Source organism: Zoogloea sp. LCSB751, assembly GCF_002028455.1.
Classification (GTDB): domain Bacteria; phylum Pseudomonadota; class Gammaproteobacteria; order Burkholderiales; family Rhodocyclaceae; genus Zoogloea.
The window spans coordinates 57,672-111,689 of sequence record NZ_MWUM01000013.1; the positions used below are offsets into that span (position 1 = coordinate 57,672).

A 54,018-nucleotide genomic window follows, 5' to 3' on the forward strand; every position below is an offset into this window, starting at 1 on the left:
GTTCCGGCTGTTCTTCCGCTTCGACTCCAAGGCCAAGGCGATCGTGTTCGCCTGGGTCAACGACGAGCAGACCTTGCGGTCGTCGGGCAGCAAGTCCGACCCCTATGCGGTGTTCGAGAAGATGTTGGGACGCGGCAACCCGCCGGACGATTGGGCGGCGCTGGTGGCCGCAAGCCAGGCCGACTGGCGCGCAGCAGACAAGGACTAGACCGCGGTTGAAGAACAGCACAGGTTTCAATCGCGACACGGACAGGGATCACAGCCACACGACAGGATGAACATGAGGTAGCCACCATGAAGACCGCCGCACAGACCACCTTCGCAGAACGCCTCGGCCGGACACTGGGCCGGGCGTGGAGAGGCTGCGCGCGTCTGGATCGGCGGGCGCAGGGCTGGCTGCTCGCGCAGGGATGGGCGCCTGGCATTGCCAAGGCCGCGCTGCTGGCCGTCAAGCTCGCTGCGATCGGTGTCCTGCTCTACACCGCGTTCTGGCTGGCACTGCTGCTTGCGTTCGCGCTGGTCGGCGCCTGGGTAGTCCGCAACGACGATGGGAGCTACGACGAGGAACACAAGCCGGAATGGCGATACGGCCCTGCCGGGTACGGCCTCTACACCCATGACGATTACCGGATCGACCCCCACGATCCAGAAGACGAGCAAGCCTAGAGGCGTTACTTCGCTGCTTTCATAGCGACACCCGCACCCCTGCCGCCAGCAGCTTGGGCATCCCTGGTTCCTGCCGCCAGCCCTTGAATTGCCGTTCCCGCGCGCACGCCTACCCAGCCCAGCGCAGCCACCCAGAAGGTAGGCAGCACGATGAACATCGTCGCCATGACGAAGTTCAGCAGCATGTCGCCGAAGGCGTTGTTCAGGCCGATCAGCGGATCGAAGTTGCTGTGCGGCCGGTTCGCGCCGAACCCCCAGCCGTAGAGCGCGTCGAGGATCGTGCTGTCCAGCCAGCGCGCGAGCTGGAACCAGAAGTCCACGAAGAACAGCGCGAACTGCACGCAGCTCACCGCGACCAGCGCCTTCAGCTCGTAGGTGCCGAAGACCAGCACCAGCGGGATGCAGATCACCAGCGCCATCTTGAGCAGCGACAGCACCATCGGCAGCGCCTGGCGTACCACGTCCATCGCCGGAAAGAAGCCCAGCGAGCCCATGGTCAGCCCCAGGTCGCCGGCGCCGCGCGTCACGACGTTGGGCAGCGTCTTCTCGATCTGGCCGCCGTAGTCGGTGTAGACCGAGCCCTGGTTCATCTTCTGCTGCCGCGGCGAGACCACGGCGCGGATCACCGAGTCGTTCACCTCGCTCTGCGACAGGAAGCCCGCCCAGCGGCCGATGCGCGTCAGCAGGTCGGGATCGACCTGGGCCAGCAGGCGCGCGCGCAGGCCGCTGCCGCCGTCCGACCACCACTGCCGGCACGTGGGGTAGCCCCCGCCGCTATCCACCTGGGCCAGCCCCGCATCGCGCGTCGCGTCGTAGGGCCAGGCCGTGCGTGGCGTGTTCGAGTGGTAGGTGTCGTAGAAGCCCGCGTTGTTCAGGAAGTAGCTCGAACCGATCCAGGTCACGTCATTCATCTGCTCGTCGGAGAGCGTGGGCCGAGACATGAACAGCTTGGCGCGCGAGGGGCCGTAGCAGTCATGCACGAAGTCGCCGACCTCCTGGGCCAGCACCGGGTCATCGATGCGCGTGGCATCCACGTCCATGCGCATCTGACGCAGATCCGTTCCGCAGGGGATGGCCGCCACCGCGCCGCCCGTCACCGCCTTCGAGATGGCGTGCATGAAGAACCACCACACCGGCACCAGCGCGCTCTGGTTGTTGAGCGTGGTGTAGGCGTTCGACCAGCCCGTGTCGGTGGGCTGCGGGACGCTGACCTGGCATTGCGCGGAGCGCGTCGTGTCGAACTTGATGGTGCTGAGGTCGACCGGAATGAAGGGGATGCCGGCGAACAGGATGACGACGATCGCCACCCACACGCGGTTCTCGATGCGCATCGATGACAGCACCCCCTTGTTGCCCTCGTCCGCACCCTCGGCCCGCGCGCGCAGCCATTCCTGCACCACCATGACCACGAAGGGCAGCGCGAATACGCCGCTGGCCACGAGGATGTTCCAGATGCCGTTGCTGACGATCCACCCGACCAGGGTCAGGTAATACTCCAGGTAGTCCGTTGTGTTGAGCGTCATGGCGTTCTCCAGGGCTCAGCCATTGCGCAGTAGCTGGCTGCCTTCGAGCAGCACGAGGGTGGCGACGGCCGCGATCTCGGCGCGCAGCAGGCGCTGATGGGTCTCGGCCAATGGCTCGCGTTCGCGCAGGCGCCGACGCATCCACCACCAGCCGTAGGCCGTCGCCGCGTAGAGCAGCAGCCGCCAGACGAGGAAGTGGCCCGAGTGCTCGCGCAGCCACTGCTCCCAGCCGTCGATGCTGCCGACGATGTGGAGGCCGACGACGTTCACGCCGACCGCGATGCCCGCCACCAGCAGCACCCACAGCAGCACGATGCCGACGCGGCGGCCGAGCAGCCGTGCCGGCCGCAGCCAGGCCCGGCTGGTCATGGCCCGCTCCGCGGCTTCTGCACTTCCTTGAGCCGGTCGCGCGTCGTGTCGCCCTCGAAGATGCCGCGCGAGCCCGCGGCGCGGGTGCCGTGGCGCTGCACGATCGCCATCGCCGAATTGCCGGCCAGCGTGCGCCGCAGCTCCAGCTCGGTCTTGAGGTTGTTGATCTCCTGCTCCAGCGCGTTGTTCTCCTGATCGACCGCCTTCACGGCCAGCTCGTTGGCGGCGACGTTCGGCTCCTTCTTGCCGGTCAGCAGCGTGCGCTGCAACAGCAGGGCCTTCTCCAGCACGCTCGACAGCGCGGCTTCGGACGCCAGGCGCTTGCCGAGCAGGTCTTGATCGGGCTCGTCGCGCAGCGCCTCGATCACGCCGCGCGTGATCGGCAGCGAGTTGCTGCCGGCGGCTTCGAGGTTTGCCACCGTCATCGGCGTCGAGCCCGTCACGAGGCCCTGCAGTGCCTGCAGCTTGGTCTCGTACTCTTCCTGGATCACCGGCGTCAGGCCGACGCCAGGCGTGGTCTGCGTCTTGGTGCAGGTCTCGCAGGTGCGTTGCTCGCGCTCGCCGAGCACGCGGGTTGCGAAGTCCGCTGCGGCCTGCGGCGAGGACCAAGTTTGGCAGGTCAGCCGGTTGCCGCAGGACGCGCGCGGGATGGATGAGGTGTCGCTGACGCCGCGGCTGTTGAGCAGGTTGTAGCCGGCACGGGTCACGTCGCCGACCACCTTGATGGAACCCTGGCCCGAGCCGCCCGCGTTGCCGCCGCCCACCCAGGGCACGCCGTTGTTGCCCTTGTTCGATTCGGCCTGCTCGACGGCGGACACCGCATCGGTGCTGCTCACCGCATCGCGCAGCGCGAAACCTTCGGCGAGCTGATCCCACCCGGCCTGGCCGCCGGCCATGTCCGCCATCCGGTTGGCCATCGCCTTGCACGTCAACTTGCTGCGGTCGAAATCGAGCCGAGCCTGCAGCACGCCGTTGGTCAGCAGGTTGTAGAGGCCCGGATCGGCGCGCTGGATGATCAGGGCCGGCAGCGACGCCACGGCGCTGGTGGCGCTCTGGATCACCGAGGACATGATCTGCTGAAAGCCATTGGTGAGGCCGTTCAACTGGTTCTGCAGCGTCGTCGTGATGCTCATGTTTCCGCAGATCAGGTTGCTGTTCCAGCCGATGCCCACGCCGATGCTCTGCATGTTCCCGGCGCCGCCCATGGACACGGCCCGGCCGCCGCCGATGCTGTAGAGCACGTCGTCGCCGATGACGCTGCCGCTCACGCCGACGCCGGTGGGGCTGATGCGGGTCTGCGCCCACGCGACGCCGGCTGCGGCCGTGACGGCGCAGGCGAGCGCGATGCTGAGCGCGTAGGGCCTGGCGCGCTGTGCGAAACGGGAGAGAGACGCTTTCATCGGAATACCTCAGAGGAAATCGACGCTGCCGAGGAAGACCTGCCCGCGGCGCTGGCAGCAGGCATAGGGCCGCCACAGCGCCCAGGCGTAGTCGCCTTGCTGGGCCTGCACGCGCGTGTTGGAGTGGGGGAACACGGCGCAGGAGTTGGAGAGGGTCGGCGTCAGCTCCTGCCACTTGCCGGTGGAGGCATCGCTCTCCACCAGGGCGCCGGCCGGCCAATAGCCGTCGCTCGAACTCGCGAGCAGCGGCTGGTAGACGTGCGGCTGCATGCGCCGCGTGACGACATCGCCCGCGCGCTGCGCGACGACGGCGCCGCTCTTGTAGTCGTCGGTCTGATGCAGGAAGCCGCCGCGCGGATAGACGTTGCCCCACAGGTTGAGCGTCGTGCGGCCGCCGATCTCGCGCATGCCGGGGATCACCGCCTCGGGGTACACCATCTCCGGGACGTTGTAGCGCCAGGCCAGCGTGTCGAGGGTGCTCAGCAGGTACGGCATGAAGGCCGTGCCTGCGCCCTGGCAGGCGTAGCCGGACGCGCTGGCGAACTGGCTGAACACCGAACCGCCGGGATGCCCGATCACGTCGGCGTTCTTGAACTTCGCCAGGTTGTTCTCGTTGTCGTGGTTCGTCGTCCCGTCGCCGCCGGCCTGCGCCGTGGGATTGGGCATGCTCATGGCGCGCACCTCGATCCACGGGTTCTCGCCGGTGTTGCTGTAGCTCGACACCACCGCGTCGGGAATGTAGTGGCGCACCTTCACCGAGGTGCGCACCGTGCAGCCCGTCCAGGTGCAGAACAGCCAGTAGCAGATGCCGACGACGCGATATTCCAGGCAGTCGGGCGACAGGGCCGAGGACACGATGGTAGCCGTGTTCAGCGCGAAGCTCGAAGCGGCGCCGCCGAGCAGCACCGAAGCGATGGCAAGGCGGGCCCGGCGCGACGACGCCGACAGCAGGCGGTTCATGGCTGTGCCCTCCGATGTGATTCGATGCGTGCCACGGCGCGCGCGACATCGGGCTCGCCGTAGACCACGTAGCGGCGATCGACCACCACGGCAGGCACCTTGGCCAGCCCCAAGCCCCAGGCATCGGCGACGCCCTGGTAGGCGCTGCCGATGCGGCGCTGTAGTGCCTGGCTGCCATCGCGCAGGCGTTGCTGCACGAGCGCGGCCGCGCGGCCCGGATCGGCAGGCAGGCCCGCGGCCAGTTCGGCCTCGATGCGCTCGGGCAGATCCAGCTCGATCACGCGCGCGCCGGATGCGGACTGCACGGGATGGCGGCTGTCGGTCACGACCAGCACGTCGGCTGCGGATGCGTCCTGGCCGAGCAGGCACAGCAGCAGCCCTCCCGCGCAGGCGATGCGCGTACACCGCAGCCGCGGGATGGGTTTCAAGAAGGGAGCCGTCATGGCGGGCGTCCTGGGAATGAGAGCAAGGCTCTAGTCGAACGCCGAAGGCAGTCCAACCGCGACAAGGAATGCGCACCGCGCGCGCTCCGCTTTGGGCAGACAGGCGAAAGAAAAGCGGCAGCCGAGGCTCCCGCGGGGACCAGGCGGTCAGCGGCGCTACAGCAGGCCGGATTCGGCGAAGGAGTACGGCGTGCCCTTGCCGACGATGAAGTAATCCACCACCCGGACATCGACTATCGCCAGGGCGGCTTTGAGCCGGTCGGTCAGCGCCTGATCGGCGGCCGAAGGCACGGTCATGCCAGATGGATGCTGGTGGGCCAGGATGACCGCCGAGGCGTTGAGGGCCAGGGCGCGCTGCACCAGCACCCGCGGGTACACCGAGGTTTGATCGACCGTGCCCTTGAACATCGGCTCGTAGGCGAGGACTTGGTGCTGAGAGTTGAGGAACACGACGGCGAAGACCTCGTTGGGCTCCGCGACCAGCTTCAGATGCAGGTAGTCGCGCACGGCGGCGGGACTGTTCAGCATCGGGCCGGCCTTGAAGATGCGTTGTTCCAGCAAGGCGATGGCCTGGCGGATGATCCAGTCTTCGTGCTGGGCGGCGATCAGGCTGAGCGACTCGGGACGCGAGTCGGCGACGACATAGGACATGGCGAACCTCCACGGGATGAAGTCGGAGGACGCCTGTCCCGGGAGGGACAAACCCTCCGGGGACGATGAAGAACAAGCGGCAGAAGAGCGGGCATCCGCCACCGCATGCACAGTGGCTGTTCGCGTCCAGGGATGCGCAGCGAACGGGGTCGATCAGCACGGCCAAGCCGCGTCGTAGCCTTGAAGATCGTGGCTACCTGGGCATGTCTCCGAGAGACTCGGCAGGCATTTCCTTCGATGCGGGCTCGGCCGCTGCACTGGCCGCCAGCAGGTCGATCGCGGACAGCAAGGCATCTCCTTCGACCGGGCCGTGCAGCAGCAGCGTCTTGCCGGACTGGCGATCCTGCAGGCGCAGCGTGGGCGTGACCTTGATGCCCTCCTGCGCCGCGCTCGCCGACTGTGCGCGGATCAGCGCATCGGGGCGGTCGCTGTCGAGGCACTGCTGCGCGGCCGGCGTGAGGTCGGGATAGCGCAGGCCCTCGGGCAGGCCCTGACCGTCGCCGCGGGTGTGCGTGTAGACCCACTCGGCGGCCTGCCAGAACGCGGCCTGGCCGCCGGCCTCGCCGACGCACTCCACCAGGCGCGCACCGGCAGACGCGGCCGGCTCGTGCAACGGCAACGGCAGGTGATGCCATTGCCAGCTCACGTCCGGGTGCGCGTCGATCCAGCGCTTGAGCACTGCGAAGTAGGCGCGGCAGAACGGGCATTCGAGGTCGGCGTACTCGACCACCGTGAAGCGCGCATCGGCGCGGCCATAGCGCCAGGGCGGGCCGGCTGGTGCCGTTGCCGGCGCAGGCGTTGCTTCTGCCGAAGGAAAATCGGGTTCGGCGGGCGGCGACTGCGGCCGCAGGCCGAGCCATGCGGCCGTTGTCAGGGCCGCGGCCATCAGCAGCGCGACGACAAGGACGGTGCGGGACGGCGCGAAGCGAGGGATGCGCATCGTGGACTCCCCGTCACGCCAGCGCATCGAGCACCAGCGGCTCGATGCTGCGGGCGCGGTCGATCTTCTCGGCGATCTTGAAAGCGGCGTCCAGTTCGCCGATGCCGTACTGCTGCATCAACTGGAAACGCTCGGCCTTCTCTTCCGGCTCGGTCTGAGCCAGCGCCAGGTACAGGCTGGGCGGCACCGCGCGGAATAGCACTTCCATGCTCTTGGAAAGGATCACGCCCTCGCTGAACTTGCCGGCCTCCTTGCGGGCCGACAGCATCAGCGCCTTCTGCGCCGCGTTCAGCTCGCGAAAGCGCGCGATCTTCTCCACCTCGTCGGGCGGCATCGAGAGGCAGATCCACCACTCGATCATGTTGAGCATGGGCTCGGCGGCCTTGGGCAGGTCGTCGATGTTCTGCGTCGCCAGCCAGTACCAGGCGCCGAGCTTGCGCCACATCTTCGTGATCTTGACGACGTAGGGCGCAAGCAGCGGGTTCTTGGTGATGATGTGCCCCTCGTCCGTCACGTTGATGATCGGCCGGCCGAGGAACTGGTCGCGCTCGGCGATGTTGTTGACCGTGTTGATAAGGCTGATGTAGGCGATGGAAAGCTGCGCGTTGTAGCCCTCGCGTGCGAAGGTCGCCAGATCGACGATGGTGATGTCGGCCTCGGGCCAGGGCGTGCCGGGCCGGTCGAACATCTCGCCGTCCACGCCCTGGCAGAACATATCCATCGCGTCGGCCATTTCCAGCAGCCGCGCGCGCCGCACCTCGGGTAGTGCCGTATCGCGGGCGCGCTCGCGCAGCGCATCGCGCACGTCGCGCGTCAGGACGGTGCGCTGGTTGGCCACGCAACGCTGGGCCGCATCGAGGATGCACTGGCGGATCAGGCTGCGGTCGGCGCGCGTCATGCGCGCCTCTTCCTTGTCCTCGCCGCCGGTGATCATCAGCCGCGCGGTGATTTCCAGTTCCCCCAGCACGTCACGCTGCTCGTCGGCATCCGCTGCCTGTGCCGCTTCGTCGCGGTCCTCGTCCAGGGCGTCGGCATCCAGCGTCTGCACCTGGCTGGGCGTTTCCACCAGCCGGTGGGCGTCGGCGAACGGCGCGAGGCTCACCCCGGCACCGGGGGCCAGCTTAACGCGATGCACCTTCATGCCTAGCCGCGCCGCGAAGTCGCCGAACAGGCCGAAGCTGTTGCCCGCCTCGACGATGAACAGCCGCGGCCGGTAGATCGCCGTCACCTGGTTCAGGATGTTGTTGAGCGTGGCGCTTTTGCCCGAGCCGGTGGGACCGAACAGGAACAGGTGAGCGTTCATCTGCCGGTCGAGCCGGTTCAGCGGGTCGAAGGTGATCGGCCCGCCGCCGCGGTTGAAGAACGTGATGCCCGGATTGCCGGTGCCCTGGCTGCGGCCCCACACCGGCGCGAGGTTCGCCGCGTGCTGCGCGAACATCAGTTGCGTGTACCACTGGCGCTTGTCGGTGGCCGGATCGAACACGCACGGGAGCCAGCGCAGGTAGCTGTTGAGCGGCGCCACCTCGTCTTCCTCGCGCACCGGCTGCAGGCCGGCGTTGAGCATGACGTTGACCAGTTGCAGGCCGCGGGCGTCGAGCTGCGCGAGGTCGCGTCCGCGCAGATAGAAGGCAAGCGCACCGCGGTAGAGCTTGTGCGCGCTGCCGATCAGCCCGCGCGCTTCCTGCACGTCGCGGCGCGTCTGCTCCGAAGCCAGCGTCTCGCCGACCGACTTCTTGCTCAGGTGGTTCAGGTGCTCTTCGAGCACGTCCTGCGGCGTCGCGACGACGGTCAGGCACATCACCGTGTCCTCGGGCATCTGGTCGAACAGCGCGTTGACGGCATCGCCGCCCTTGCGCGTTTCGCCGGTGACGTGGCCGGTCGCAGGCGGCATGCGCAACCGGTCCATCACGATGATCCGGTGCGGCATGCCGTCGAGCAGCCACGTGCCGTTCGCCACGTCCGAGCGCGGCTGGCCGAAGAACAGGCGCTGCGCGAAGTCTCCGCTGGCCAGCTCGATCTCGCCGTCTTCGACTGCCTCGGGGTAGCGCGTGAGCGCATAGAAGCGCTCGCGGTCGTCGGCGCTGGGGCCGAGCAGCGTCGGGTGCGGGTTGAACCAGCGCAGCAGCCAGTCGTGGATGTCGGCCGCCTCCATGCGGCGGGATTTCACGCCCGCGTTGGCGAGGCCGCCCACGAGCCGGTCGCAGATCGTCGTCAACGCCTGCTCGGGGGACTGGCCGCGCCGCGATGCGGTCGTAGCGTTCGCGCGCCGGTAGACCACCATTCGCACGCGCCGGACCTGGCCGCGCCACGGCAGCCGCGTCACCGTGGTGTCCTCGAACAGCCCGCCGGGCTTGGCAATGGCGCGCAGGTGGTGCCCAAAGAAACGCAGGTAGAAGTCCGTGAAGGCGCTGCCCTGGGCGCGCGGCCGCACATAGTCGGCCAGCCCGCGCAGGTAGGTGTCCCAGGTCGATTCGTCCTGGGCGTAGAGCTGCACGACCCACGGGTTCTCGTCGAGTTCGTCGAACGAGTCCTGCAGCGCGTTCTCCAGTGCATCGCGTGCCTGCCACAGCCAGGCCATCTCACGGCCTTCGGTGCCGACCGGGGCCAGTTCGAAGAAGCCCGCAACCGACTGGCCGTCTTCCAGCAACATGCTCTTGGAGCCGGGCAGGTACTCCATCCACGGCAACAGGTCGGCGAAGGACGGTGCCACGCCGTAGAGCGCCTGCAGGTCCGCTTCGGTGGTCGGCGGGCGCGGCTGGCTGCCCATCGCGCTGCCGGGCTCGGGAATGCCGTGCGCGGCCAGCGTCGAGACATGCTGCGACCAGGCGTCATCGGCATCCAGGTCGGGGCCGGCGGGCGTGACGGCCTTGCGTGCCCAGGGCAACGACCAAGCCATCAGTAGTCCTCCAGGCGCTCGCCAGGCATCGCGTACTGCACGCGCTGGTAGAGCGGGAACACGGTGGTGTAGCCGGGCACGGGCACCGGGTCGGTGCCGGCCAGGTGCGGGAACACGTACATCACTAGGTCCGGGTTCGGCAGGCGTCGGAACTGGCGGTAAATCTCGTTGGCCGCGGTGCGCGTGTAGGCGGCAGCGGCGGCGGGCACCGCCTGCACGTCGGCCTCGGTCAGCGGCCGGCGCAAGTCCTGGCGTGCATCGAGCAGTTGCCGCGCTGCCTGCCCACCACCGGCGCTGCCGCCCGTCTCCTGATTCCACACGTCGAGCATGGTGTGATCGCCGTGCGGCAGCAACTTGTCCTTGCTGGTGGCGCAGCCGCCCAGCACCAGGACCGCGCACAGGATCGCGGCCGATTCAATCCAAATCCGACGCATGCTTGCCTCCGATGCGTTGATTGACCCGGCGCCCCTTGGCGTCGTAGTCGATGTTGAGCGGCTGCTCCAGATGCACCGCGACCTTGGCGCCGGGCCGCACGTAGACGGCGGCGAAGGCTTGGCCGTAAAGCTTGTTGACCCAATCGGCCATGTCGCGGACGCCCCCGGCCAGGATGCGGCCCATCGCCTCGTTGCCGCTGATGCCTACCGTGCCAAGCGAGCCGTTGCTGTTAGCGACCACGGCCACGCTGCCGTTGTCCGACTTGATCAGTGAAGCGGCGCCGGCGCCGGCCGCGGTGATGAGGGCTTGCGAACCCAGGTACTGCTGCGCGTTGCTGCGCCGTTCGCCGCTGACGCAGGGGATGCCGTAGGGATCGCTGATCCAGCCCAGGCCGCCTTGCGTCGTGCTGTTTGCACCATTGCCCTGGCCGCCGCCGCTCTGGTTGCGGTTGCCGTCCTCCGGCATCGTGCGCACCGTGCCGTCGTTGAAGACGAACGTCACCGAGCGAATCTGGCCGCGCACGCAGGAAAGCGTCCAGTCGCCCGAGGCCGTGCCGCTGACCACCGCGCCCGCCACGTCGGGAATGTCGATGCCGTTGGCGGTGAGGTTGTCCGGGCCGATCAGCACCTTGAAGGGGTACGGGTCGTTGACCGTGCCGTCGATCGGCACGCGGCCGATCAGCGCGGTCATCGCGATGGAGCCCATCAGCGTCGAGTTCGACGGCACCGTGTAGACCGGCTTGGACGACGTGCCCACGGCGCGGCTGCCTGCATCCGCGACGGTGCTGGCCACGTTGTCGGCCGTGTCGGAAAGCGTCTTCTGCGCCGGCCCGAAGCTGGTCGGAAAGTTCAGGCCGCCGCTGCTGCCGTTCTTCGCCGAAGGCTTCGCATCGTCCGGTTCCACCCAGCGCGTGCCGCTGGTGCTGCGCGCGGCGCCGCCCTGGCTGCCGCTGAAGCCCTTGCCGTCGCCGTCCTCCAGGCCGAGCCCGACCGGCAGATCGGCCTGGCCGCCCTTGCCGGAAAGCCCATCCAGGCGCCGCTGCAGGTCTTGCAGCAGGCCCTGGGTCTGCTGGCGGTCGCCGGCCAACTGCTCGCGGTCCTGCTGCAGGCGGCCGCGTTCACCATCCAGCGCGGACTGGATGCGCTGGTCGATCGCGCTTTCCCGCGCGCGCATACGCTCGTTCTCGCTCTTCTGGTTCTTGTTGTCGTTGAGCGCCGTCTGCAGCTCGTTGCGCAACTGCTTGACCTGGGCCACCAGTGTGGCAACGGTATCGCGCGGCGTGTCGCCCTCGATGCCCAGCGCCTTCATCTCTTCGGGCGTGAGCGAGTTGGCGCTGCCGGCCGGAACGGGCTTGGCGCCGCGATCCCCGGAGAACATCTTGATGCCGACGAACAGCAGCACCAGCGCCATCGGGATCAGCAGCCACTTCAGGAGGGGGTTACTTTTCATGGCGGGCACCTCCTTCGGCCTGGCCGGCCGCCGCGGCCGGCGGCAGGTTCACCGTCGCGTCGATCGGTGAGAGCTTGGGCAGCAGCGACTCGGCCAGGCCGTGGCCACGGGTCACGAGGTAGACCACCGTGGTGTCGGCGGCGCGGCCGGCCGGAGCCAGATTCGGGTGCTGGAAGGTCGCGGCGAGAAAGTCGCCCTGCAGCGCGCGGGGATCGAGGTCGAGCCAGCGCCCGGAGGCGTTGGTGAGCTTCACCGCCGTCACCCACTGGTCTTCGAGCCGCCAAGCGGCCAGCGCCTGCGCACGCACCGGCAGTGTGGGCAGCAAGGTGGAAAGCTCCAGCCCACGGCGCAGATTGACGCGGCCGAGGCCGGGAACGGGCTCCACGGTGCGCAGCGGCGCGTAGAGGTTCTGCGCCGCATAGCGCGTGAGCACAACCGCCACCGGCGTGGCGCGCTTCGCTGCGGGTACGGTGCGCTCCGCATCGTCGTCCGCCGGCTTGGCCGGCTCGCCGTAGCGCGTCGCCGGCACGTCGCCTTCGACGATGCGCACGGGTTCGAGTGCAGGCTGGCCCGCCTTCGCCGGCTCGGCCGCGATGTCCAGCAGGATCAGCGCGCCCGACTCCACGTCCTGCAGTTGCAGCCGTGTGGGCGGGATCGGCGCGCTCGCGCGCAGGTAGATCGCGCCACCAGCGCTCTGCACGCGCAACTGCTCGCCAACCGTGGGCGGCACACCGATGCGCACGTTGCGCTCGATGAACACCACGCGCTCCTGGCCGACCACCAGCGGCACCGCCAGCGGCAGGCGCTCCCAGCGCAGGATTTCGACGGCATGGGCCGCAGGCACGAAGGCCAGGCACAGCAGCAGGCCAGCCAGGGCCGCCGCAGATGAACGCTTCACGAGGGACTTCATGGGGTGTCTCCCTGCAAGTTGGAGCCGGCGCTTGCGGCCCGGCCGGGCGGCGCCGCAGGCGGCGGGGTCTCGATGCGCTCCGGCGCGCGTGCATGGCAGTCCAGCGCCAGGCCGAAGGGGTTGCGCTCGGGGTCCACGTCCATGCGCACAACCTTGAGTGCATAGCGCACGAGCGCGCGCTTGACCTGCTCGGCGCCCAGGTACTCGTCGGCGCTCACGTCCAGCGTGACGATCCAGTTGTTGGCCGACACGGTGCGCACGCGCATGGCCGGCTCGTCGCCGTAGCCGCGGCCGGGAATCTCGTAGATGCCGCGCACGCGCTGGCGTAGCTCGCCGTTGCTGCGCCGGAATTCGTAGTCCTGCTGCAGGAAGGCACGGCAGCTCGGCGTGAAGTACGCAGACAGTGCATGCAGGTTGCGCGGGTAGTCCTGCTCGCCATTGGTCGGCCAGCGCTGGGCCTGCTGCCAAATGTAGAAGGTGAAGGCGTAGACGCTCTCCGGCGGCACGTCCCACCACTTGCGCGTGCTGCCCGAGCGCAGGTCGGGTGGCACGTGGATGGTCAGGCTCTTGGGTGCGCTCCACCAGCCGAAGCCGAGCAGCAGCGCCACGACGAACAGTGCGGCGCCAGCCAGGCGCAAGGTCTTCACATGCGCCTGCAGGTGCGCGACCTCGTTCTTGAATCGGCTCATGGTCTACCTCGACGCAGGGACGGATCGGGCCGCAGGCGCCGCGTGGACCACCAGCCCGACCGGGTGATGAGCTGGCCCCCGCCCGCATGCGCAGCCAGCGCGGGGTAGCGCAGCGCGAGGCGCCACTGGAGCTGGCGGTACAGCCAGGTGTCGGGCCGGCCGCGCTTCCACCGCCGCAGCAGGCCGCCGCCCACGAAGACACCGACACCGATGCCGGCGACGATCAGCGTGGGCACCATCGCGATGCTGTGCGTCAGCCAGGCCAGCGGTACGCCGGCCACGAGACCGGCCGCGCCGGACAGCCCGGCGCAGACCCACAGCTCGTCGGCCGTGAGCCCGCGCACGACCACCGGGTGGCGGTTGAGGCGGTGCGGCAGGAAGGTCACGAGCCCGTCGCGCGACGGACTCTCCAGGGCGCCGGCCATCGTTGCCGGGCCTTACAGGACGCCGGTAGCCTTGGTCAGCAGCCAGATGCCGACGACCAGCAGGATCGCGCCCACCGCGACGGTCAACCCGAACTGCCCCCACGTTGCGCGGCCGGTGTGGATCTCGGCGTAGCGCGTGTAGGCGTGGTAGCAGACGCCGACGAACATCGAGGCGACGACGAGCAGCGCGATCAGCAGCACGATGTCGTAGCCGTAGTTTTGCAGCGTCTGCATGATGCCGCTGCCGGTGCCGCGCGACGGGTCTTCCAGCGTGGGAAGGTCGGCGAACGACGGCAGCGGCGTGGCGGCGATGCCCAGCGGGATCAGCAGCGCGGCGATGCGCGCGGCGGGCCGCGACGTGGGACGGCGAGAAGTAGCGGGAGCGTTCATGGCGAAGTACCTTTCATGGGGTCAGGACAGGAGGAAAAAGCCCAGCACCAGGTACATCGCGACGAAGCGCACGATGACGCCGAGGAACTGGCGTTGGGTCAGGTGGTGCTCGGCCCAGCCGACATAGGCAGTGCGCATCGCCCACACGCCCCACAGCAGCAGGATGGCGAAGACGAAGCCGAGCACGACGGTGGAGACGGCCCCGGGCGCGAAGCCGCCGTTGGCCGTGAAGGCGGCGACCTGATCGGCGGAAGGCGTCATGACGACGGCGCCTCCTTGGGCGACGTCGCAGGCGCCGCGTTACTGCGCGTGTAGTCACCGGCCAGCGGCACGGGATCACGCGGCTGGGCGCGTTGCGGAACGAGGTAGTCGCGCACGCCGGTGCGCACGCGCTCCAGGTCGGCGCGCAGCCGCGCGTAGTCGAAGTGGTAGCGGGCGCGCTCCTGCGGCGCGGTGGTGGCGGCGTGCTCGGCGAGGCGGTCCAGCAGTTCGAGCTGGCGCGTTACCGCGGCGAGCATCTCGCGCTCCGCAGCGTTGTCGGAGGCGTCAGCGGCGATGGCGGGCTGCAATCCGGCAGCGGCAAGCAGCAGCGCGGCAACACGCACGGCCCAGGGTGCCTCGACGGCGAAGCGCCGAACCTGCGCGGGATTGCGAGTGGTTTCCATCGAGCCGTTCTCCGAGGGATGCGGATGGCTCGATGCTCAAACGGCCGGTCTTCCGGCGCCGCAATCAATCGGAACCGGCCAGCCACCGCTTTCCGCGGCAAACTCCGCTGCAGAGGAAGGAATTTCCCCGATGACGTCGTCTTTAATGCACTACCGTCTGAGTGGAGGTGCAAGTCAAGACGATGATGGTTGTTGCGCTAGTGCTCTACTCCACGGGGAAGAATATCGACCCTTCGCCTGATCTCGGCACCAACTCTGCATACAGAGATCTACGCCCGATGATGACAGCGAGCACTGGCCGCTTGTCCCGACGCTGCGCTGCCAACAAAGTCCATTCAGATCTGTCAAGGCTAGAAGGCTGGGGATGGTCTTCCGGGTGGGTATGCCATTCGCCTAAATAGCGGACAGTTCCCTGACTCGCCGTCCATCGCGACAACGCAATAGCCTCATGACCAAACGGCATCCGCTCGAACAGATAGCGAAACCGCTTGTCCCACGCGGTAGGAACCGTCGCCTGCTCAATGAGCAAATGGGCTCCATGTACAGAACCAAGCAAGAGTCCGCCCGCTTCGCAGTCGGCATCACTAGCCTGGATATGCTGACTGAATGTCTCCAGCGTCTGGGTCGAAAAATGCAGCAACCTGCTCTTGTCGCCAGTTGCCCAGGACCCTAGGAATTGCATAGAGGGCAATCATGATCTCGCAGAGGATCGCAGTCAGGCGTGGCCAGATGATGGGTCTGGTCGATCAGCCGGGTCCGCAATGCAGGAGAGTGGACGCCCTTGACCCAATCAAGGGCCATCTCAGCACCCAAGCTGGCTGCCTGCACCGACACCGAAGCCGGAAATGGCACATACAAGCCCTCGCACCCGTGGCCTGCCAAGATGTTAGGCAGAGCATCAATGGTCGAGCGAAGTTCGCCTCTTCTGTGGCTCTGCCATAGGCATCGGTAGCACGCACCCGATGCGTTCGTTCTCAGGAGCGCACGCACAGCCGTTCCCGGCCCTTCGATCCAAACAGAAAGCATGGGCGTGGGAGCCCTGTAGCGGCCGCACAGCCAATGCCCGAGGGATTCTTCGCCGGTGGCATCGATGAGTAGGTCCAGCTTTCCCAGTTGGGCCTGTCTCACGTCCACGGGGAGCGCATGAACCTCGACGCCTGGCGACAAGCGCTTGAGTTCCTTCGCCATCGCCTCAGCCTTGTTCGACAACAGGTCCGGGAAGCCGAGCCGATGCCGTCCGATGTTCTGTGGAAGGAGGCCATCAAAATCCACCAGCGTGAGTTTCCCTCCGCATGATCCTGCCCCGGCCTTGACCAGCATGTCCGAGAGGTATCCGCCGATCGTGCCGCAACCCACAAGTGCGATTCGTTTCCCCGCCAACGTTTTCGACTTGGGGATGTTGCGCTGGGCCAGATACCGGTCATCGATCCTGATCACTGAGACGGGCATTACCTTCAGCCCAAAACTCGAATCCCTGCGATCAGCAAGCTTGGTCTTTTGACTCACTTGGTGGTCAAAGAGCACGGCAAAGCCGTAGGTCATCAGTGGCGATTCGATGATGATCAGGACGCCATTTGCTTTTTTGCTTTGCCCTTCCTTGATTCGTTCGTGAATCTTGCGCCGACACCGTGGGTCCAGGGTGCTTTGCCAAGCCAAGACGTCCCCCACCGTTTCGGGGGGCCAGTGGCTGGTTAGTGGGCGGGGTTGCGCGGTGGTCTTGACCCGGTATGTCAGCACCGTTTTATCAGTGACCTGGTAGCCGAGTGAATGCAACTTTCTTGTTGTTCGATCTTCGTTGTCGGTGATGAACCAGAGTGGATTCCCATTGGCTTGCGCAACGATACAGTTTTGTCGCCCCAGATCTTCGCCTTGCATGTCCACAAAACAAAGCCAGCCGTTCCAGTAGGCAAAGAACTCTTCGGCGAGATCTTCGATCATCTCGCCCTTCAAGATCTGCCCGAGCACCGCTGCCGCCCGTTGCAGGCACGCCAAGGACTGCCCTACAGGATCGTAGATGTCCAGCACGACAGTTCCCTTGGCCAGATAGCAAAGGCCGCCCTCCGCGCCAAGATGAGGAACTGCATTGGGCAGTTCAGGCGGAATTTCGAGCAGCCGAATGCGAGGCAGGTCGAAGAAGGTAGGGTCGAGCTGAACCTCACATGGAATGCCATCGTCCGCGCCGCACGGGATCAACGGCCCCCTCAGCTTGAACCAGCCGTCGTCCGTCTTGCCGACAAACTCGAAGCCTTGCAGCCTGAAGGCTTCGACCACATCGGAGACCACGGCGACGCTGCTCATCCGGCCTTCGTGCGCCCGACCAATTCGCTCGGACCAGCCGTAGCCGGCGCTGCGGCAATGGTGGCGACAACGGATACCACCTTGACCCGGTCCGGCTCGTTCGGAAAACGCGGACCGAATTCGCCTTGCATCCAGACGCAGGCCTGTGAAGGGCTGCCGGCGTTGGTGGCTCCGCGCAGCACTTTTTCGAATGCTTCGAACGCTTTCGCAGCCTCTTCGACGCCCTCTTTACCAAGGCGTGCAGTAAGCGACTCCGACTCATCAACGGGGTTGTTCACCCCCGCGCGCAGCCGGGCCGGCAATGCCGCGACGACATCCAGCAACGCCAGGTCGTCGCGCCGATCCCGCTTCTCGAATAGCGGAGCCGCAGCGGCCATCAACAGAATCGAAGCCGGTCCACCGCTCGACCACCGCCAATCGCGAAACGCCTTCAAGTAGCGAATCACGCGGCGGAACTGTTCGCCCTTGGCCTCCACCTCGCCCAAAAACCATTCCTTCACAGGCCTGGGGTCGGAGGGCATCCAGTTGCACTCGCGGTGAGCCAGGAGCACTTTATCAGCGGGCAATGCCGTCCAGGCATCCCGCTCTGCCATGTTCACCGCCTCCGTCAGCGAGTCATAGCCGTATCGCTCCATCGAGGCTTTCGCGAGCGTGACGAATTCTTCGTCGGGGATGGCGTACAACGGAATGTCGATGTGGGCATAGGCCGCAATGACAATCCGGATGCATGTCGGCTTGTCGGTGACAAGCTTCCAGTGCTTCTCCTCGACCAACAGCCTCAAGGCTTCTTCAGCAGCTGCAAAGAACACCGTTGTGGCCCTGCTGGGACGCTTCGTCTGCGAGACAAAACTCAACGGCAGATAGCAACCATCATCGACATCCGCCTGCTGGGGCCGTTGTGCCGGGCCGTTCAAGGTCTTGTACGCCCACGATCCTTGCGTGAAGAAGCGTGGCTGCGGCACGTCGTCCGTGTACCCGCGTTCGCGCAGCACGCGCGGAATTCCGGTGCGAAGGCAGTTCCTGACATCATTTCGGGCGCTGGCGATCCAGGCTCGTTGCTCGGGCGACAGATCCAGCTCGTCATGCATGCAGGATTCGTCATCGACGGTGGTAAAGAAAAGCGGGCTCAGGTTCAGCATTCGGCCTCCGGCACATTCTTGTTGGGGCCGTGATAGAAGGTGGGTGCGCCGGCCTGGTGCGCTCGAAACGGTTGGAAAAGAGGGTCGCCAAGCGCGCGCTGCGCTGCATGATTGCCGCGGTCCTTCAGCGTATTCGTGGCGCCGATGGAAACCCGGTCCAGCGCCTTTACGTCCTTGCTTTGATCGGGCGTGGCCTTGTCGTCGATCTGGAAGTAGTTGCTACCCAACGACTGGCGCAGCATGTAGTCCACCGACGACTCCTGGGCAGAGATCACCAGATCGAACAGCCCTCCGCGCCACTTGCCGAATCCGCGGTCGAGGCTGGCGCCGCCACGGACGGTTGCACCGATCGTCATCGTGCCGATGGACAGCACCCGGACCAGTGCATTCTGTTTCGGCGCGAGGAACGTATTGACTTCGTGCAGCCCGAACAGTCCTGGCGCATTGCCGACCAGTCCTCCATCCGCAAAGACGCCACGATCGTTGCGCGCTAGCGGAAAGTAAACGGGCGCAGCGGCGGTCGCCAACGCCACATCCACGATTCTCATGCGGTGGTCCATCTCAAATGAGGGATGGTGAGGCGTTTTGAAGAACTGGCCGCGCCCCGTCGAGTAGTTGACGGCTGGCACGAGAACGCGGTGCTTCAAGTTGCCGATCGTGGCGTCTTGAAAGCGCTCGGTCAGCACGCCCCGCAACCCTGCGGAGTCGTGCTTGGCGGTCAACCAGAAGCCCAGAAGGCGCCGAGCGAGACTTCGGCAACCAAAGATGCGGGAGCCCTGTCGTTCGAACAAGGCTTTGAGTTCAATGGCGGGGATTTCCGCGGCCAGCCCCAAGGCCAGCATCCCGCCTGCAGAGGTGCCGCAGATCAGGTCGAAGTGCGAAGCGATGGGGCGGCCTAGCACGGCTTCAAGCTCGGCAAGAACCGTCGCTGTGTACAAGCCGCGATAGCCGCCCCCAGACAGGGCGAGCACATGGTAGGTGGGCACGCCCATCATGGCACTCAGCCCTTCGGCGGGAAGGAGTCGTTACCGTGGCTGTCCTTGTCACGGATGCGACCGTCCGGACGGTGGATGACCAGTTCGGACTGCTGGTTGCGTGCGATGTCCCGCGCCGCGTCAATGGCCTGCTGCTGCGTATCGTGCACGGAGGTTGCCCGTTGATTGCCGGCACCCTTGACGGCCCAACCGTCCTGGTGAGGAACTACATGCTGATTTTTGCCTGTCATGGCGAATTTCCTAAAGTTGAACCATCGAGACCCCGGCCAGCCGGCCGGGTTGCCAATGACCACCGGTTGAAGCAAAATTCGTTGCTCTTGCAGACAACGGGCGAGTCAAGCCAAATCAACTTGCTGCAGTCGTAGAACTCACTTCTGTTGTCTGGCTGGACAACAATGTATCAGACTTGGTGCCAAACTGCAAATGGTGGGCTTGGTGCCGCAGAACGCAACTGCTTCGGACCGGACACACACCGTTGTCCGCCGCAGCCACAAGGAACGGAACGGATGTCACAAACAGGCCTGGGCGTCGCCCTCAAGACGCTACGCGAGCGCAGAACCCTCTCATTGCGCGAAATCGGTCAACTGTCTTCGGTGGACCATGCCTATGTCCACCGGCTGGAGTCCGGCGAAAAGACAAATCCGTCAGTGGACTTAGTCGAGAAGCTGCTGAAGGTTCTCAAACCAGGTGAAAGAGATGCTGCGCTGGTGATGTGGCTTGTCGACCATGCGGAGGCCGATCCCCGCCTTGTTGAATTCGTGCTGAACGATCCTTCCATCAGCATCGACATCTTTTCGGCTGCAGCAGGCGTGAGGCATCGTGGAAATACAAGGCCCGATCCCGCGACACTGATCGCCCGGATACAGCGAGCATTCGAGGACGAGGATGACTGAATATGGATGAAGCGGATGTCACACAGAAAGCACGGGCCTTTGTTGCGAAGGTTGATGTGTCCGGCATCCGAGAAGACCTGACGCCCTATGTGGTCGCGGCCAACGCCAAAGTCAAGAAAGAGGAGCTTAGTGAGGGGGAGTCCGGCTACACGATCACCAAGCCGAATGGCAAGCACGTGATCACGGTGAATTCGCTGGAGACAGAAGAACGCCAACGCTTCACCATCTGCCACGAAATTGCGCATATCGTCCTTGCGCTGGAATCGAGCCACGAAGAGGTGCCGTCCTGGTCCTATGCGAAGCGGCATCCGAACGAAATCGCATGCGACACTTTCGCCGCCGAGTTGCTGATGCCGTATCAGCAATGGCTATCGCTTGTGCCCAAGGAAGAACCTTCGCTGGAGCTGATCCAGGGCATGGCGGCGCTTTTCAGCACATCATTTCCCGCCGCTGCGTCGCGGTTCGCCTCCCTCAGCGACATCCCTTGCGCCTTCGTCACCATGGAGCGCGGTGCAGTGCGCTACGCGGCACGCTCCACCAGTTTGCGACAGGCTGGGGCTTGGATATCTCCCAGGTCTGCCATTCCTGTCGGCTCTGTGGCTCACCGTCTCCGTTCTTCAGGCAGCAGTGCTGCCGACACAGATGAGGTTGCACAAGACATCTGGTTCGACAACTGGGAAAAGGGCCTCGATCTCTGGGAACTCTCCAGGCACTACGCACGTACTGACACCACGACCTCGCTGCTCTGGTTCGACAGCGACGATTTACCTGAGGTCGAAGTGAACCGCTTCGGTGTACGCGTCGAGGACGACGGTGGCTTGGCTGAACTCACTGGGCAGCTACCGTGGCCGGGACGCAGCAGGCGCCGCTGAGACCATTTGCGTTCGTGTGTCTGAGTGGCCACATGGCCTCGAAGATGTAGGGTGGATGCAGTGTCAAAGGTCAAAAGATGTTTGGTGTCGATGAGTCGCCATGAAGAGTGAGACGGAGATTATCTTGAACCGCTTTCACAGATACTTCTTGAACGTCGCCGACGCGATGCACACCGCGACGCCGAGCAGCGCCGCGCTGGGCAGCAGGATCAGCAGCGGATGCACGCTGACCGGCAGCGCGAGGTAAGTGACCCAGGGCAGCACCGCCAGCGGCATCAGGCTGGCTCTCGCCCGGTGGTAGACGAAGCCCGATTCGCGGCCGGCGCCGAAGCCGCGCACGTCGCGGCGCACGAGCCCGTCCACCAGGCCGGTGAAGGCCGCCATCAGGAACAGCGGCAAGGTCAGGACCAGCACCAGCAGCCGCACGAGGAACACCAGCACTGTGTACGCCGAGGCGATCAGGTAGCTCTCGACATGCACGTAGAGCTGACCGATGTAGTAGCGGAAGTCCTGCGCCTGGCTGCGCGCGCCGGCACGCGATTGCGCCGCCGCGTCGCGTATCCAGTCCAGCAGGCCCGTTTTCACGAACAGTCCTTGGTAGGCCCACTCGACGAGCTGGAGGGCGCTGCGCCCCGGCTCCTGCACCAGCACGCTTTGCGTGAAATGCTCCGAGACCTGCGACAGCTCGTAGTTCAGCATGCCCTGCGCATGGCGCCAGCCCTGCTCGGGCCAGAAGAAGTGCATGCCGATGCACTCGATCGCGATGCACAGCACCAGCGAACCGGCCAACACCCCGAACAGCCGGAACGGCAGCGTGATGAGGCCTGCGATCAGGCCCTGCTGGCGAACCTGCTGGCGCTGGACGGCGACGGCGGGGTCGCTCATCCCGTGGCCCCTTCATCCGCGCTGGCCATCTGCTTGAAGTCGGCGAGCAAGTCGTCGGGCAGTGCTTGGTCCTGCAGTCCGGGAAGCCCATTGTTGTCCCACCAATCGCCGGCCTCGACGTAGTGCTGGCGCATGTAGCCGGCCAGCTCCTGCAAATCCTTGGGCATGGCCTCGTCGGGGTCGGGCGCCGGCAAGGGCATGCGCACCTTCCAGAGGTGCCCGCCCTCGATCAGTGCAAAGCACTGGCCCTTGGGCAGCCCGACCACGTGCGCCGGTTCAATCAGCGGCACGCTGTTGCTGCTGATGCGGTCCTGCGTGTTGGAGGTGAAGGCGGTGTTGCCGGTCGGGTCCGAGCTGTCGGTGGCGCCGCTCATCACCGTCGTCGTGTAGACCTCGACCTTGGGCAGTTGCCGCGTCAGCAGTTCGGCCGTGGCGGTCTCGCGCACGCGCAGCATGAACAGGTTGTTGAAGTTGCCCACCACCTGGCCCGCCTTCGCGCGGTTGCCGATGCGTGCCTCGATGTCCGAGAGGGTCTGCGTGTAGGCCGTGACCTGGACGCCCGCGCCGCCGCCCTTGTTGACCATGGGTATGAACTCGTCGCCCATGAGTTCGTTGAACTCGTCGGCATGGACGTTGATGGGCACCTTGATGCCCGTCGCGGCACCCGGCAGGCCGTCGTCGATGCCGAACTTGTAGATGTGACCCGCGACGGATACGAGGTCGGAGAACATCGAATTGCCGACCGCCGCCGCGACTTCCGCGTCCGACAGTGCATCGAGGCCGACATAGACCACGGCCCGCTTCCTGATGATCTGCATCCAGTCGAAGATCGGGCGTGGGTCGGCGAGGTCCGAATAGTTCGGCGCCAGCAACTGCGCGATCTTGCCGGTGGTCAGCTTCTCCAGCAGCGGTAGGAGCGATGCGACGATCTTGTCGAAGTACGTCCTGTCGTAGCGCACCGCGCTGCGCAGGCCGTCGAGCACAGGGTCGTAGATGCGCACCTGCGACAGGTACTGCTCCAGCGCGACGACGCGCTTCTCGCGGCCGATCATGTTGCGCGGGATGTTCTTGTCGTTCAGCTTGGCTTCGAGCTGGACGATGACCTCCCAGGCCTTGGGCTCGTTCCGGGCGAAGTAGTGCTGGGCGTACTCGATGAACAGCGCATCGATGTTGATGACATGGCGCTGGATCAGCAGGTAGTCGGGCCGCTGCCCCAGCTCGACCAACGCCCGCGCGATGATGTTGACGAAGCGCCAGGCGAACTCGCGGAACGCCGCGCTGTTGCCTTCACCGGAAAGCTGGCCGGCGATGCGCGTGGCAACTTCCGAGATGCGTCCGAAGCGGCCCACCGCGTTGTAGCGGGCGCTGATGTCCGGCCAGCCCAGGTGGAAAACGTAGAACTCGCCTTCGCGTCCGGCGCGCTTGGCCTCCACGTACATGCGCTTCAACAGATCCGCATCGCCCTTGGGATCGAAGACGATCACGACCTCGTGCTGTCCATTGACCTTGCGCCGGATGTCCTGCGTGATGAACAGCTCGGCCAGGCGGGTCTTGCCGACGCGCGTGGTGCCTAACACCAAGCTGTGGCCGACGCGCTCGGCCAACGGCAGGGTGACGTCGACCTCGTGCGGCTCGATGCCGTGCAGCCGCGGCAGGCCGCCCACCGGCGGCAGCGGCCGCGCCGGGTTCAGCGGGCTGTCCCAGGCCAGGGCCTTCGCCATCTTGGACAACGGGTACGGCGCGAACTCCAGGCGCTCTTCCATGCGCCGTGCCATCCGATAGATTGCCGTCGGCTCCACGTAGCGACGGAACTCCGACCGATACGTCTGCATCAGTCGGTGCGTGTGACGCTGGTCCCAGTGGAAGCCCCGGCCGACGAACAGCCGCTGCTGGCTGACCGGCACGTCGCGGCTGGTCATCACGTAGCGCGGCAGGCGCCGGATGTTGCGCCGGTAGCGCAGGATGGCCCAGGCGTCGCGAAAGCGCAGCGCGCCGAAGGTGAGGAAAGCGAGCGCGCTGCCCAGGCCCAGCAAGGGACTCAGCGCGAGCGACCACGGGGCCACCAGGCACAGAAACGCGGCGCCCGCACAGACCGCGACGGTGTATAGCTCCACCGCTGGCCGCAGCAAGACTTCGACGGCTTGGGACTGGGGCATGGCGGGTGCTTCACGTCACGTCAGGGCTCGATGCCGGTGGCGGTGATCAGCACCGGGTAGTGCTTGAGCCCCAAGCGCTGCGCCAGCTCGTCGCCCGAGGCCGGCGACAGCATCAAGCCCGGTGCGAGGCGACGCAGCGCGGCCAGGGCTTCGGGCGTCGCCACGTTGACCACCAAGCCCACGGCGCGTAGCGCCTGCAAGTCCTTGCCCCGTCGTTGGAGCCAGGCTCGTGAGCGGTCGTCGTCGCCGATCAGGAACAGCGGCGTCAGGCCCGGCGCGCGGATCACGCGGCGCGGCTCGTCGCCGGGTGTCAGCCGCATCGAGCGCACCGGCAGCATGGCCGCCTCGGCTTCGGCCGGGCCGCCAATGCGCGGCTTGGTTTGCGGCGTGGCTGGCTGACCGGGCTGCGCATCCTGCGGATTCAAGGCCCGGTAGTACGGCAGCGCCGAGGTGCCGCCTTTGTCCTCGACCACGATCAGCGGCGGGGAACTGTTCTTGGTAACGGGGCCGCGGTCCTGCGCGTCTGCGGTGGTGGCCAGCAGCGCCGCAGTCGCGGCGACGAGGATGCGGTTCATGGCATGGGACTCCGGGCAGAGGGAAGTGAGGCTCCCGGCCCGAGCACGCGGGTCAGGTGCTGGTGGACGCTGCGGCGGTAACGGGCGGCGGGCGCCCCGCCCGCGGGGCGGTGGTAGCGGCCGATGGCGACCAGCCAGTCCTCGCCCGGCGTGTGCTGCTCCTGCAGGATTTCCGCGGCGATGGCGAGGTTGCGGTATGGGTCGAGCAGCTCGCAGGGATGCGCGTAGCGGTGCGCGTGGTAGCCGAGGTTGACCTGGCCGAGGCCGGCGTCGATGCGGTTGACCGGCGTGCGGGCGAGCGCCCGGCGGATGCCGGCGCAGGCCTCGGCCCGCGTGGCATAGCGTTCGGCGCGGCCGGCGACGTTGAGCGTCCACGGCCACGGGATCAGCCGGCCGCGCAGCCGGGCGCCGCTCTCCTGCAGCGCCACCGCATACAGCACCGGCGACGGCACGCCCGCCTGCTGGGCGGCGAGCTGGTAGGCGGGTGGTGGCACCTCCTGGCCGAAGACGATGGCGGCATGGGCGCTGAGGCCGAGGACCAAGGCCGCGCAGCCTGCACGGCGGGTTACTGCCGCTGCCATTGGCCGTTGACCTCGCGCACCACGGCGGGCAGATCGCCGGGCAGGCCGAGCGACAGCCAGCGCCCGGCGTCATGGTTGAGCGTGATGGTGCGGGAGCGCACGCGGCCGGCGTCGATGCCGGCCTGCGTCGCCCACTGGCGGATGCGGGCGTCCTCCTGGCGGCTGCCGACCATGTAGAGGTCGAAGGCGGTGCCGGCCACCTGCAGCTGGCGCACGCGCTGCTCGCACGACGGGCACTCGGCCTTCACGAAAACCGCCAGCCGGCCCGAGCCCCGGTTGCCGGCGCCCGGCGCCTTCGCACCCGGCATGTTCACGCGCTGCTGTCCCGGATAGAGCCGCTTCCACGCCGCGTCGTAGGCCCGCTGGTAGGCCAGCGTCTTGCCCACGCGCTTCGATTCCGCCTGCACCTGCAGCTCCGCATAGCGGTTGCGTTCCTCGTCGCTGCGCGCCTCGATGCCCAGCGCCGTGAGCGGATCGAGGTTCGGGGAATAGATGCCCAGCGGCCCCTGCATCAGTTGGCGGTAGCGCGCCCACTCATCGGAGCGCAGGCCCCAATCGCGCGCCAGCCGTTCGTCCAGCGCGGCGTCGCTGCTGTTCTGAATCTGGGCGGGCACCGTGCGCGAGGACGCGACCGGCGCCGACTGTGCCGAGGCCGTGCCTGCCGTTCCTGCGACAGCGGCGAGGATGGCGGCGAAGCAGATCGCGGCGTGCTTCATGGCCGGCTCCTACGGCAGCGCGAGGCGCTGGGTCTGTCCATCCACGCGGAACACGGCGGCGCGCGCCTCGATCGCCAGCAGATGCCACGCGCCCACGGCATCGCCTTCGCGCAGCAGCCACACGTCCAGCACCGACGACGCCTTGGGTGCCGCCACCGACAGGAAGCGCTCGCCGCCGCGCAGCTCCACGCCCACGACGTTGAACGGCGGTTCGGGCACCTTGGGCTTGGCCGGCTCGGCGGTGCGCCGGGGTGCCGCGGCAGGCGCGGCGGTTCGCTTCATGCGAGCTTCGAGGTCGCCCATGCGCGCCTGCAGCGCCTGCAAGTCGCCGGCATGGGCGTCTGCGCCCTGGGTGTGCTCCACCTGTGCCAGGCGTTCGTCCAGCAACTTGCGGGCGGCCTCGAAGTCGGGTTGGGTGACGGGCTTGGGCTGGTTCTTCGAGGCCGCCGCCTGCTGTTCGAGTTCGGCGACGCGCGTGTTGAGCGCCTGCACGTGGGCATCCTGGGCGCTGGCCTGGCTTTGCTCGCTCAGGCGCGACAGGCCCACGCTGTTGACCACGGCCAGGATGCTCACGAGCAGCAGCCATGCGGCCGCTGTGATCTTCAACCAGCGCGCGCGGCCGGCGTTCTCGTCGGGAAGCTGCGGGATGGTCATGGCTGGGCCTCCTGGGGCACGTGGGAATCGGCGGGTTCGGCGGCCGGCGCGCTCGGTGCCGGAGCCGCGGGAATCGGGCTTGCGCTCGGCGCACGCGCAGTCGTCACGCGCGTGAAGCACACCGCGCGCGAAGCGTCATCGACGGACAACTCCCAGGCCGGGCCGGCGAGTGCCAGCAAGGCATCGCGCAGCGGCAGCGGCCCGAGCCGCAGGTGCGCCGCCGGCAGCGGCAACGCGTACAGCGCGGTCGCCTCCGTCGCGTCGCAGAGCCGGTAGCCGGTGCGCAGCAGCACGTGCCGAAGGGCATCGCCGACGCTCGCGTCCAAGATCGGCGGAATCGAAATCTCGATCACCTGTCGCAGCAGGTCGCGCTGTGCCGGTTCCGGCACCATCTCGACCAGCGTGTAGCGCCCGTAGCGGGCCACCGGGATCAGGCCCGGCTCGGGCTCCGGGGCGATGGTTCTGACCAACACCGCAGGCTCGGGGAGCGAGTCATGGACAGTGGGAGGGCTCGTCGTGCCCGTGGCGGCGCAGCCGGTGATGAGCACGCAGCCGGCCAGCAAGGCAGGCACAGCCAAGCGGTGAGCGACGCAGGTGAGTGGTTGCATGGGGCAATTCCCTGGAACACGGAGCCCTCACCATCGCCGCCGCGAAGCGTTCGGGCAGCAAACAAAGGGAACTGGCAGGCGCCCGACTTCATCGCGCGCCATCGATGCACGGAAAAAAGAAGCCGGCGCCCCGAAGGGCAGCCGGCGTGGGTGGGTGGATCAGGCCGCGACGAGTTGCCGGGCCAGTGCCACCTCGACGGAATCACCGTCCTGGTTCAGCACGTCCAATCCCGACTCGGGCACGTCTCCCGACGTGCTCTGCGAGACCATGATCTTTCGCGCCATCAGCCCCAGGCAGGTCATCTGCGAGGAAGCCGCGTAGCCGAGGTAGATCACGCGAACCGGCAGCTTCTGGCCGATGCGCCATGAGCGCCGGGCCGCCTGCTGCAGGCTGTAGACGTTGTAGCCCGACTGCATGAACACGATCGTCGGAAACTCCAACAGGTCCAGGCCGGTTTTCACCAGCTCGGGGTTCGTGATCAGCACGTCGATGCCGCGGTCCAACTGCTCGGCGATCCAGTCCTCGCGGCGGGAGGCATCCACGCTTGCGCGCAGCACCGCCACCTTGAAGCCTTCCTGCTCCAGCAGCACCTTCAAGCGCGACGTGGTGTCGCGCGTGCCGGTGTAGACCGAATAGACCAGCGTCTTGCGACCCGCAGCCTTCTCCTGCTTGCAGATCTCGATCAGCTCGCGCTCCTTGGGCATCACCTCCAGCTCGTTGAACTGAGCCGGAACGAAGGCCAAGGTCTGGCGTGTGCGCGGGTGCACCACCGTCTCCGACCGGAAGCAGCAATCCGGCCAGGCCAGCAGCACGTTGAGGACCACACCGAGCAGCGTCGTGTCGCGCTTGGCCAGCGCCTGTTTCAGCGCCGAGGTCAGACGAAACGACAGATCGCGATAAGCCGCGGCTTGCGCCGTGTCCATCGCCACCTCGCGGAACTCCTCGTCGTAGGACGGCAGCACGTTGCCGCCGATGTCCTTCAACTTGAGGAATACCGTGAACGGCAGGACGCAACGCAGCACGCCCTTCGGGCCGAAGCCCGGCGCCTTGACCGTGCGCACCGAGACCTTGCTGCCCTTGGCCGTCTTGTGCGCCGTGCCCGTGCTCTCGGAATAGATGTCCTTGAGGATGCCGTGATCCCTCATGAACGCCATCGCGGCCGAGGTCATGCTGCCGCTCTTGGTCGGGCGGTAGCCGTCTTCGATCATTCGCCCAGGCAGGGCTCGGAACAGCAGGTGGAACAGGTCGTCGCCGTAGCCGCCCATCAGCGTGCCAGTGAGCAGCAAGGCCTTGCGCGCCTTCGCTGCGAGCACGCCCATGGCCTGGCCTTGGGCGCTACCGCCGTTCTTGTACTCATGCGCCTCGTCGGCGATGAGCAGGTCGAACGTGCCTTGCGGCAAGTACCTTTTGATGAATTCGCTGGGCTGATACCCGCCCTCGCCGAAGCCGAACTCCATGTTCGCCATCGCCCGCTCCATGCGGTGCGCCTGACGATCCGAGAACACCAGCTCACCGTTGGCATCCATGAGGTTGATGAACTCGTGGATGTTGTCGCCCAGCATTGAGGCCAGGAAGCCGTCGCCGAACTTCTTCATCAGCTTATGCGCCGTGACCTCTCCGATGGTCGGGATGCGCTGCAAGGCTTTGAAGACGGCCGTGGACTGGTCGCTGGCGGACAGGCTCCGCGGTCGCATCAGCGTCCACAGCGGTGCGGCGCAATGGCTGCACCGGCGGCGGTAGTCCTCGGCTTCGAGTTCGACCGGGTTGATCGGCTCGCCGTCGAGATTGGTGATGACCTGGCCGCAGTCCGGGCATGCGCCCACTTCGCCGTGCCGCGTGCGCCGCACGTTGAAGACGGGCTTCCAGTGGAAACCCATGCGCATCCGCACGCGACCGAGAACGTAGAACTCCTGGCCGCGTACCGGCACGCCCAATTGCTCGCGCAGTTTGATGAGCTTGACCAGCGTGTCCGGGCCATTGAGCACCCAGACCTTGGCGCCGGCCACCGTCTCCTGGATTTCCCGGCGCCATTTGTAGACCAGGTGAGGCGGCGAGAGGATCAGCGTGCGGCGATAGCCTTCGGCGTGCAGCACGGCCGCCGTGGCGATGCCGACCGTGGTCTTGCCGCAGCCCATCTCGCCATTGACGATCGCGGCGCGTTCGCCGCGGTCGGCCAGCAGCTCGGTAACGGCATGCACCACCTCGGCCTGCGCGCCGAACAGCTTGCGCTTGAGACTGGCCAGCACGAGCTGGCGATGCGGCCGGGCCTGGCCGGTGTAGACGGGAGGGTTGGCGCGGTTGAGCGAGTCCAGCAGCTCGTCGCCGAATTCGGCAACGAAATCCTGAAGGCTCATCGCCAGGGGAGAAGCAGTCGCTTCGAGCACGTCGCTCTGGACGGGCGTGCCATCAGCGGCGGGAACGACTTCGGTATCGAGGGACATGGTGATGCTCCAAAGAAGATGGGGCATGCACCTCCCCCTGCGGGGCGATGGCATGCCCCGGGGTGGGAAGAGAAGAACGGCGCGAAGCCGCAGTGGAAGAACAGATCGACGGCGACCGTCAGGGAACAGCGATCAGCGGATGGTCAACACCTCGCCGCAGGTCGGCGAGCCTGGTGTCATGTCCCAGGCACGGATGACCGGCACGAACTTGTCGGTCAGGATGCGCGTCTCGGCCACGGAACCGTCGTCGCGCTCGGTGTACTCCGTGTGCAAGGTCTTCTCCTTGTGGGTGTCGCCTTTGACGACGAGCACGCGGCCCGTCTTGGACTTCACCACTCCGGAGATCGCACCTGCGGCGAGTGCCAAGGCGAGATGCCAATGCGATAAACCTCGCGCCGGGGACCGCAGCGACTGCTGCGCGGCGCCCAGGTGCGTGTCGAGCGTCGGCCAGAGCCCTTGCAGTCGGCCGACTTCCTCGGCGAACTGCTCGGGCTCCATCGTCACGCGGTAGAAGTGCTCCGGCTCGGCCGTGGCAGGCACCGTGTAGGGCAGGAACGGCCATTCGACTGGCAGCTCTTCCGCTTCGGCGTCGCCAAGACCTATCTGCAGCAGCAGCGCGCGCGTGGCCTTGACAGACTCCGATGCCTGGTCGCGCTGGCGAACCTTGCGACCGAAGATCACGACCTGCTTGAACTGCGTGTCCACCGCGCGGTAGATGCGCAACTCGGCGAAGTGCCGGGTCAGCCATCCGACCAGCTCGGCGTCGAGCACGTAGTGCGGGACGATGTAGATCAGCACGCCGCCGTACTGCAACAGCGGCAGCGCCTTCTGATAGAACAGCTTTTCCAGCCGAGCGCGGCCCTGGCCCTGGTAGCCGACGTTGCCGTTGGTGTCCTTGGACAGGTCGCCATACGGCGGGTTGAGCCACAGCAGGCCGAAGCTCTGCCGGCTGATCAGTGTGTCCATCAGGTCGCCGTGGATGCAGCGATCGACCAGTTGCCGGGCATGGCGTGCGCGCTCGGCCTCGTACTCGACGGCGAAGGCCTGGACCTGCTCGCGCCCGAGGGCGTGCGCGGCTTCGGCGATCGCCACGCCTTCGCCGGCGCAGGGATCGAGGATGCACAGCGGCCCGGCCGAGGCCTCGGCGGGCGCCAGTGCGGTGAGTGCTCTTTCGAGCGTGGGTTCATCCGTGGGGAAGTACCCGTTCTTGACGAAGTTGCGGGCGAGCCGCGGGAACATGAGGGCCATGGGAATCTCCTGGCATTGAAGATGAAGGGATGCGGACATGCGCGCGTGCATGTCCGGTGAAGGAACCTCAAGCCACCGCTTCGAGCGGTTGCGCCGAGGGGGTGCGGCTGGCGGGTGCGCCGCCGACGAGCGCGCCGCTGCGGATCAGGCCGCCCAGCACCTCGGTCAGCGTCGGCACGTCGATGGCGAGCCGATGGCCTTCCAGAGGCCCGAGGGCGAACGGCAGGCGCGTCAGCATCGACTTCGCCTGCAGCAGTTCCAGTACGCTGTCGCGCCAGGGATCGAGAAGCGGCAGCGGGCACGTGTCCCGCACCAGCGTCCACAGCCGGTCGAGCCGGTGCGTGGAATCGCGAGGCAGGAGCGCCAGTGCGCTGGCGTTGGCCTTGTCGGGTTTGACGCAGCGCCGATCGAACAGCCAGATGTTGGTCAGCGAGCCGAACAGCGTGCGCCGGTAGGCGCGTGCGCTGCGTTTCTCCAGGTTCTCGACGTTGCCGACGAAGACCGGGATGCTGGCGCCCTGCTCGGTGATGACGTGGAACTGATCCAGTCCCTGTTCGTCCCGGCCCAGGGTGAGGCGGGCCAGGAATTCCTGGACGGCGGTGTCGCGCGCCCAGAGGGAGATGAAGACCAGGTTGCCGTTCTCGTCACCGACGACGCCATCGGCCATCAGGTCGGGGCATTCGTCGATGCGATAGAGCGTCTTGGGGGAAGAAGGTGCAGGCATGGTGATGTCCTCGAAGTGAGCGGAGACAGCACCAACCGCGAGGGCAGTCACTGCCCCAGGGGGATGGAAGAAGACGCGGTGAGCGTCGTGGTGAAGAATCAGACCGTGCGTCGCAACGCACCGTAGCCTTGAAGGTCTGGACTACCTGGGCATGTTGTCGGCAACGCCGACGGACATGGGACATAGCCTGCGCCAAGGTGCGCCTACAGCGGGAGCGGAAAACCGACCCAGCGTCCAACCCTGTTTGCGCTGGCGCATCGCCCGCGGCCTGGAAGGACGGCCATAAAAGAAAACCGCCCCGGGAACACCGAGGCGGCAAAGATGACTGCTTGGCTCAGGGAGGAAAAGCCAGGGAGGTATGCAGTCGAACCGCAATTTTCGCGGCGGCAGCGAATTGCCGCATTAGGGTTACACCGAACCAAACTGAACGTGGTGCGCTGGCAGCACAGCGCCGCCAAAGAAAAAGCGGACCATGCCGCGAGGCACGATCCGCTTGTGGGTCAGGCTTTGAGCTGACGCAGGCCATCCGCGAGCAGCCAAAGCGCCCGGTTGAGCCGGACGTTCTGGTCGATGCCCTGAACGGGTCGCGTGCGCTGCTGGCGCCCGTTGGCGGCACGGCCAGTCAGGCCGCCCTTGACCAGGTTCTCCTGAACCCGGTTGAAGACCGACCAAAGATCGGCACGGTTGTCGTCGAAACGACGAGGCCGCAGGATCTGCGTCTCCGTGATGGGCAAGGCCTTGCCCGACTCGTCGTACTTCAAGGTCAGCGCCGACCTGGCGAAGACTTCGGCCTCGCCGTCGTCGAGGGTGATGACGCGCATGGCGTCGCGCGAGTCCTGCACGCGCTCGAAGCCGTGCAGCACCTCGTAGGCGCCTTCGATCACGTGATCGGTGACGTTGCCCTTGTGGGGCACGCGCACGTCGGCGAAGGTGTCGCCGCACACCAGGCCGTTGTGGCAGACGAATCTGAACATGCCCGCGAGCATCTGGTAGCTGCTGGTGCCGTCGTGCGAGTTGAGCAGGATGATCTCGTTCGCCTCGGCGCCGTTGATCTGGCTGGCGTGGCGAAGGCGCAGCATGTGCTTGGTGTAGTCGCGGCGATCCTCGTGTCGCACGCGGGTCTGGCACACCATGAACGGCTGGAAACCTTCTCTGCGCAGTTCGGTCAGCACAGCCGCCGTGGGGATGTAACTGTACCGTTCGGAGCGGCTTTCGTGCGGGGTGTCCGCGAAGATGGATGGGGCCACGGTGCGAATCTGATCGTCCGACAACGGATGGTCGGCGCGCAGCACCGGGGAACGAGGGGCGAAGCGAGATGCGAGTTGCATGATGATCTCCTTGCGGAATGGAGCAATCGGCATCCAGCGGCCGAGGCCGGATGCGTGCGATTGCGTAGGACGAAGAAAAGCCCTGCTGAACAGGGCCTGATGAAAGGGATGAAGAAGTGCGCCGCGTGAAGGCCGGCCTATGGGTTCGGAACCGGCTCCCAGCCGCGGCTGTGCGGGTTGAAGCAAAGCGCTTCCTGGCCTTTGAGGATCGGCGTGAAGCCGTCGAGAAAGACGTGTCGCAGGTACAGCGCGCGGTAGGTCAGTGCCTGCCACGCCTGTTCTTCGCTCAGGCCGTTGGCGATGAAGTGCTCGCGCAGTTCGTCGTCGTCGGAAACCTCGTTGTTGGCCAACTGGTCTTCGACGAAGCGAAGCAGCTCGGGCGGCAAGGACGACATGAGGGTGTCCATGTTCGCCTCAGTCGGTGGCTGCATCGCCGGCCGCTTTGCGCGTCGGCTGCTGGTGGAAGGCATGCACCCTTGCGCGCCAGGTGGCGCAGCGCTGCGGCGCCATGTCGAGATAGCGCAGCGGGCACGAGTAGCAGTACGGGTGCTCGGCCTCGACCAGGAACTTGTAGCCCCATTCGCGGCCCTCGCTTTCCAGCAGATGGCAGCCGATCAAGGTGGCCGACTCGCCGGGTGCGAGACCCAGGACGCCGGCCTGCTTGGCGGTGACGCGCGCCACCGTCCACAGCACGTTGCCGACCAGCGTGTGGTCGATGACCTCACTGCGCGACCGCTCGGTTTCCTCGGTTGCGGTCAGCTCGCGGATCAACTGATCGCGCGTCAATCGAACGAATGTCCAGCCCATGGAATGACTCCTGTGAGAAAGGGCCGGAGTCCTCCCGCCGGGGAAGGAGCCCCGGCGGGTGGTGGAAAGCCGCAGGCATGCGGCGTGAAATGGCGATGGGATCAGACCCTGGTGAGGTGCCAGTCCTGGGACAGCGGAGCGAACTCGTAGCCCAGGTCGCCGAGGCGGTCGCGCTGCTGACGCAGCACGCGCCGATCCACGGTGGCATCGAGCTTGACGACATCGCCCAGCGGCCAGAGTGTGCCGAACAGCGCCGCGTCGCCGTCGTCGTCCGCATGGGCCGTAGCCTCGGCAGACGCAGCAGCCGGCTCGCTGCCGAACGGCGTGGTATCGACCAGCGGGTCGCGCGAGCTGCGCGCCTTCTTCCGGCCGGCCGCCTTGGGGGCGGTCGTCGGCGTCGGCGTGGCGGTCTGCGCTTCCTCGTCGATCGGATCGACTTCCTGCGGACTCAGCCGGCGGGCGTCGTCACGGCTCAGGGCGTCGATGTTGGACAAAGTCATCCCACCCAGGAGGGCGCGGATCTCAATGACCATGCGGCCGTTGGCGGTGTACGTGGACGGGCGAATCTCCGCGATGGCGAAATCGCCCTCGTACTTGCCTTCGGCGTACTGGTCGAGTTCGGCGTTCTTCACGACGAACTCGCCGATGGAGGTCGCAAGGCGCCCGACGTTGAAGTCGCCGTTACGGCCGTGGATGGTCTTGATGGCCAATTGGCCGGGAATGGTGATCATGAAGAACTCCTGCGGACGAAGCTGCGATCACGCACACGGCCGTCATGGCGACGGTCGCATGCGCACGCGAGTGGGAGAAGACAAGGCCCCGGACTCAATTCAGAGTCGGGGCCTTGCGGATCAGAACGACTCGGCAACTTCCAATGCAGGCGCATCGGCAGTGGCTTCGTCGGCAGCTTCGGCGGCGGGCCTGGCGGGCTCGAACGCAGCGGCTTGCGGCTCAGCGAACGTCGCGGGGACATCCGTGTTACGCACGTCGCGTTCGTCGCGCTGGTCGGCATCGGTCGGCTTGGGCTCGGCCTTGTAGACGAGCTTGCCGTCGACCTTGATCCAACCGACGAACAGCAGGCGGGCCTTGAAGCTCACCCCCTGCTCGCCGGCACGCTTGCCCTTGGAGTAGGTGAAGGTGTCGGCCCACAGGTCGCCCAGACGGAAGCCGATCATCACTTTCTTCTCGGCATCGACCGCTTGGATGCAGCGGCGCACGAGGTGCTGCGCTTCGGAGCCCGAGACGCGCGTGTCGAAACGCACGTAGGCCACGTCATCGCTGGGGCCGTTGAGCGCCGCGATGTCGCAGGCCAGGAACGCATCGCCTTTCTTGGGCTTCACTTCGCGGATGCGATTGAGATACCCGAGTCCGGTGATGTGCAGGTCGAAGTAGGACTTGTCGGTGGAAGTGGTCATGGTGAATCTCCTGAGAACAATGAGGCGGAGACACACCCGACCCAAGGCGGGGAAGGTGTGGAACCCCCGCGTGGGTTGAAGGAACAGCTTGGGTGGCATCACCATCGGGAGAACCGATGGCTGTTCGCGCTGGGATGCCGGAGCGAACTGGTTGATCAACGCGGTCGGAACCGCGTCGCAGTCTTGAAGATCGAGACTGCCTGGGCATGCTGCTGACGGGCGTCAGCGGAACATGGCGGCAGCGTGGCGCCAGGCGCGCGCCCGCGCGAGCGGCAATCGGCACCGGCGGCTGTCCGCATTAGTGGCACCCTCTCGCCACCGGGTTGGGCAGGTACTGCCGCTTGCGGACCAGCATCTCGAAGGGCTCGCCCGCGCGGCTGGCGGTATCGAAGTCCACCACCACGAAGCCCGGTTCGATGGGCCGGTACTCCAGCCAGTGGATCGGCACTTGCCAGTGCTCGGCGCAGTCGCGCACGAAGCGCAAGGTGGCTTCCACTTCTTTTCCGGTGTTGGCGAAGCAGACGACGGCATCTGCGGGCAGGCCGCCGTTGGCTTGCAGCACGCGCCAGAGCATGTACGCGCTGGTGCGGCCGCCGCTGAAGCTGATGCAGGTCGGTTGCTCGATCTTGAACGGGTCTCGCATGCAGGCGTCACCAGGCGGTGGCACCGGCAGATGCCGGCGTGAGCGGCCCGAGCCGGACTGGAGACGAGCGCGTGCGATGCGGCCATGGGCCGCGGCACGAGATAAAGAGAAGCCCCCGTGAAGGGGGCTGGGAAGCAGTACGGTCAGTGGCCGGCCGGTGCAGCGGATACCGCCTGCATCGACAGGTGCGTGACCGTGGCCGACACTTCGAGGTCGTCCTCGCTGTGCAGGATACGGGTGAGGACCCGTTCCTGCAGGGCGAAGAACTCGCCGAAGTCGTCGCCGCCGAATTCGGCGCGCGCCAGTTCCCACCAGTCGTCGAACGCATCGACATCGGGGTTGCAGCCCACGGCGTAGGCGATGGTCTTGCGCCGCCCATCGGGCCGGCTCTCGCCGTGCTCGGCCATGAAATACACGCCCTGGTCCTTGACCAGGATGACGCGGCACTGGTTGGCCGCCGCCTCGGCAAGCACGGGCCGAAGCTCGGTGCCTTTGAATCGAACAGTCATGGAAGTGGTCTCCAACGGTGAAGGAAGAAGGTTTCCCGCCGCGAGGACGGGAAGCCGCTTGGGGACGTGAGGGGATCAGTGCTGGACGGGCTTGCGACCGGACAGGCGCTGTACGCGGATGAGGCGCCAGCTCCCGTCGTCGATCAGCCGCTCCAGCACCTGGCCCAAGGTGTCGAAGAACACTTCATCGACCCGCTCGACCAGCTCGCCTTCGCGATGCAGCTCCACCGCGTAGGTGTCGAGGCCGCGTTCGTAGAGCACGGTGACGCGCCCCTGGAACTTCGCCGAAGCGACGGTGAAGCCGATGGCCGGCGGCGTGGCGATGATGTTGCTGGGGCTCGGATCGACCACCGTGAAGTCCCGCGCGCCGGCATCCACCAGCAGGTGCGTGATGCGGCGGAATCCATCGGGCGCGGGCAACTGCTCCAGTTGGTGGATCAGCTCCTGCAGCTCGGGGCACTGCGGCTCGGGGATCGGCAGCTTGGCCGGCGCGGAACCCAGGATGAGCCGCTTCACCGTGTACGGCTGGCCGTCGGCGGTGAACTCAGTGCTCTCCTCGGGCGTATCCGCGCGCAAGCCGTCGAAGCGGCGCCGCGCATACGGTTCGACCTGCACCTTGGCGCCTTCGTCGGGCACGTCGGTGACGAGGGCCTTGTCGAGCACCGCGAACTCGGCCCGCCCCGTCTTGACGACGATGGCCTCGTCGGTGGTGGCGATGACCTTGCCCTCGAAGGGCTTGGGATCAACGTGGAAGCCCAGCGTCGAAACCTTGGGCTGGCCGTCGAAGATGTTGAACTTGAAGCTGCGGACGTTGGAAGGCACGTGGCCGCGAACCAGCGTCGGCATCTGTGCGCGGATGGCTTGGGTATCCATGGAAGACTCCTTGTGGCAACCAAGGGACTTCCGCCCGCAAGGGAGGTGTGTCCCTTGGGTGTGAGGTGGATGGACGCGACATGCGCCCGGAGAAGGAATAGCAACCAGCACGGCGAACCGTGCCGCAGCCTCGAAGGTCTCGACTGCCTGGGCATGCTTGCCGGCAACGCCAGCGAACATGCGAGCAGCGTGCGTCAGGCGTGGGCCAGCGACGCGGGGGAATCGGCACTGCGCGTCCACCGGCTTCGTCCAGAAAGAACACGAGCCCCGCGTGGGGGCTCGAAAGGTGGTGTCAGTCGTCGTAGATCGGCAGGCCGTCCAGCACCTGCGCATCGGCATCGAAGACCAGCATGCGCACGTCGGCGAGCGCGGCCAGGTGCAGCACGTGCATGAGGGATTCCGGCATGCCCTTCTTGCGATGCTCCTGCATCAGCCGCTTGGCCGTGATGCCTTCGACCGCGCGCAGGTTCTCGTCGGTCCAGGGCGTGGCGATCAGCTTCAACCCGATGGCCGGGCCGTACGGGATGTGGAAGGCGACGAACAGGAACAGCGTCGGCGTGGCGATGTCCGCCAGTTCGGCGAGGAAGCGGTGTGCGTCGGCGTCGAGGTGCGCGCTGCTGATTTCCCAGCACCGGCTGTAGTAGCCGGTTTCATAGCGCAGGCGCCGCACGACTTCCCGCGCCGCTTCTTCGGAGTAAGTGTCGCCCACGTGCAGTGGCTTGCCGTCTTCCTCGGCCATCACGGCATAGACCACGTTGCGGGCGAGCCCGTGGCTGCGGCATTGCGCCTGCAACTCGTTGGGGACCACCTGGTCCTCGGTGATCAGCACGAAGTCGTCCGAGAAGATGCAGGCCCGCCGTTCGACCTGGCTGTCCGGCAGATTCGACTGCGAAGGATGCAGCGGCAGGTAGGTCAGCGGGCAGTCGTCGTCGTAGGAGATGGCGAGCAGCCGCTGGACGGACAGGCCGTCGTAGCCGCGGACAAAGGGATTGTTGTTCGAGTAGGACATGGGATTTCTCCAGCAGGGGATGGCCGAGGCAATCCCCTGCTGGGGATTGAACCCCAGCGGGTGGATGAAGTGGCAGCCGGTCAGTCGGCAGCGGTAGAGGACGGGTCGCCCAGCGCCTTCAACAGGTCGAGCAGGCCGCCATTCGCAAGCTGGTACAGGCGGTTGTAGTCGTCGCCGGTCGGCGCCTGCTCCAGGCGATCCAGCCGCGCATCCAGGTTGAGGATGCTCTGGTGCACGTTGCGGGCGATGCTCAGCGCGGAAGGTTTTCCGGCCGGCTTAGGTGCATCGAGCACCGAAAGGACTTCAGCGGGCGATGGGTAGCGGCAGTCGGGTCCGTACTCGACCGGGAACACCTCGCGCCCGGTCAATCCGGTATTCGGGGTTCCGCTGCTGACATGCAGCACATACTCGTCGGGCACATCATTGCCGGCGTAGTCGAACACCACGATGCGCGGCTTGCGCACGTCGGCCGGCCAGCCTTCAAGGATGACCGCATCGATGTCGTCGTCGGTCACGAGCAGACCGATGGAAAAGTCAGGGGACATGAATCACTCCTTTCAAGAAAAGGAGGGACATGGCCCCATGCAGGGACGCATGTCCCTCGTGGGGTGGGAAGAAAAGAAGAACGTCGGCAGGCCGCAGCGCGGCTCACCAGCCGTTGTAGTTCAGCGTCAGGTCGGCGACGACCTTGCGCCGTTCCAGGTCGAGGCCGCCCAGGTCGGACAGACCCTCGAAGCCGCAACGCTTGAGCATCGCACCGCCCTCGCGGGCGTTGTAGAAGCTCACCATCGCGGACAGGAACATCCGCTGGCCGCTGCTCAGGACGCCGAGGGCATCGTTGAGCATCAGCAGCTTCGGCCGCAGATCCCACTTGGTGGTGGCACGCTGCAGGCCTTCGCGGGTGCCGTCGCCGAACCATTCGGCTCCGGCGATGTCGACGCCGCGTTTCCACGCCTCGAAGAAGGCTTGGGGCGCGGCGGCGAAGTGCTGGTGTTCCAGCTCGATCTGATCAAGTACCTCTTGAGGCAGGGCACGGTTCATGACATGGGCTCCTGGTGGTTGGACATCACGGGTGGAGGCGCTGCTGCCAGCGGCCCGTTTGCAGGGCGTGCTCGGCGGCGTGGTGCGAGCGGAAGTAGCTGACCGACTCCCGCGAGACCGGGCCGTCCGCATCGGCGGTGCCGATGTAGTGGCCGGCTGCGCTGCACAGCACTTGCAGGGGCAGGCGCTTGCCGACGCAGGCCAGGGCCTGGTAGCCGATGGATTCGGCTCGGGCCTGTTCAGCACTCAAAGGTGCCGATGCGAGCGCAAGGGACATGGTTTTCTCCTGTTGGTTGAAGACCGGGAGCACCACGCCCTGACGGGAGCGGATACCTCCCGAAGGGTTGAACATGAAAAGCACCCGCGTCGTGGCGACGCGCGTCCGCGGTGGTCGGTGCGAAGCGGACTGGATCGGTCAACGCGGCGAACCGCGTTGCAGCCTTGAGGACCGGGGCTGCCAGGGCATGGTGCTGACGACCGTCAGCGACACATGCGGGAAGAATGAAAGCGCGGCGGCACTCCGTCGCTGATCAAACGGAACCGAACGCCGTCCAGTTTGGGCCGAGCGCTGGCAAGAGCAGCGATGCACGATTCCGTTCGCCCACGACAAAGGCGCCGAAGCCTCGCAAGGCTTCGGCTGGAGAGAAATCAATCCACCTGTGGGCTGCAAGCAGGCCAGGCCATCGTCAAAGCCATTCGCTGCGTCAGCAATCTCACCCGGCCCGTTTCGTGGCTGGGGGCCGGAATCCTCTGGCGTGCATCCACACACAAAGGGAGCCCGTTGTTCCGCCGGCGGGCACCGGCACCGAATACCGTCGACCGCAAGCGGTCTCCTGGCGCCTCGCAGTTTTGCACACCAAGGCGTCAGGAGACCGCTCGCGTATCGGCGGAAGCACCTCGATCAGGGGAACCGCGGCGAACGCGATCCGGGGAGAAATGACCTTCTCGCCCAGCAGGCCGTGATGGGCCTGCAGGACGCGCACACCGTTGCAGAAGGGAACGCGCGCTGGGGAGTCCCGCGGGGTGCGGGAGGTTTGCCCCGCCGTCGGCAGCAGCCGGCGTGGCAGAGGGAAACGTGGGCGTCAGCTCGCCTTCGGAGACCGACGCCGCGGGCTTGGCGCTGCGGGCTTGCCTGTCGCGGTTTCGACCGGCTCCGTGCCCTTGCAGTCCGGGTAGCGGCTGCACGACCAGAACGCGCCGTTCTTGCCAGTGCGCTGGCGCATCGGGGCGCCGCACTGCGGGCAGCTCGGCGCGGGCGGCAGCTTGAGGGGGAGCGTTGCGCCGCGGTACTGCTGCACGAGCTGGGCGACCCAGGCCGATTGCTTGGCGATGAAGGTGTCCAGCGTCATCTGGCCGGCCTCGATCATGTCCAGCGCCTGCTCCCACACCGCCGTCGTGCCCGGATCGGCGATGGCCGCCGGCACCGCGTCGATCAGCGTGAAAGCCGCATCCGATGCGCGGATGGCACGGCCCTTCTTCACAAGATAGCCGCGTGCCAGTAAGGCGCTGATGACGTTGGCGCGCGTGGCCTCGGTGCCGATGCCCGTGGTGTCCTTGAGCTTCTGCTTCAGGCGTGGGTCGGTCACGAGCTTGGCGACGCCCTTCATGGCTTTGACCAGCTCGCCCTGCGTGTAGGGCTTGGGCGGCAGCGTCTTCAACGCCTTCAGATCGACCTGGCCGACCTGGCAGGAAGCTCCAGCACGCAGCGCCGGCAGCACCTGGCCGCGCTGCGCTTCCTCGCCGTCCGCGTCGTCGGGCTCCGGCGCCGCCAGTACCTGGCGCCATCCGGCCACCGCGATCTGCTTACCGACCGCGACCAGCGACTGCCCGCCGCACGTAAGCTGCGCCACCGTCCGGTCGAATTCGTGGTGCGGCAGGAACTGCGCGAGGTAGTGGGCGCGGATCAGCCTGTAGACGGCCAGCTCCTTGTCGCTCATCGCCGAGAGGTTCGCCGGTTCCAGCGTGGGAATGATGCCGTGGTGCGCCGTGACCTTGCCGTCGTTCCAGGCCCGCGAACGCTGCTGGCGATCCAGGCGGTCGATCAGCGGGCGCAGGCCGGGGTCGGTCTTGAGCAGGCTGTCGAGTACGGTGGGCACCTCGGCCAACATGCTCTCGGGCAGGTAGCCTGAGTCCGAGCGCGGATAGGTGGTCGCCTTGTGCGTCTCGTACAGCGCCTGGGCAATGTCCAGCGTCTCCTGCACGTCCAGACCCAACTGCTTCGAGCACACCTCCTGCAGCGTGCCGAGGTCGAACGGCAGCGGCGGCCCTTCGCGCACGCGCTCTGTTTCCACCGACAGCACCTGGGCGGCACCGGCCGCGCGCAGGCGCTCGGCAGCCTGCTGCGCCACCGGCTGTTGCAGGCAGCGGCCGGCGTCGTCGGTGCTGCCCTGCGGCGGCGTCCAGCTTGCGACGAAGGACTGGCCCGCATGTGAGAGTGCAACCTCGATGGCCCAGAACGGCACCGAAACGAAACGCGCGATCTCGCGGTCACGGTCCACCACCAGCTTGAGCGTCGGTGTCTGCACGCGCCCGACCGACAGCACGCCGGTGTAGCCGGCCTGGCGCCCGAGCAACGTGAACAGGCGGCTCAGGTTCATCCCGATCAGCCAGTCGGCACGCGATCGGGCGAGCGCGGAGAAGTAAAGCGGCAGCGTCTCGGCGGACGGCTTGAGCGTGCCCAGGGCCTTGCGGATCGACGCATCGTTGAGCGCCGACAGCCACAGGCGCTGGATCGGGCCGCGGTAGCCGCACAGCTCGATGATCTCGCGGGCAATCATCTCGCCCTCGCGGTCGGCGTCGGTCGCGATCACCAGTTCGCCCGCCTTGGCGACGAGCTGCTGCACGACCTTGAACTGCGCCGCGGTCGCCGCCTTGGGCTCGACACGCCAACGCTCGGGAAGAATAGGCAGTTGCTCGATGCCCCAGCGCTTGTACTGCTCGCCGTAGCCTTCGGGCGGAACCGCTTCGACCAGATGACCGATGCACCAGGTCACGACGACACCCGCACCGCTGTAGCAGCCGTTGCCGCGTTGGCCGGCGCCCAGCACACGGGCGATGTCCTTGCCCTGGGACGGCTTCTCGCACAGGAACACGCGCATGAAGCCTCCTTGGAAGTGTGCGGTCATCGGATGGCCCCAGCTTGGCCGGGCCAGCGGATGACGGCAGCAAGGAAGCCGATTGGCGCAGACACCGCTTTGTGATCGGCAGGCGATGCGTTGCCGCAGCGGCATGCGCGAAGCCGCAACGGCTGGCGCAGCGGGAGCGTCGTTTCGGGAGGGCGGCTGGAACCCGGTGGAACACCCTGGAGCTATCCCCTGGGGATAGCTGGTGCATGGCGGGCGTCTGACGGTTGCTACAGCCGCCCCCTGCGGGGAATCAGCCCTTGGCCTTGGTTTCCTTCGGCGCCTTCGTCCCCTTGGTCTCCTTCGGCGGCGGTACTGCGGCCTCGGGTTCCAGCGTCCTGGCGCTGAGGGTCACGGCCTGGATGCGGTACGGCAGAATGCCGATGCGGCGGGCCTCGATCTTGAAGGTCGTGCGCTCGTTGTCGTCGGCGTCCTCCCACTCGTCCTTCACCGTGCGGCCTTCTACCAGCACGCGCATGCCCTTCTGGTACAGGTCTTTCCAGTGGTCGGCGTCGCGGTGCCACAGCTCCACCGGCGCCCAGAAGCCGCCGCGGTCCTCGAATTCACCGTCCTTCTTTGGGATCGGGTTGTCGAAGTAGACGTTCAGGCGCAGCAGCCGGCGCGGCTCGTCGTTGCCGTTAGGGAATTCGCGATAGTCCGGCGCGGAACCGATGTTGCCCTCGCCGACGAAGTGCGTGCTCATGGAGACTCCTTGGGGGTGGTGGATGGAACCGACGCGGCATGCCCGTGGACACGTCGCAGGTAAGCCGCTTCGGCCTGCGCGGCCTTGCTGGCGCACTCCTGGGCCTGGCGGCCCAGCGTGTGAAGGAGGCTGATCTGCATGTTCAAAGCGATGCGCTGCAGCTCCATCGCGTACAGGTCGTCGATCAGCGAGGCCGGCGTCGCCGGGCGGTCGAGCAGCGATTCCCACAGCGCCACGCCCATGGAAGAACGGTCGTGGTTGCGCCAGCGCAGGAAGGTCGTGCCTGCGCCAGTGGTCTGCTGGGCCAGTTGCACGTCGAGCAGCGAGAAGGGGTAGGCCCGCGCCTGTTGCAGCACGCGCCGCTGCGCCAGCCCGATTAAGTCGTCGCGCAGCGCCGTGCACTGGTTGGCCCAGGCCTCCAGACTCCCCTTACCTTTAAAAGGCTGTAAAAGGCCTTTTAGGTAGGAGCCGTGTTTCAGGCGCTGGAAGTCCGCCTGTTCCAGCGGCAGGAAGCGCGCCGGTTGGCCGGTGGAAGACGATGCTGTCATGCCTTCGTGCCTTCGCCGTCATGGTCGTGGTCGTCGTCCGCCACGTCGGCTGCGCCAGCGCTGGGTGCGGCATCCGCGGCTGTACCAGGCTTGCCCGACCGCCGTGCGATCGGTGGCGCAAAGCGCGAGCGGCGCGTGCCTTCGAGCACGTCCTGCGGCAACTCGCCGAACTTCTCCAGCGCCGCCCGCGCCACCGCGTTCTTCGAGGCGAAGTCGTCGCGCGTCGCGCCGGAGTAGCGGTACTGCTGTGCCAGCGAGAACAGGCTGCGCAGCGCATGCGCGCCGTCGTTGAGCCAGCGTTCCAGCGTGCTGCGGTCGATCAGCGCGGTGTGGTGGGCGAGGATCAGCTTGCGGGCCAGGTCGTCGTAGTCGGCCAGCAGGTACACCGCCATGAAGCCGAGCTGCGCATTGACGAACAGCGGCAGCTTCACGGGCTGCACGTTCATGTTCTCGCCCAGCGACAGCGCGGGCGGCACGTCGGCCAGCGCCTGGTCCACCTGCTCACGCAGCGCCTGCAAGCTGTCCTTGGTCTGCGTCAGCTTGTCCTCGATGCGCAGCATCCAGAAATCCGAGTAGGGATCGTCCTGCTCGGCGCCGCGCTTCATCTTGTTCATCACGCTGATGTAGCCGTTCAGGCCGATGATCCCGGGCCGGCCCTCGGCAGGCGCTCGGCCATGCCAGATGCGTGAAGCGTGGTGGGTGTGCAGCGTCAGCGACATCGCGCTGCGCAGCGATCCGAGATTCAACTGCAGGGGCGGCTGGGATTCATTGGCCATGGTGACGACTCGCGGTACGGGAACGAGCCGCCAGCATCGGCATCGCCCGGAAGGGCGTCAGTCAACAAACCGCAGCGGGTGCGCTCCCGGTTGTCGCCCCGGAAGGTCGCGTGTTCCGTCTATCCCCAGGGGATAGGTCCGCGCCGGGCTGCGACCGTGCGACGCATGACAGAACCGAAGCCGATGCCTGGAAGGCTTCGTGTCCCAGCTATCCCCTGGGGATAGCTGCTCAGGAATCGCCCAGGGTTGAACGCAGTTTCGCCAGGTAGGCCCGCGCTGCCTCGCGGCCAGGGCCGTTCGGCGCGGGCGGTGGCGGTGCAGACGGTGCCGGTGCGGCTGGCCGTGGCGGCGGCGCAGGCGGCGTCGATGGCGAACCGCCTTCGCCGGCCCAGGCCTTGAACTCGCCGCGGATCGCCTTCTGGATGATGCCGAACAGATAGCCGGCCGGGTTGCGTACCGCGCTGTTGCGGCAGCGCGCATCCCATTCGTCCAACACCGCCTGCCGCAGCGACTCGTCCACCTGCTGCAAGGCCACCATCGCGCCGCTTTGCTGCTCGTCCTTCAAGCGCAGCAGGCGCTCGGGCAGGCGCAGGTGCTGCAACGACTTCGCGCGCGGTACTGTACGTACTTGATTTATACGATCCATACGTACAGTACGGTCCTCCTTCGGATTCCGAAGTGAGCCGTCTGGCGCGGATTTCAGCCCTGCTTCGGATTCCGAAGACGGGCCTTCGAGATTCCGAAGCAGGCCGTCCTGGCCTTCTTCGGATTCGTGATCCACAGGCGCTTGTGGATAACTCGCGTCCGCCCATTCGTTGCGCGCCATGCGCTGTGCCAGCACCTGCAGCCGCGTGGGCAGCGTGCGGCCGTTGAGCATCGGGTCTTCGGCGATCTCGCGCAGGGTGTTCATGCCGACGATCTGCACCGCCTTCGCCGCATGGGTCAGCGCCTGGCCGACCAGGCCGAGGTAGTCGGGGTCGAGCTGCATCGCCTCGAAGGGTGTCAGCGGTTCGTCGTGCAGCATGTAGAGGTTGCTCAGGATGCGCCCGGTCTTCGGGTCGCGGCGCCGTCGCACCAGGCTCAGCCAGCGCGTCAGCCGCAGCAGCGTCAAGGCGCGCGCCACGGTCTCGTGCGAGGCCTGCGCCGCGCAGGGCATCGAGGCGAGGTAGGGGCGAAGCTGGTCGTAGGTCGGGAACGCCGTCACGCCGTCGCTCTGGAGCTGCAGGCGGAGCACCTGCCAGGCGTTGCGCTCCAGCGGCGTCAGGCGCCGGTCGAGGAACAGCGCACGCGGCACGCTCTCGTGCCGGTTGCCGCTGTAGAGGAAGCCGTCGCTGACCGGCGCGGCCGGCGATGCAGCAGCAGCGCCGCGCGGGGCTGGCGGTGTCGGTGGTGCCCGTGGCACCAGTTCCCGCAGCGCGTCGTCGAACAGTGCCGACAGCGCCACGGGGCCATCGCGCCGGGGTGCGCCGCCGGTCGCCATGGCCTACACCAGCCCCTGGTCGATCCAGTTGCGTATCGCCGACCAGATCACCGACATCGGCAGGTTCAAGGTCTCGGCCAGGTCCATGGTCAGCGTCAGCATCGCCACCTCATCGTCCAGCGCGATGCCGCGCTCCATGACGCCGGCCTTCCACTGCTTCCACAGCGCCGTGTCCTGCGCCTCGTCCAGCACCGGATGCCGCCCCTTGCGCTTGGGCAGGCCGAGGATGTCGCGGCGCAGGGCCACCTCCTGGTGCGTAAGCCCGTAGAAGCGGCTGACCATCTCCGTGCTGGCGCCCAGGCGCAGCATGCGGTCGACCGTCGCGATCTCTCGCTCCACGTCGTGCACTTGGCTCAGCAGCCGCTTCAGCACATCGCGGTTCACCGACACCGAACACCACGACACCGTGGCGTTCACCAGCATGCTCACGAGTTCGGGGTGCTTGAGCGCGTCCAGCTCCTCCTCGCCGAAGCCCATCGCCTTGCAGCGCCGCAGTTGCCCATTGCGCAGGTCGTGCAGCGCCTGTGCGATGACGGCCTGGTTGAGCGGATGCGGTGCCGACATGATGGCCTCTGCTCAGGCGCCGTGGCCGGGGTTGCTGGAGGCCGCGCCGGTCTCCAGATCCAGCAGTCGGCGCGCCATGCGCAGCAGCCGGAACAGCTTTACCAGCCCGGCATCGCTCAGGCGCGGATATGCGCCGCCGCCATGCAGCAAGGCCGCTAGGTCGTCGGCCAGCCGGGCGCCATCGAAGCCGGGGGCGGGTCGGGGCGCGGCGCACAGCGCATGCAGCAAGGTCAGCACCGCACACGCGAACGGAGGCAATGAGCGCACCGCCGGGGGCGCCACGCAGACGAAGCCCATGCCGCCTTCGCTGGGTTCGACCTGCCCGGCCACGTCGGCTTCCTCGGCGATCTCGCGCGCGAACTGCGCGATGTGCACCCGCAGCCGATCCGGCACATCCAGGCCGGGCTCGATGTACCAGACATCCGAGATGGGGTATAGCCCGCCCGCCTGCACAGGGATCGCGCGCAGCGCGTCGGCCTCGAAGTCGGGCAGCTTGTCGCCCATCTGATCGGCCACCATGCGCTGGATGGATTGCAGGCGTTCGGTGGTCGGGGCCGGGGACACGATGTGACCCTGCAGGCGTTCGTCATCCTGCTGCATGCCCTTGTCGCTGGCGGCCGGCGTGGAACCGGCCTGCGCAGCCTGGCCAGGGCCAGGCTCCGACGACTGCACCGAGGGGCCGGGCGGCAGCGAAGGCGGTGACGGTGGTCGCGGTGGCCCGGCCGGCACCGCAGGTCTTGCCGCCTGCAGCGGCGCAGGATCGCTGGTCAATGCGCGCTGCCGGCTCTCGCTGTCGTCGATTTCCAGGCTCAGCGTGTCGTAGTCCGCTTCCAGCAGCTCGGCCATCTGGCCGACCAGCTCGTCCTGCACCCGCTGCGGTGAGAAGTTGTCGGGCTGCGTGTCGAACTGCGCCAGCACGTCCTGGAACAGCGTAGCGAAGTCCATCGACAGGTTGCGCCTCAGGGCACGCCGCTCCCAGGTGCGTTCGCAGGCCTTGCGCAGCACCGCGAGCCGTTCCACCTGATGCCGGCCGAGCCCGCCGTACAGCAGCGTGGGGATCGCCGGGAGCAGGTAGTGCACGGCGTCCTGCATGCGGCTGATGTGCGACTGCGGCAGCGGGAAGCCATCGGCCGTAAGCCGCCGCGCCAGCTCGCTCTGCGACAGCGGCTGGCCGCTGTCCCGCCCCATTTCCTGCTCGTAGAACTCGCGCGCCTTCTCCACGCCCAAGGCCCGCTCGATGAAGCTGAGCCCGCCGCGCAACTCGTTCTCGGCCAGGTGCCCGGTCAGCATCACCACTTCGCCGCGCTGCGGCCACGGGCGGAACAGGCAGGGGATGCGGAAGAACCGTTCGTCTTTCGTCTCGCTCCACAGCTCGCGCAGGATCGCCAGGCGCGTGTTGCCGCCGTTGCGGATGATGTAGTGCGGTTCGCCGGGCCGGCGCGTGATCGCGGGCGGCGCATCGAGCCCGCGTTCGCGGATCGAGGCCTTGATGTCCTCGTAGGCCGGGTTGCGCGTCACGCGCGGGTCGTGGTCGTAGGGGCGCAACTGGTCCAGCGTCACCACCATCGGCGTGTCGGCGATGGGGTCGCTCAGGGCCGCGACCGAAGGGCCGTTGCGCTCGAAGCCCGAGGCCAGCAGATTGGCGGCCATGTCCTGCGGCGTCAGGTCAGCCACGGCCATTCTCCTGAGATGCTGCAACACCCTGGGCCGCCTGTCGGTCGGCGCGGCGAAGCTGCGCACGGGCGTTGCGCTCGGCGCGGTGGTCGCTCGCCGTCGAGCTGGTGTAGATCGGCGCGCAGCCTTGCTTCGTGAACAGCAGGTGCCCGCCGCGGGTGCGCACCACCTTCCAACCTTCTCCCAGGGCGAACTCGATCAGCCCTCGCAGCCGCTTGTGGCCGCGGGCCAGGTCATGTGCGCTGGCCATGGCCGGCCCCTCCCGCGTCGCCTCGGCCGGTGACGAGCGCAAAGCGCTCCTGCCACGCCGGGAACAGCTCGCCGGCCAGCGCGCGCATGGTCTCCAATGCGGCAGGTGCCGTGCGGCCCGCCGGCTGGCGGTATTCCACCCGATGCACCGGCAGTCCGCGCGTCGCGGCGCGCTGATAGGCTTCAATCGCCGGCACGTCGGTGTCCAGCACGCGCACGCCAGGCTGCTCCTGGAATACCTGACGCAGCGCCTGCTGGATCAGCCGCGCATTCGACGACACCGGATGCACGCGGTTGATGAGCAGGTGCAGCGGCGGCGGCTCGATGCCGAGGTGGCGGTACGGCGCGATGTCCTCGATGAGTTGCAGCGTGCCGCGCCGCAGCTCGCGCGCCGCGAGGATTTCCGGCGTCACCGGCGAAAGCGCCAAGTTCGAGGCCAGCACCGCCATCTCCAGCAGCACGCTGCGCGCGCCCTGGGTGTCGATCAGCAGCAGGTCGTAGTGCGGCGCCAGCGTGGGCAGCAGGTGGCGCAGCCGCAATCTGCCATCGGGCGCGTGCAGCAGCAGCGTGTTCAGCTCGCCGCGGTCGTCGTTCGAGAGCACCAGGTCAAGCCGCTCGATCGCGGTGCGCGACACCAGTTGCTCGGCGCGCTGCTCGTTGTAGGCCAGCATCTCGTAGATGCCGGCCGGCGCGCGCTCGGCCAGCGTGAAGTAGCTCGACAGCGTGGGCTGCACGTCCAGGTCCAGCAGCAGCACGCGCAGCCCGGTGTCGGCTGCGAAGCCGCCCAGGTTGGCCGCCGTCGTGGTCTTGCCGACGCCGCCCTTGGTCGAAATGATGGACACCACCTGCATGGGCCTCTCCCGGTTGAATGGCATGTACCGAGGAAAAGCGTCAGGCGCGCTCATCGAGGCGATCGGCGATCCATTGCTCGACCTCCGCCGAGTCCCAGCCCACGGCGCGCACGCCCAAGCGCAGCGCCTTGGGGAACTTGCCTTCTTTCATCAGGCTGTAGATGTGCGCGCGCTTGAAGCCGGTTTTGGCCTCGACTTCGGCGCGACGCAGGATGCGGTGCTCGGCCGGCACTGCCGGCGCGGTGGTCTGCGAAGACATGAGAGACACTCCTTGACGCTCACTGGCGCTGTTCGGAAAGTGCCTCGTATTCAATACACCGCGGTCGCCGAAATCACTGCAATTGCAGAAGCAGCGACTGCAATTGCAGTGCGCCGCATCGGCATCATGCTGGCCGCGTCGTCAGCGCGACGCCTCCAGGTGGCGCCGCGCCTGCGCGAGCTTGCTCCACAGCGTCCGCTCGCTGAGACCCGGCCGCCCCTCATGGTGTGCGATCAGCGCGCTGACCACGGCATCCATGCTGCGGAACGACGAATAGGCCGCGCCTGACGGCGAATTGCCCAGCAGCAGCGTCAGCAGTCCGCCGATGATGTTGAGGTAAGTCGTCTCGCTGCGCAGGCCAGGCTCGCGCGCCTGTTCGTCGTTGGCCGCGCGCGTGGCATGTTCCTTCGCCAGTGCTTCGTGCGCGGTGCGCAGCGTTTCATGCACCAGGGCAAGTTCGGCAAGTTGCGACTTCGCTGCTTCGCGATCGGCCAGCAGAATGTTGAGCGTGTCCACGCTCACCGCCGGATGCACCGCGCGTTCGATGCCGTCAAACAAAAACCCCGGCCGATCGCCGGGGTAGAACTGCGACATCCACGCTTTCAAGTCCACGTGGCGCACGGTCAACTCGGGGTCGTCGAGCGCCGGCCGCTGCGAGTCCAGCACGATGCCGGCCTTGCCACCGGGCAATTCGCCATGCGTCAGCGCGTCGAAGATGCGCTCGGCATACAGGCGCAGCAGCGGCCAGCGCGGGAATTCGCCGGGCTCCGGCATGGCACGCTGCTCCAGCGCTTCCAGAATACGCTGCTCGAAGCGCAGGAGACCGCACCAGCGGACGGCCGCCTCGATCGGTCGGTAGTACGTCTTTGCGCCAAAGGCGTGGCTGCTCGATTTCGGCATATCGCGCTCTTCCCATCGTCGGATCGACACATGGCAAGCGCGCGCGGCCCACATGGGCGCAGCGATTGCCCAAAGAACCCGATGAAGCGCGAGCCGGTCGGCATCGTGGTGGACGTTGGGTGCGGCGATGTCGCCGAGCGTTACGCAGGGGGCAAACCTCCTTGCGGTGCCCGCTACACCTCAACCATAATGCACCTGCGAAAAATCTTGTTACCGGCGCAACGGTCTGAAAAGCCGCGCATCCAAGTTCGATCAGGAAGGGATGCCGCGCTTTACCGGAAAACCAGGGCAAAGTTTTCGTAGGAATACGGGCGGGGTAAAGCGCCAATGCGACTTCCGGCTGAGCCGGTTTGCATCCAGCAAGGGCTCATGCGTTCTGCGTCACTGCTGTGACCTCGACAGCTTGAAGGTGCCTTGCTTGATGCCGGGTGGATAGGCCCGATTCGCCATCCATGCCCGTGACGCAAAAGGTCGGCCGCCGATGCAATGCGGGTCAAGGTCCAGACCGAAAGGGAATCGTACCGTCCAAAATCCCCGCGTCACATCGGGCGTTGATCGGTGCCTTGCGGGCGTCCGACACGCTCCACGCGGTCGATGAACTGCCGCAGCGGCTCCATGATTTCGCCTTCGGGTCGCAGTAGATAGGTCGTCAGCGAAGCGGTCTCGTCGGCCAGCGGCCGCACGACGACATCGGCCTGATGGCAACCCGCCAGATGCGCCGCGCTCGAAAAGCCCACGCCGTAGCCGGCGGCCACGAGGGCCAGCATCAGGGAATGGGTCTTGACGTACTCGGCTACCGTCGGCTGCGCATCCACCGTGCGGAGCAGCCGTTCGCGCTGCCGGCTGCAACCTTCGCAGACCTGGGGATCGCACAGCACCAGCGGATAGCTCGCCACTTCCTCCAGCGGCACTTCCTTGAAAGCCAGCAGCGGATGCCTGGCGGGCAAAGCCACCACCAGCGGGTCTCGCCACACCGGCATGGCGACGATGCCGGCGTCCATTTCACCAGCCAATGCAAAACCTGCGTCATACAAGTCGTTGCGCAGTCCAGTCACCAACTGCGCCAGTGGCGTTTCAAATATCCGAATGCCGACCTGTGGTGCCTCCTCGCGGCAAAGCGCAAGCAACGCCGACAAGCGGGCCTGCCCCATGTCACCAGATAGTGCGATGCGCAGCGTGTTCCGCTGGTTCGCTGCGGCGCGTGCCTTGGTCTGCGCTTGCTCGAAGGCCAGCAGTACGCGCCGGGCTTCTTCGAGGAAGACCTGTCCCGCCGGTGTGAGACGAACACTGCGTGGCAAGCGGTTGAGCAGCGGCACCCCTAAATCCGCCTCCATCTGGCGGATCGTGCGCGACAGTGGAGACTGTTCGATGTGCAGCCGTTGAGCAGCCCGGCCGAAGTGCAGTTCCTCGGCTACGGCGATGAAGCAGCGAAGATGGCGTAAGTTCATGCTTTCTCCCTACCGATGTGATCAGTCCATATCATCGTAGGGAGCCGAATAGTGCGGAGGATTCACCTCTGTATCGAGATGAGAGCCATCCTGGGGGGTGATGCTCGGATGCTTTTCGCCCATGTCAGCGCCTACGGCGAAGCTCTCGTTCGAGATCGCCCAGCTGCGACGCCTGAAGTTCGGCAAGAAGAGCGAGCAGCTCGATGCCGAACAACGCGCGCTGTTCGACGAGGCTCTGGACGCCGACCTTGCCGCGGCTGAGGCGCAGCTCTAGGAACTGCTGGGCAAGAAGAAGCCGCCGGCTACGCCTGGCGCGATGCCTAAGCGCACCGCCTTGCCGGCGGACCTGCCGCGCGTGGACTGCCACCACGAGCCCGAGAACACCCGCTGCGCGTGCGGCTGTGCGCTCAAGCGCATCAGCGAGAAGCTGGACTACACGCCGGGCGTGTTCACGGTCGAGTGCCACATCCGCGGCAAGTGGACCTGCGCATAGGTGCCGAACGCTGACCCAGGCGCCGGTCCCGGCGGAGATCATCGCCAAGGGCATCCCCACCTCCGGGCTGCTCGCGTAGGTGCTGGTCGCAAAGGACTCCGACCATCTGCCGCTTACATGGTCGTCCCTAGGCAAGCAGGAATAAGCTGCGTGAGTGAATCGGGAGGTTTGCGTAGCTGATGGCTGGCCAGCAGCGTCTGCGCCGGCGGCTTCACCGGCACGAAGCGCATGTGCGGGCGGGTTGCCGCCTCGCAGATCGCTGCGGCATCGGCCGCACCGTTCTTGCGTCCCTTGCCGGCCATGCGGTAGGGCGTGACGAAGTGGCCTGCAATCAGCCGCGCATCCAGCCCATAGCCGCGCAGCTTGCGTGCCCAGTGATGCGCACCGCCGCAGGCCTCCAGGGCCACCAGGCAGCCGGGAGGCAGCTCCGCGCACCAGGCCGCAAACTTGTCAGCGGCCAGCGCCTTGGCAACCACCACGCGCGCATCCACCGCATGCACCTAGATAACCCGCTTGGCCAGATCCACCCCGACTCGGGCAATCTCGTTCATGGATTTCCCCTTTCACATGGCTGCAGATTGATGACTTGGGGAGCACCATCGCGGTGGCAGCCAACATTTGTTTCCTGGCTGCTTACGATTGAGTCACATCAATCGGCCAGCAGGTCGCTGGATGTTGACTCTTGACTTTCGGCATGTTAGGCGCAATATCTTGCAAAGTCTTGCAAGAAGTTCCTCGAGCGAGGCCGCGTGACGACGGAACTTGTGGGGGTGGTATGACAGCGCGCCAGCAGGCGATCTTCACACTCGACGAGTTGGCTACCTACTTAAAGGTCGGCAAGCGGACGCTTTACCGGCTCGCCGCGCACGGGGAAATTCCGGCCTTCAAGGTCGGCGGGACGTGGCGGTTTCGTCAAAGTGAAATCGATCAATGGATCAATGATCAGATCCAAGCAGGCAGAAAGAAGGAGGTGATACGCACAGATGAGCAGCCGAAGTCAGCGAAACATCCCGTGTTGCCTGGGCGCGCTATCGATAGCCGCAGGCAAACGGATTGAGTGAGTCTTCAATTGATTTCTGGAGGTATGACATGGACATTGATTTCAAGAAATTGGCTCCCTGGAACTGGTTCAAGAAGGAGCAGGAAGAACAACAGAGCACTGCCTCGCTCCCGGTGCAGCGCAATGACCTGCCGGTGGCGGGTGGGCCCGTCAGTCCCATCCTGCAATTGCATCGCGAGATCGACCGCCTGTTCGACGACGCGTTTCGAGGCTTCGGTTTCCCGACGCTGGCCATGCCACGCTGGCCGTCGGACTGGCCGGGCATGCTGAAGCCGGCGCTGGACATCCAGGAGACCGACAAGCAGTACAAGATCGCCCTGGAAGTACCCGGCATCGAGGAAAAAGACATCCAGATCACGCTCGACAACGACGTGCTGCTGGTGCGCGGTGAAAAGCGTCAGGAGCAGGAAAGCAAAGACGGTGGTTTCCACCGGGTGGAGCGCTCCTACGGCAGCTTTCAGCGCGCTCTGAATCTGCCGGCCGATGCCAACCAGGACACGATCAAGGCCGCTTTCAAGAACGGCGTGCTCACGATCACGATGGAAAAGCGCGAGGCCAGTACGCCCAAGCAGGGGCGCTCGATCCCGATCAACGGCTGACGCGGGGCAGCGCGTTTTTCTCAAAAACCACAAAGAGATGAGGCACCGTGATCGGCGGTGCCTCGTCAGA

62 protein-coding genes and 1 pseudogene (1 of these 63 cut by a window edge) are annotated in these 54,018 nt (G+C 66.5%); 7 read left to right on the plus strand and 56 right to left on the minus strand.

The genetic code is table 11. The annotated features are described in order from the left end of the window. Together B4920_RS15305 and B4920_RS15310 are read left to right on the plus strand one after the other, a co-directional pair. Positions 1-208: the 3' end of a type II toxin-antitoxin system YhaV family toxin gene (locus tag B4920_RS15305; protein WP_003454727.1), read on the plus strand. It extends 257 nt beyond the left edge of the window; 208 of the gene's 465 nt are visible here — the last part of the coding sequence; its start codon lies beyond the left edge, outside the window; the stop codon is at positions 206-208. 86 nt (positions 209-294) lie between these two features. Continuing rightward, positions 295-666, plus strand: coding sequence for a DUF3742 family protein (locus tag B4920_RS15310; RefSeq protein ID WP_003454730.1), 372 nt, complete (start codon positions 295-297; stop codon positions 664-666). 5 nt (positions 667-671) lie between these two features. Here the strand turns inward: B4920_RS15310 and B4920_RS15315 are convergent, their stop codons facing one another. From B4920_RS15315 to B4920_RS15415, 21 genes are all read right to left on the minus strand, one after another. Next, on the minus strand, positions 672-2,189 hold the full coding sequence (locus B4920_RS15315; protein WP_003454733.1) for a conjugal transfer protein TraG N-terminal domain-containing protein: 1,518 nt from the start codon (positions 2,187-2,189) through the stop codon (positions 672-674). 15 nt (positions 2,190-2,204) lie between these two features. Continuing rightward, positions 2,205-2,558, minus strand: coding sequence for a hypothetical protein (locus tag B4920_RS15320; RefSeq protein ID WP_004265620.1), 354 nt, complete (start codon positions 2,556-2,558; stop codon positions 2,205-2,207). Next, on the minus strand, positions 2,555-3,958 hold the full coding sequence (locus B4920_RS15325) for an integrating conjugative element protein (RefSeq protein WP_003454739.1): 1,404 nt from the start codon (positions 3,956-3,958) through the stop codon (positions 2,555-2,557). Before B4920_RS15325 ends, B4920_RS15320 begins: the two co-directional genes overlap by 4 nt. Before the next feature lie 9 nt (positions 3,959-3,967). After that, a complete protein-coding gene (locus B4920_RS15330) occupies positions 3,968-4,918 on the minus strand; it encodes a TIGR03756 family integrating conjugative element protein (protein ID WP_003454742.1) in 951 nt (316 codons plus the stop codon). Continuing rightward, positions 4,915-5,361, minus strand: a complete 447-nt coding sequence (locus B4920_RS15335) for a TIGR03757 family integrating conjugative element protein (RefSeq protein WP_003454745.1) — start codon at positions 5,359-5,361, stop codon at positions 4,915-4,917. The genes B4920_RS15330 and B4920_RS15335 overlap by 4 nt, the downstream gene beginning before the upstream one ends. Before the next feature lie 156 nt (positions 5,362-5,517). Continuing rightward, positions 5,518-6,012, minus strand: a complete 495-nt coding sequence (locus tag B4920_RS15340) for a JAB domain-containing protein (RefSeq protein WP_004265610.1) — start codon at positions 6,010-6,012, stop codon at positions 5,518-5,520. Positions 6,013-6,205: 193 nt separating this feature from the next. Then, positions 6,206-6,952: a thioredoxin domain-containing protein gene (locus tag B4920_RS15345; protein WP_003454752.1), complete on the minus strand. Its 747-nt coding sequence runs from the start codon at positions 6,950-6,952 to the stop codon at positions 6,206-6,208. A gap of 13 nt (positions 6,953-6,965) precedes the next feature. Further along, on the minus strand, positions 6,966-9,848 hold the full coding sequence (locus tag B4920_RS15350) for a conjugative transfer ATPase (RefSeq protein WP_021194024.1): 2,883 nt from the start codon (positions 9,846-9,848) through the stop codon (positions 6,966-6,968). After that, entirely contained in the window at positions 9,848-10,282 is a 435-nt protein-coding gene (locus B4920_RS15355) for a TIGR03751 family conjugal transfer lipoprotein (RefSeq protein ID WP_004265606.1), read from the minus strand. Before B4920_RS15355 ends, B4920_RS15350 begins: the two co-directional genes overlap by 1 nt. After that, positions 10,263-11,732, minus strand: a complete 1,470-nt coding sequence (locus tag B4920_RS15360; protein ID WP_031329113.1) for a TIGR03752 family integrating conjugative element protein — start codon at positions 11,730-11,732, stop codon at positions 10,263-10,265. Before B4920_RS15360 ends, B4920_RS15355 begins: the two co-directional genes overlap by 20 nt. Further along, positions 11,722-12,630: a TIGR03749 family integrating conjugative element protein gene (locus tag B4920_RS15365; protein WP_031329112.1), complete on the minus strand. Its 909-nt coding sequence runs from the start codon at positions 12,628-12,630 to the stop codon at positions 11,722-11,724. The genes B4920_RS15360 and B4920_RS15365 overlap by 11 nt, the downstream gene beginning before the upstream one ends. An 8-nt stretch (positions 12,631-12,638) precedes the next feature. After that, a complete protein-coding gene (locus B4920_RS15370) occupies positions 12,639-13,331 on the minus strand; it encodes a PFL_4703 family integrating conjugative element protein (protein WP_003454780.1) in 693 nt (230 codons plus the stop codon). Continuing rightward, on the minus strand, positions 13,328-13,756 hold the full coding sequence (locus B4920_RS15375; RefSeq protein ID WP_003454784.1) for a TIGR03750 family conjugal transfer protein: 429 nt from the start codon (positions 13,754-13,756) through the stop codon (positions 13,328-13,330). The genes B4920_RS15370 and B4920_RS15375 overlap by 4 nt, the downstream gene beginning before the upstream one ends. Positions 13,757-13,768: 12 nt before the next feature. Continuing rightward, complete coding sequence (locus tag B4920_RS15380) at positions 13,769-14,146, minus strand: TIGR03745 family integrating conjugative element membrane protein (RefSeq protein ID WP_003454787.1); 378 nt, start codon at positions 14,144-14,146, stop codon at positions 13,769-13,771. A 21-nt stretch (positions 14,147-14,167) separates the two neighbouring features. Further along, a complete protein-coding gene (locus B4920_RS15385) occupies positions 14,168-14,407 on the minus strand; it encodes a TIGR03758 family integrating conjugative element protein (RefSeq protein WP_003454790.1) in 240 nt (79 codons plus the stop codon). Next, positions 14,404-14,811: an RAQPRD family integrative conjugative element protein gene (locus tag B4920_RS15390; protein ID WP_004265602.1), complete on the minus strand. Its 408-nt coding sequence runs from the start codon at positions 14,809-14,811 to the stop codon at positions 14,404-14,406. The genes B4920_RS15385 and B4920_RS15390 overlap by 4 nt, the downstream gene beginning before the upstream one ends. Positions 14,812-15,016: 205 nt before the next feature. Next, positions 15,017-15,493 carry a Mov34/MPN/PAD-1 family protein gene (locus tag B4920_RS15395; RefSeq protein ID WP_003454794.1) on the minus strand — a complete coding sequence of 159 codons (477 nt, stop codon included), beginning with the start codon at positions 15,491-15,493 and terminating at the stop codon, positions 15,017-15,019. Continuing rightward, positions 15,481-17,109, minus strand: a complete 1,629-nt coding sequence (locus B4920_RS15400; protein WP_003454796.1) for a ThiF family adenylyltransferase — start codon at positions 17,107-17,109, stop codon at positions 15,481-15,483. Before B4920_RS15400 ends, B4920_RS15395 begins: the two co-directional genes overlap by 13 nt. Continuing rightward, on the minus strand, positions 17,106-18,248 hold the full coding sequence (locus B4920_RS15405; protein ID WP_003454798.1) for a cyclic GMP-AMP synthase DncV-like nucleotidyltransferase: 1,143 nt from the start codon (positions 18,246-18,248) through the stop codon (positions 17,106-17,108). Before B4920_RS15405 ends, B4920_RS15400 begins: the two co-directional genes overlap by 4 nt. Beyond that, entirely contained in the window at positions 18,242-19,243 is a 1,002-nt protein-coding gene (locus tag B4920_RS15410; protein ID WP_003454800.1) for a CBASS cGAMP-activated phospholipase, read from the minus strand. Before B4920_RS15410 ends, B4920_RS15405 begins: the two co-directional genes overlap by 7 nt. A 5-nt stretch (positions 19,244-19,248) precedes the next feature. After that, positions 19,249-19,473, minus strand: coding sequence for a DUF2188 domain-containing protein (locus B4920_RS15415; RefSeq protein WP_003454802.1), 225 nt, complete (start codon positions 19,471-19,473; stop codon positions 19,249-19,251). 276 nt (positions 19,474-19,749) lie between these two features. Between B4920_RS15415 and B4920_RS15420 the strand changes: the two genes are divergently transcribed. Further along, on the plus strand, positions 19,750-20,136 hold the full coding sequence (locus B4920_RS15420; RefSeq protein ID WP_003454804.1) for a helix-turn-helix transcriptional regulator: 387 nt from the start codon (positions 19,750-19,752) through the stop codon (positions 20,134-20,136). Between the two features lie 2 nt (positions 20,137-20,138). Continuing rightward, the gene (locus B4920_RS15425) at positions 20,139-21,008 is read left to right on the plus strand and encodes an ImmA/IrrE family metallo-endopeptidase (RefSeq protein ID WP_003454806.1); all 870 of its coding nucleotides are present in this window, start codon (positions 20,139-20,141) and stop codon (positions 21,006-21,008) included. A 135-nt stretch (positions 21,009-21,143) separates the two neighbouring features. Here B4920_RS15425 and B4920_RS15430 read toward each other — a convergent pair whose 3' ends face one another. The 34 genes from B4920_RS15430 to B4920_RS15595 form a co-directional block, all read right to left on the minus strand. Continuing rightward, a complete protein-coding gene (locus B4920_RS15430) occupies positions 21,144-21,893 on the minus strand; it encodes a TIGR03747 family integrating conjugative element membrane protein (RefSeq protein ID WP_004265580.1) in 750 nt (249 codons plus the stop codon). Continuing rightward, on the minus strand, positions 21,890-24,049 hold the full coding sequence (gene traD, locus B4920_RS15435) for a type IV conjugative transfer system coupling protein TraD (protein WP_021194022.1): 2,160 nt from the start codon (positions 24,047-24,049) through the stop codon (positions 21,890-21,892). Before traD ends, B4920_RS15430 begins: the two co-directional genes overlap by 4 nt. 20 nt (positions 24,050-24,069) lie before the next feature. Further along, positions 24,070-24,624 (minus strand): integrating conjugative element protein, encoded by a 555-nt coding sequence (locus B4920_RS15440; RefSeq protein ID WP_004265578.1) that lies wholly within the window; start codon positions 24,622-24,624, stop codon positions 24,070-24,072. Continuing rightward, positions 24,621-25,205 (minus strand): transglycosylase SLT domain-containing protein, encoded by a 585-nt coding sequence (locus B4920_RS15445; protein WP_016451647.1) that lies wholly within the window; start codon positions 25,203-25,205, stop codon positions 24,621-24,623. The genes B4920_RS15440 and B4920_RS15445 overlap by 4 nt, the downstream gene beginning before the upstream one ends. After that, entirely contained in the window at positions 25,190-25,921 is a 732-nt protein-coding gene (locus tag B4920_RS15450) for a TIGR03759 family integrating conjugative element protein (protein WP_004265574.1), read from the minus strand. Before B4920_RS15450 ends, B4920_RS15445 begins: the two co-directional genes overlap by 16 nt. Before the next feature lie 9 nt (positions 25,922-25,930). Next, positions 25,931-26,575, minus strand: coding sequence for a hypothetical protein (locus B4920_RS15455; protein ID WP_004265569.1), 645 nt, complete (start codon positions 26,573-26,575; stop codon positions 25,931-25,933). Further along, positions 26,572-27,183 (minus strand): PilL N-terminal domain-containing protein, encoded by a 612-nt coding sequence (locus B4920_RS15460; protein ID WP_016451646.1) that lies wholly within the window; start codon positions 27,181-27,183, stop codon positions 26,572-26,574. The genes B4920_RS15455 and B4920_RS15460 overlap by 4 nt, the downstream gene beginning before the upstream one ends. A gap of 159 nt (positions 27,184-27,342) precedes the next feature. Beyond that, positions 27,343-29,625 carry a helicase-related protein gene (locus B4920_RS15465; protein ID WP_016451645.1) on the minus strand — a complete coding sequence of 761 codons (2,283 nt, stop codon included), beginning with the start codon at positions 29,623-29,625 and terminating at the stop codon, positions 27,343-27,345. Positions 29,626-29,757: 132 nt separating this feature from the next. Beyond that, positions 29,758-30,873 carry a DUF6094 domain-containing protein gene (locus B4920_RS15470; RefSeq protein WP_004265560.1) on the minus strand — a complete coding sequence of 372 codons (1,116 nt, stop codon included), beginning with the start codon at positions 30,871-30,873 and terminating at the stop codon, positions 29,758-29,760. A 67-nt stretch (positions 30,874-30,940) separates the two neighbouring features. After that, positions 30,941-31,597 (minus strand): hypothetical protein, encoded by a 657-nt coding sequence (locus B4920_RS15475; RefSeq protein WP_004265557.1) that lies wholly within the window; start codon positions 31,595-31,597, stop codon positions 30,941-30,943. A 500-nt stretch (positions 31,598-32,097) separates the two neighbouring features. Further along, positions 32,098-32,925, minus strand: coding sequence for a DUF932 domain-containing protein (locus B4920_RS15480; RefSeq protein WP_004265548.1), 828 nt, complete (start codon positions 32,923-32,925; stop codon positions 32,098-32,100). A gap of 137 nt (positions 32,926-33,062) precedes the next feature. After that, positions 33,063-33,332 carry a hypothetical protein gene (locus B4920_RS15485; protein WP_003454871.1) on the minus strand — a complete coding sequence of 90 codons (270 nt, stop codon included), beginning with the start codon at positions 33,330-33,332 and terminating at the stop codon, positions 33,063-33,065. A 7-nt stretch (positions 33,333-33,339) separates the two neighbouring features. Then, complete coding sequence (locus B4920_RS15490) at positions 33,340-33,732, minus strand: hypothetical protein (protein ID WP_079435567.1); 393 nt, start codon at positions 33,730-33,732, stop codon at positions 33,340-33,342. Positions 33,733-33,833: 101 nt separating this feature from the next. Then, complete coding sequence (locus tag B4920_RS15495; RefSeq protein WP_003454876.1) at positions 33,834-34,463, minus strand: DUF3275 family protein; 630 nt, start codon at positions 34,461-34,463, stop codon at positions 33,834-33,836. Positions 34,464-34,583: 120 nt separating this feature from the next. Beyond that, on the minus strand, positions 34,584-35,147 hold the full coding sequence (locus B4920_RS15500; protein WP_079435568.1) for an STY4534 family ICE replication protein: 564 nt from the start codon (positions 35,145-35,147) through the stop codon (positions 34,584-34,586). A gap of 298 nt (positions 35,148-35,445) precedes the next feature. Next, entirely contained in the window at positions 35,446-35,790 is a 345-nt protein-coding gene (locus B4920_RS15505) for a hypothetical protein (protein WP_003454883.1), read from the minus strand. A 143-nt stretch (positions 35,791-35,933) separates the two neighbouring features. Continuing rightward, a complete protein-coding gene (locus B4920_RS15510; protein ID WP_003454886.1) occupies positions 35,934-36,299 on the minus strand; it encodes a DUF3085 domain-containing protein in 366 nt (121 codons plus the stop codon). Between the two features lie 75 nt (positions 36,300-36,374). Next, positions 36,375-37,172 (minus strand): hypothetical protein, encoded by a 798-nt coding sequence (locus tag B4920_RS15515; protein ID WP_003454887.1) that lies wholly within the window; start codon positions 37,170-37,172, stop codon positions 36,375-36,377. A 292-nt stretch (positions 37,173-37,464) separates the two neighbouring features. Next, entirely contained in the window at positions 37,465-38,181 is a 717-nt protein-coding gene (locus B4920_RS15520; protein ID WP_079435569.1) for an ABC transporter substrate-binding protein, read from the minus strand. Positions 38,182-38,261: 80 nt separating this feature from the next. Continuing rightward, the gene (locus tag B4920_RS15525) at positions 38,262-38,726 is read right to left on the minus strand and encodes a hypothetical protein (RefSeq protein WP_079435570.1); all 465 of its coding nucleotides are present in this window, start codon (positions 38,724-38,726) and stop codon (positions 38,262-38,264) included. A 103-nt stretch (positions 38,727-38,829) separates the two neighbouring features. Then, positions 38,830-39,222 carry a hypothetical protein gene (locus B4920_RS15530; protein WP_003454890.1) on the minus strand — a complete coding sequence of 131 codons (393 nt, stop codon included), beginning with the start codon at positions 39,220-39,222 and terminating at the stop codon, positions 38,830-38,832. Positions 39,223-39,247: 25 nt separating this feature from the next. After that, on the minus strand, positions 39,248-39,499 hold the full coding sequence (locus B4920_RS15535; RefSeq protein WP_003454891.1) for a hypothetical protein: 252 nt from the start codon (positions 39,497-39,499) through the stop codon (positions 39,248-39,250). An 805-nt stretch (positions 39,500-40,304) separates the two neighbouring features. Continuing rightward, positions 40,305-42,320: a DNA topoisomerase III gene (locus B4920_RS15540; protein ID WP_004265528.1), complete on the minus strand. Its 2,016-nt coding sequence runs from the start codon at positions 42,318-42,320 to the stop codon at positions 40,305-40,307. 277 nt (positions 42,321-42,597) lie between these two features. Continuing rightward, positions 42,598-43,047, minus strand: coding sequence for a single-stranded DNA-binding protein (locus B4920_RS15545; RefSeq protein WP_006410649.1), 450 nt, complete (start codon positions 43,045-43,047; stop codon positions 42,598-42,600). Then, the gene (locus B4920_RS15550; RefSeq protein WP_079435571.1) at positions 43,044-43,595 is read right to left on the minus strand and encodes a DUF3158 family protein; all 552 of its coding nucleotides are present in this window, start codon (positions 43,593-43,595) and stop codon (positions 43,044-43,046) included. Before B4920_RS15550 ends, B4920_RS15545 begins: the two co-directional genes overlap by 4 nt. Then, positions 43,592-44,371 carry a PFL_4669 family integrating conjugative element protein gene (locus B4920_RS15555; protein WP_003454895.1) on the minus strand — a complete coding sequence of 260 codons (780 nt, stop codon included), beginning with the start codon at positions 44,369-44,371 and terminating at the stop codon, positions 43,592-43,594. The genes B4920_RS15550 and B4920_RS15555 overlap by 4 nt, the downstream gene beginning before the upstream one ends. Positions 44,372-44,600: 229 nt before the next feature. Beyond that, complete coding sequence (locus B4920_RS15560; RefSeq protein ID WP_059889447.1) at positions 44,601-45,851, minus strand: STY4528 family pathogenicity island replication protein; 1,251 nt, start codon at positions 45,849-45,851, stop codon at positions 44,601-44,603. A gap of 3 nt (positions 45,852-45,854) precedes the next feature. Then, complete coding sequence (locus B4920_RS15565; protein ID WP_003454899.1) at positions 45,855-46,415, minus strand: DUF2857 domain-containing protein; 561 nt, start codon at positions 46,413-46,415, stop codon at positions 45,855-45,857. A 12-nt stretch (positions 46,416-46,427) separates the two neighbouring features. Continuing rightward, positions 46,428-48,089 (minus strand): ParB family protein, encoded by a 1,662-nt coding sequence (locus B4920_RS15570; protein WP_079435581.1) that lies wholly within the window; start codon positions 48,087-48,089, stop codon positions 46,428-46,430. Further along, positions 48,082-48,339 (minus strand): hypothetical protein, encoded by a 258-nt coding sequence (locus B4920_RS15575; protein WP_003454921.1) that lies wholly within the window; start codon positions 48,337-48,339, stop codon positions 48,082-48,084. The genes B4920_RS15570 and B4920_RS15575 overlap by 8 nt, the downstream gene beginning before the upstream one ends. Then, a complete protein-coding gene (locus B4920_RS15580) occupies positions 48,323-49,189 on the minus strand; it encodes a ParA family protein (RefSeq protein WP_003454923.1) in 867 nt (288 codons plus the stop codon). The genes B4920_RS15575 and B4920_RS15580 overlap by 17 nt, the downstream gene beginning before the upstream one ends. Positions 49,190-49,229: 40 nt before the next feature. After that, positions 49,230-49,448, minus strand: coding sequence for an AlpA family transcriptional regulator (locus tag B4920_RS15585; protein ID WP_003454927.1), 219 nt, complete (start codon positions 49,446-49,448; stop codon positions 49,230-49,232). Positions 49,449-49,589: 141 nt separating this feature from the next. Then, a complete protein-coding gene (locus B4920_RS15590; RefSeq protein WP_003454930.1) occupies positions 49,590-50,348 on the minus strand; it encodes a hypothetical protein in 759 nt (252 codons plus the stop codon). A gap of 539 nt (positions 50,349-50,887) precedes the next feature. After that, positions 50,888-51,796, minus strand: coding sequence for a LysR family transcriptional regulator (locus B4920_RS15595; RefSeq protein ID WP_079435572.1), 909 nt, complete (start codon positions 51,794-51,796; stop codon positions 50,888-50,890). Between the two features lie 139 nt (positions 51,797-51,935). On the opposite strand from B4920_RS15595, the pseudogene B4920_RS30475 reads away from it, so the two are divergent. Beyond that, positions 51,936-52,365 (plus strand): annotated as a pseudogene (locus B4920_RS30475) (IS66 family transposase zinc-finger binding domain-containing protein); the annotation flags it as partial. Between the two features lie 37 nt (positions 52,366-52,402). Here the strand turns inward: B4920_RS30475 and B4920_RS15610 are convergent. Then, entirely contained in the window at positions 52,403-52,768 is a 366-nt protein-coding gene (locus B4920_RS15610) for a hypothetical protein (protein WP_104064751.1), read from the minus strand. Between the two features lie 296 nt (positions 52,769-53,064). On the opposite strand from B4920_RS15610, the gene B4920_RS15615 reads away from it, so the two are divergent. Together B4920_RS15615 and B4920_RS15620 are read left to right on the plus strand one after the other, a co-directional pair. Next, positions 53,065-53,346 carry an AlpA family transcriptional regulator gene (locus B4920_RS15615; RefSeq protein ID WP_079435573.1) on the plus strand — a complete coding sequence of 94 codons (282 nt, stop codon included), beginning with the start codon at positions 53,065-53,067 and terminating at the stop codon, positions 53,344-53,346. A 32-nt stretch (positions 53,347-53,378) separates the two neighbouring features. After that, positions 53,379-53,948 carry an Hsp20/alpha crystallin family protein gene (locus B4920_RS15620; protein ID WP_016451637.1) on the plus strand — a complete coding sequence of 190 codons (570 nt, stop codon included), beginning with the start codon at positions 53,379-53,381 and terminating at the stop codon, positions 53,946-53,948. The last annotated feature ends 70 nt before the right edge of the window (positions 53,949-54,018 follow it).

Excerpts from the sequence above, each read along its gene's own strand:
- B4920_RS15620 (WP_016451637.1), top strand. The coding sequence starts at position 53,379 with ATGGACATTGATTTCAAGAAATTGGCTCCCTGGAACTGGTTCAAGAAG.
- B4920_RS15525 (WP_079435570.1), bottom strand. The coding sequence starts at position 38,726 with ATGTCCCCTGACTTTTCCATCGGTCTGCTCGTGACCGACGACGACATC.
- B4920_RS15370 (WP_003454780.1), bottom strand. The coding sequence starts at position 13,331 with ATGAGCCGATTCAAGAACGAGGTCGCGCACCTGCAGGCGCATGTGAAG.
- B4920_RS15500 (WP_079435568.1), bottom strand. The coding sequence starts at position 35,147 with ATGACCACTTCCACCGACAAGTCCTACTTCGACCTGCACATCACCGGA.
- B4920_RS15490 (WP_079435567.1), bottom strand. The coding sequence starts at position 33,732 with ATGGGCTGGACATTCGTTCGATTGACGCGCGATCAGTTGATCCGCGAG.
- B4920_RS15315 (WP_003454733.1), bottom strand. The coding sequence starts at position 2,189 with ATGACGCTCAACACAACGGACTACCTGGAGTATTACCTGACCCTGGTC.
- B4920_RS15465 (WP_016451645.1), bottom strand. The coding sequence starts at position 29,625 with ATGTCCCTCGATACCGAAGTCGTTCCCGCCGCTGATGGCACGCCCGTC.
- B4920_RS15470 (WP_004265560.1), bottom strand. The coding sequence starts at position 30,873 with ATGGCCCTCATGTTCCCGCGGCTCGCCCGCAACTTCGTCAAGAACGGG.
- B4920_RS15410 (WP_003454800.1), bottom strand. The coding sequence starts at position 19,243 with ATGATGGGCGTGCCCACCTACCATGTGCTCGCCCTGTCTGGGGGCGGC.
- B4920_RS15485 (WP_003454871.1), bottom strand. The coding sequence starts at position 33,332 with ATGGACACCCTCATGTCGTCCTTGCCGCCCGAGCTGCTTCGCTTCGTC.
- B4920_RS15510 (WP_003454886.1), bottom strand. The coding sequence starts at position 36,299 with ATGACTGTTCGATTCAAAGGCACCGAGCTTCGGCCCGTGCTTGCCGAG.
- B4920_RS15385 (WP_003454790.1), bottom strand. The coding sequence starts at position 14,407 with ATGACGCCTTCCGCCGATCAGGTCGCCGCCTTCACGGCCAACGGCGGC.
- B4920_RS15460 (WP_016451646.1), bottom strand. The coding sequence starts at position 27,183 with ATGCAACCACTCACCTGCGTCGCTCACCGCTTGGCTGTGCCTGCCTTG.
- B4920_RS15595 (WP_079435572.1), bottom strand. The coding sequence starts at position 51,796 with ATGAACTTACGCCATCTTCGCTGCTTCATCGCCGTAGCCGAGGAACTG.
- B4920_RS15480 (WP_004265548.1), bottom strand. The coding sequence starts at position 32,925 with ATGCAACTCGCATCTCGCTTCGCCCCTCGTTCCCCGGTGCTGCGCGCC.
- B4920_RS15360 (WP_031329113.1), bottom strand. The coding sequence starts at position 11,732 with ATGAAAAGTAACCCCCTCCTGAAGTGGCTGCTGATCCCGATGGCGCTG.
- B4920_RS15520 (WP_079435569.1), bottom strand. The coding sequence starts at position 38,181 with ATGTCCTACTCGAACAACAATCCCTTTGTCCGCGGCTACGACGGCCTG.
- B4920_RS15405 (WP_003454798.1), bottom strand. The coding sequence starts at position 18,248 with ATGCTGAACCTGAGCCCGCTTTTCTTTACCACCGTCGATGACGAATCC.
- B4920_RS15350 (WP_021194024.1), bottom strand. The coding sequence starts at position 9,848 with ATGGCTTGGTCGTTGCCCTGGGCACGCAAGGCCGTCACGCCCGCCGGC.
- B4920_RS15335 (WP_003454745.1), bottom strand. The coding sequence starts at position 5,361 with ATGACGGCTCCCTTCTTGAAACCCATCCCGCGGCTGCGGTGTACGCGC.
- B4920_RS15450 (WP_004265574.1), bottom strand. The coding sequence starts at position 25,921 with ATGAAGCACGCCGCGATCTGCTTCGCCGCCATCCTCGCCGCTGTCGCA.
- B4920_RS15345 (WP_003454752.1), bottom strand. The coding sequence starts at position 6,952 with ATGCGCATCCCTCGCTTCGCGCCGTCCCGCACCGTCCTTGTCGTCGCG.
- B4920_RS15390 (WP_004265602.1), bottom strand. The coding sequence starts at position 14,811 with ATGGAAACCACTCGCAATCCCGCGCAGGTTCGGCGCTTCGCCGTCGAG.
- B4920_RS15530 (WP_003454890.1), bottom strand. The coding sequence starts at position 39,222 with ATGAACCGTGCCCTGCCTCAAGAGGTACTTGATCAGATCGAGCTGGAA.
- B4920_RS15575 (WP_003454921.1), bottom strand. The coding sequence starts at position 48,339 with ATGGCCAGCGCACATGACCTGGCCCGCGGCCACAAGCGGCTGCGAGGG.
- B4920_RS15565 (WP_003454899.1), bottom strand. The coding sequence starts at position 46,415 with ATGTCGGCACCGCATCCGCTCAACCAGGCCGTCATCGCACAGGCGCTG.
- B4920_RS15560 (WP_059889447.1), bottom strand. The coding sequence starts at position 45,851 with ATGGCGACCGGCGGCGCACCCCGGCGCGATGGCCCCGTGGCGCTGTCG.
- B4920_RS15515 (WP_003454887.1), bottom strand. The coding sequence starts at position 37,172 with ATGGATACCCAAGCCATCCGCGCACAGATGCCGACGCTGGTTCGCGGC.
- B4920_RS15330 (WP_003454742.1), bottom strand. The coding sequence starts at position 4,918 with ATGAACCGCCTGCTGTCGGCGTCGTCGCGCCGGGCCCGCCTTGCCATC.
- B4920_RS15555 (WP_003454895.1), bottom strand. The coding sequence starts at position 44,371 with ATGGCCAATGAATCCCAGCCGCCCCTGCAGTTGAATCTCGGATCGCTG.
- B4920_RS15420 (WP_003454804.1), top strand. The coding sequence starts at position 19,750 with ATGTCACAAACAGGCCTGGGCGTCGCCCTCAAGACGCTACGCGAGCGC.
- B4920_RS15430 (WP_004265580.1), bottom strand. The coding sequence starts at position 21,893 with ATGAGCGACCCCGCCGTCGCCGTCCAGCGCCAGCAGGTTCGCCAGCAG.
- B4920_RS15380 (WP_003454787.1), bottom strand. The coding sequence starts at position 14,146 with ATGAACGCTCCCGCTACTTCTCGCCGTCCCACGTCGCGGCCCGCCGCG.
- B4920_RS15495 (WP_003454876.1), bottom strand. The coding sequence starts at position 34,463 with ATGATCACCATTCCCGGCCAATTGGCCATCAAGACCATCCACGGCCGT.
- B4920_RS15310 (WP_003454730.1), top strand. The coding sequence starts at position 295 with ATGAAGACCGCCGCACAGACCACCTTCGCAGAACGCCTCGGCCGGACA.
- B4920_RS15535 (WP_003454891.1), bottom strand. The coding sequence starts at position 39,499 with ATGTCCCTTGCGCTCGCATCGGCACCTTTGAGTGCTGAACAGGCCCGA.
- B4920_RS15400 (WP_003454796.1), bottom strand. The coding sequence starts at position 17,109 with ATGAGCAGCGTCGCCGTGGTCTCCGATGTGGTCGAAGCCTTCAGGCTG.
- B4920_RS15355 (WP_004265606.1), bottom strand. The coding sequence starts at position 10,282 with ATGCGTCGGATTTGGATTGAATCGGCCGCGATCCTGTGCGCGGTCCTG.
- B4920_RS15455 (WP_004265569.1), bottom strand. The coding sequence starts at position 26,575 with ATGACCATCCCGCAGCTTCCCGACGAGAACGCCGGCCGCGCGCGCTGG.
- traD (WP_021194022.1), bottom strand. The coding sequence starts at position 24,049 with ATGCCCCAGTCCCAAGCCGTCGAAGTCTTGCTGCGGCCAGCGGTGGAG.
- B4920_RS15340 (WP_004265610.1), bottom strand. The coding sequence starts at position 6,012 with ATGTCCTATGTCGTCGCCGACTCGCGTCCCGAGTCGCTCAGCCTGATC.
- B4920_RS15375 (WP_003454784.1), bottom strand. The coding sequence starts at position 13,756 with ATGGCCGGCGCCCTGGAGAGTCCGTCGCGCGACGGGCTCGTGACCTTC.
- B4920_RS15550 (WP_079435571.1), bottom strand. The coding sequence starts at position 43,595 with ATGACAGCATCGTCTTCCACCGGCCAACCGGCGCGCTTCCTGCCGCTG.
- B4920_RS15580 (WP_003454923.1), bottom strand. The coding sequence starts at position 49,189 with ATGCAGGTGGTGTCCATCATTTCGACCAAGGGCGGCGTCGGCAAGACC.
- B4920_RS15585 (WP_003454927.1), bottom strand. The coding sequence starts at position 49,448 with ATGTCTTCGCAGACCACCGCGCCGGCAGTGCCGGCCGAGCACCGCATC.
- B4920_RS15320 (WP_004265620.1), bottom strand. The coding sequence starts at position 2,558 with ATGACCAGCCGGGCCTGGCTGCGGCCGGCACGGCTGCTCGGCCGCCGC.
- B4920_RS15505 (WP_003454883.1), bottom strand. The coding sequence starts at position 35,790 with ATGCGAGACCCGTTCAAGATCGAGCAACCGACCTGCATCAGCTTCAGC.
- B4920_RS15425 (WP_003454806.1), top strand. The coding sequence starts at position 20,139 with ATGGATGAAGCGGATGTCACACAGAAAGCACGGGCCTTTGTTGCGAAG.
- B4920_RS15440 (WP_004265578.1), bottom strand. The coding sequence starts at position 24,624 with ATGAACCGCATCCTCGTCGCCGCGACTGCGGCGCTGCTGGCCACCACC.
- B4920_RS15445 (WP_016451647.1), bottom strand. The coding sequence starts at position 25,205 with ATGGCAGCGGCAGTAACCCGCCGTGCAGGCTGCGCGGCCTTGGTCCTC.
- B4920_RS15590 (WP_003454930.1), bottom strand. The coding sequence starts at position 50,348 with ATGCCGAAATCGAGCAGCCACGCCTTTGGCGCAAAGACGTACTACCGA.
- B4920_RS15395 (WP_003454794.1), bottom strand. The coding sequence starts at position 15,493 with ATGCAATTCCTAGGGTCCTGGGCAACTGGCGACAAGAGCAGGTTGCTG.
- B4920_RS15475 (WP_004265557.1), bottom strand. The coding sequence starts at position 31,597 with ATGCCTGCACCTTCTTCCCCCAAGACGCTCTATCGCATCGACGAATGC.
- B4920_RS15545 (WP_006410649.1), bottom strand. The coding sequence starts at position 43,047 with ATGAGCACGCACTTCGTCGGCGAGGGCAACATCGGTTCCGCGCCGGAC.
- B4920_RS15615 (WP_079435573.1), top strand. The coding sequence starts at position 53,065 with ATGACAGCGCGCCAGCAGGCGATCTTCACACTCGACGAGTTGGCTACC.
- B4920_RS15540 (WP_004265528.1), bottom strand. The coding sequence starts at position 42,320 with ATGCGCGTGTTCCTGTGCGAGAAGCCGTCCCAGGGCAAGGACATCGCC.
- B4920_RS15325 (WP_003454739.1), bottom strand. The coding sequence starts at position 3,958 with ATGAAAGCGTCTCTCTCCCGTTTCGCACAGCGCGCCAGGCCCTACGCG.
- B4920_RS15415 (WP_003454802.1), bottom strand. The coding sequence starts at position 19,473 with ATGACAGGCAAAAATCAGCATGTAGTTCCTCACCAGGACGGTTGGGCC.